We start from the raw sequence: 57,671 nt of genomic DNA on the forward strand, positions 1-57,671 counted from the left end.
AACGAGGACAGCCAGGACATCGAGCTGACCGCCTACAACCTGTTCCGCCCCAACCGCTTTCCCGGCGTCGACCGGCTCGATTCGGGCACCCGGGTCACCTACGGCGCCAAGACGGGTTTCTACGGTTTCGGCGGCGGCTTCTCGGAATTTTTCCTGGGGCAGAGCTACCAGATCTCCCGGAACGACGAGGCCCTGGAGGCATCGGGCCTGGGCGAGGATTATTCCGACATCGTCGGCAGCGTCCGCGTCCAGCCCGGCCCCTACCTGGACCTACAATACAATTTCCAGCTCTCGGAGGAGGACCTGGAGGCCCAGGTCCAGCAGTTCCGCGTCAGCGCCGGCGTTCCCCTGCTGCGCGCCGGCGTCAACTACTACTACCGCGACCGGCCGACCAGCGGCGATACCGCGCCCCGCCGCGAGTTCCTGTCCGCGTCCCTCAGTTCTTCCTTCTCGCAGTACTGGTCCGCGGCCGTGGCGCAGAGCTACGACCTCCAGGCGACCGACGAGAAGCTGCGCAGCACCAGCGCCTCGCTGACCTACAGCGACGAGTGCTTCACCTTCCAGGTCATCGGATCGCGCGACAATACCGTCCGCTCCGGCGAGGAGGGCGGCGACACGATCTATTTCCGCTTGGTGTTCCGCAACCTGGGCGAGGTCGAAGCCCCGCTCATCAGTTCCTCCTCCCAGGCGGCGTCCCAGTAGGCCCGCCGCGAGTCGCCGCCGGCAGCGGCGCTTTTCCTTGCGGAGGGTCGGCGTCCCGCCGACCGAGGTGCGCGGGACGCGCGCCCTCCCCGGGAGTCCCCCGGTTCATGCTTTGCGATGCGTTGGGCCGCGGCCCAACGCTTGAAACCAGATGTCTCGGTCGGAACACTCGTGGCTCGGCACAGTGTTTTTGAGCGATTTGTCGTAGGTCGGCTTCGGCCGAAGGCCGACGCCGACAGCGCGGCCGGAGCATCGACGCAGGGCGTCGGCGTTCGCCCTGGCGGGCGAAGGCCGACCTACCGCACTCCGGGTCCGCCGAACGTCATCAAAGACACTGTACGGGACCGCTAGGACGCCGACGCCGTCACCGGCTCGCGGTTGAAGAACAGCGACAGCCGGCGGGTGATGTCTTCGCTCAGCTGCGCCACGCTGCGGTCATAGGCGTCCTGCTCCCCGATCAGGGTCGCGTACTGGCTGCGCAGGATGTTGAAGTTGCTGACGGAGCTGGTGGTGCCGGACAGCACCGCGGCGCCCTGCGCGTTCCGGAGCGTATAGGTCGCCAGCACGTTCAGTTCGGCGCGGGTGGCGCTGTCGTCCACCGCGATGCCGAGCTTGATCACCGAGGGGTTCAAGGCGATGTCGAGGGTGTATTCCGGCGATACCGGCCGGCCGTCGATATAGAACCGGTCGATCAGGCTGTTCCGGAGCTGCTGCCCCAGGCGGTTCGGGATATTGTTGACCTGGACGAGCGACAGCTGCTGCGCGGCCGGCGTGTTGGCGCCGTGGAGCGGCTGGTATCCGCAGGCGGGCAGCAGCATCAGACAGAGCAAAGCGCCCCACCTTGAAAGCGGGTTTGTCTTGTTCGACAGCATCAGCCACCTGGTGAATTCACGGGACCTCGGGGAACTGATGCGGCCGGCGCGATCAGCCCCGTCGAAGCTATCCAACTCGATGCTGGCGCGCAAGCACGTGGATCGCCAGCATCGACAGGAACAGCGCGCCCAGCCACCAGACCTGCCAGATTCCGTAGGCGACCGAGATCATGGCGAGCATGCCGGCGAAGGCGGCGAGCGCTACCGGCTGGCTGTCGCGCGGCAGGGTGCCGATATCGCGGAGGATCGTCAGCCCGGCGGCGATGCCGAAGCAGACGCCGACGAAGCCCAGCTCCAGCCAGACCTGGAGGATGGCATTGTGCGGGTGGAGCGGCAGCACCGGGAAACTGTAGCCGCCGCGGTCGACGAACACGTTCTCCGCCAGGGAGCGGGACGAATCCAGGCCCCACCCGACCAGCGGGCGCTCGAACACGAGGTTGGACGCGTAGTGCCAGATCTCGATCCGGTGGAGGAACGAGAAGGGCAGGTCGCCGCGATCGATCAGGTCGAGGCTGTAAAGATATTCCATGGCCGGAATGGTCGCGAAGAAGGTCACGACGACTCCGACGCCCAGCAGATGCCGGACGATAGCCGGCGCCGCCATCGCGGCCGCCAGGGTCACCAGCCCGATCAGCAGCCCGACCATCGCCGACTCGCTCTCCCCCCCGGTCACCAGGACGATCATGCCGACCGGCAGCAGGGCGGTGGCGGCCCACTGGCGGCGAAGCCAGAACACCTGGCAGACCGGCCAGCACAGCGCCGCCATGGCGACCATGTTCCGGTTGATCAACGATCCGTACAGCTCCAGATCGGGCGGCACGCCGCCGCGCATCAGCCGGTAGACCGGCAGGCCGTGCAGCAGGTCCAGCATCAGCAGGATCACCGCCGCGGCGTAGGCCGTCACGAGCAGGCCGGCTCGGCGCCCGTCCAGCAGCGGCGTACGGACCGCGCCGCTCGCCAGCAGCATGGCGGGCAGCAGCGCGTAGCCCAGTTCCCACGCCTGATGGAGGCTCCGCCCCGGCCGGATGCTCCAGAGCGCGGTCAGGGCGCCGTAGGCCAGGAAGCCGCCCAGGATCACCAGCCACCGCACCGGCGGGACGGGCCAGCGGCCGGTGTCCAGGCGGTGGAGCAGCACGCCGATGACCGAGCCGGCGATCATCAGCGGGGCCAGTCCGCGCGGCACGGTGACCGCGACAAGGGGAGCGAGCAGGAGGGTGATCAGGCAGGCGGTCGCGAAGCGCGCCGGCGTGGCCGGCCCGCTCATGTCGGCTGGCTCATTCTGGGCCGTTCATCCTTGCTGGTTCATGTCAGTCGGAGCCCAGCTCCTGGCGCGGGGCCTCCGTCGCGGCATCCTCGGCCCGGTAATCCGGGACGAGGGTGCGCAGGGTGGCCAGGGTCCTGGACCGGTCGGTCGCCCGGGCGGCGTGCTCCAGCTCGTTCAGCAGCCGGTTGATCACCGCGTGGTCGATCACGCGGGGCGACGCCTGGAACACTCCGTCGGCGCTGGTGCGGGTCGGCGCCTCGCCCTCGGACAGCAGTTCCTCGAACAGCTTCTCGCCCGGCCGCAACCCGGTGAACTCGATCATGATGTCCCTGTCCGGGCGGAGCCCGACCAGCCGGATCATGTTGCGCGCCAGATCGACGATCTTCACCGGCTCGCCCATGTCGAGCACGAAGATCCGGCCGCGGCCCTGCGGATGGGCCGAGCCGTAGGCGGAGGCCTGGAGCACCAGCTCGACCGCCTCGCGCACGGTCATGAAGTAGCGCCGCATCTCCGGATGGGTGACGGTCAGCGGGCCGCCCGCCGCGAGCTGGCGCTGGAACAGCGGGACCACCGAGCCGCTGGAACCCAGCACGTTGCCGAACCGGACCGTCATGAACCGGGTGCTGGCCCCGTCCGACGCCGGCAGCAGGTCCAGCGACTGGCAATAGGATTCGGCGGCGCGCTTGGTGGCGCCCATCACGCTGCTCGGGTTGATCGCCTTGTCGGTGGAGATCAGGACCATGGCCCGGGTGCCGACGGTCCGCGCCGCGTCGGCCACGTTGCGCGTGCCGATGGCGTTGGTCAGCACGCCCTCCTCGGGATTGGCCTCGACCAGCGGCACGTGCTTCAGGGCGGCGGCGTGGAACACCAGGTCGGGCCGCGCGTCCTGGAACAGCCGCAGCACGCGGGCGCGTTCGCGCACGTCGGCGATCACGCTGTGGCAGGCCAGGCCCGGGTACCGGCCCCGGATCTCGCCGTCGATCGTGTACAGGTTGAATTCGCCCGCATCGACCATGGTCAGCTCGGCCGGGCCCAGGGCCGCGATCTGGCGGGTCAGCTCGCTGCCGATCGTGCCGCCGGCGCCCGTGACCAGCACCCGGCGCCCGGCGATCAGGCCCTGGATGGCGCTGCGGTCCAGCACCGTCTGGGGCCGCCCCAGCAGGTCCTCCACCGCGATCGGCCGCAGCTCGATCTTGCCCTCGCCCAGGGCGTCCTTGAACTCGGTCAGGCTGGGCAGGCGGCTGAGCGACAGCCCCAGCGGCTCGGTCAGGTCGAGCAGCCGGCGGATCAGGTCGCCGTCATGGTCCGCCTCCGGCTTGGTCACGATCAGCCTCTGCGGCTTGACGCCGCGCCGGTGCAGGGTCTCGACCACGGCCGGCAGGTCGTCCACGCCGCCCAGGACCGGCACGCCGCGGATCTCGCGGCCGATCCGCCCGCCCTTGTCGTCGACCACCCCGACCACGCGGTACGCCGCCTGGGGCGTATGGGAAAGCGCGCGGATCAGCTGGTCGGAACCGTCCTCGGCACCGACCAGAAGCACCGGCACCCGGTGCTCCCCGCCGGAGAAGTCGGCCAGGGCCAGCCGCCGGTCCTTGAACAGGCGATAGCCGAAACGCGGCCCGCCCAGCAGGAACAGGAGCACGAACCACTGGATCACCGGGATCGACCGCGGGATGGTGTCCAGCCGGGTCAGCAGGAACAGCAGCAGCACGGACACGACCGAAACGACCGTGGCGGCCTTGGTCACCAGGATCAGGTCCGGGGCCGACGCGTAGCGCCAGATCCCCCGGTACAGCCCCAGGAGGCGGTAGGTGATGGCCGCGGTCAGAAGCACCACCACGAGGCCTTCCAGCAGGCCTTCGAAATGGAATCCGAACAGGTCGTCCCCAACGCGCAGGTAGAATGCCGCGACGAAGGCGAGACCCGTCATCAGGAGGTCGTGCAGGTAGGCGAGGCCGGCTCGATCGAATTTCATCAGCTCAACGGGCGCTGCTCTATGGACCGGCCGCAGCATTGAACCATTCCGCGGTGACGCGCAAGGCGTCTTCCTGCGACCAAAGCGGTTCCCAGCCCAGGGTTTTTCGAATGGCCCGGTCATCCAGCTCCAGGGACGCCGCCAGCCGGTCGAAGGCGTCGCCGCGTCCGATCAGGTGGAAAGCCGCTCCCAGCAGAGGCGGCGGGACGCCGAACAGGCGAGCCGGCCGGCCCAGGGCGCGGGCGATCGCGCGGATCAGGTCCGGCGTCGACAGCACCGGGCCGTCATGGACCAGGAACCGGCGGCCCGGGGCGTCGCGGTGTTCGACGCAGGCCATGATGGCGCCGGCCAGGTTTCCGACATAGACCAGGCTGCGCCGGTTGCGGATCGCGCCGAACGGCAGCGGCGGGGCTCGGCGGCACAACTCCATCAGCTGCCGGAAATTGGCGCCGACGCCCGGGCCGTAGACCAGCGGGGGCCTGACCACGACCTGCTCCAGCCCGGTCCGCGCGGCGACGGCCTCCAGCGCCTGCTCGGCCTCCAGCTTGGAGATGCCGTAGGGGGAACTCGGCCGGGGCGGGGTCTCGTCGGTCACCGCATCCTCGGCGCCGTTCTCGGTCACCGCCTTGATGGTGCTGACCAGCACCATGCGGCGCACCCCGGCGGCGGCCGCCGCTTCGGCCAGCCGCCGGGTGCCCTCCCGGTTGACCCGGCGGTGCAGGTCGAGCGCCGCGGCGGACCCGCCCGGCTCCTCCGCCTGGTGGACCCGGGCGGCGAGATGGACGACCGCGTCGACCCCGTCGAGGGCGCGGCTCCAGTCGGTTTCCGGGCCGATGTCGCCGACCGTCGCCGTGTCGGGGACGGGGAGGGCGCCGGGACGGCGGACCGCGGCGCGGACATGGTGGCCCCGGCATGCGAGCATCGGAATCAGGGCGGAGGCGACGAAACCGGTCGCTCCGGTCACCAGGACGCGCATCATGCCCTCCCGGCCGGACGGGGCAGGAAGGCCAGCAGGGCGAGCACGACCAGCGCGCCCGGCACCAGCGCCATCCAGCCGACCGTCACCGACGCGGCGGCCAGGGCCACCAGGCAGGCATTGCCGGCCAGGACCCACAGCACGACCCCGGAGTGGCTGCGGCCGGCCTGGACCGCGCGCTGGTATATATGCTCGCGGTGGGGCTGCCAGATCCGCTTGCCCGCCGCCAGCCGGCGCAGCAGCGTGAAGGTCGCGTCCGCCAGGAAATAGAGCGGAACCAGGAGTGCGGCGGCCCAAGCGCCCGACCCGGCGGCGCCGAGCAGGAGCCAGCCCAGCAGGTAGCCCAGCGGGACGCTGCCCACGTCGCCCATGAAGACCCGGGCCGGATGCCAGTTCCAGCCGAGGAATCCCAGCGCCGCTCCGACCGTCGCCAGCGCCAGCCAGAGCGGCACGAGTCCCAGCCCCGCCATCACCGAGACCAGGGCGAGCCCGGCGCCGATCGAGGCGGCCTCGCTGCCTGCCAGCCCGTCGATCCCGTCCATGAAGTTGAACAGGTTGACGAACCAGAGCCAGCAGAAGCCCGCCGCCAGCCGGTCCGCCCACAGCGGCAGCCAGCCCTGGAAGACCAGGTCGGGACCGGGCAGCGCCGTCAGCCCCAGGGCCACCGCCGCGATCTGCGCCGCCAGCCGGAACAGGGCCGGGCGGCTGCGCCGGTCGTCCATCCAGGAGACGGCGACCAGCCCGGCGGCGCCCGCCAGCACCGGCCCGATCCGGTCGAACGAGCCGATGATCCAGCCGATCAGCGCGAAGGCGGGCAGCAGGGTCGCCATGATGCCCCAGCCGCCGCCGCGCGGCGTCGGCACCGTGTGGCTGCTGCGCTCGTTGGGGAGGTCGAGGATGGCGTTCCGGCGCAGATAGTGGAGCACCATGCCGGTCGCCATGTAGGACAGGGCGGCGGTGCCGGCGAGCAGGGCGGTTTCGAACAGGCCAATGGCATCGGTCATCGGGATATCCGGGCGGAACGCCCCAGCGTGGTCCGGCCGGAACGTCCCGGCTTGGGTAAGGCGATCATGCGATGCCGTGATAGTCCTTGTACCACGCGACGAACCGGGGAATACCCACTTCTATCGGGATCGCGGGCTCGAAGCCCAGATCGCGGCGGGTCGCGTCGATGTCGGCATAGGTCGCGGGCACGTCGCCGGCCTGCATCGGCTCCAGGTTCTTCAGGGCGGTGCGGCCCAGCGCCTGCTCGATCACCTCGATGAAGCGGACCAGGCTCTCCGACCTGTGATTGCCCAGGTTGTAGAGCATGGAGCGTACGCCCCGAGCGTCGGGCGCGGGCGGGCGCCCCAGCGCCGCGACGACCCCGGCCACGATGTCGTCGATATAGGTGAAGTCGCGCTCCATGCGGCCCTGGTTGAACACCCGGATCGGCCGGCCGGCCATGATCGCGTCGCAGAACAGGTAGGCCGCCATGTCCGGCCGGCCCCAGGGGCCGTAGACCGTGAAGAAGCGGAGCCCCGTCGCCGGCAGCTTGTGGATGTGGCTGAAGCTGTAGGCGATCAGCTCGCCCGCGCGCTTGGTCGCGGCGTACAGCGAGACCGGATGGTCCACCGGGTCGTCGATCGAGAAGGGCAGCTTGGTGTTGGCGCCATAGACGGAGGAGGAGCTGGCATAGACGAAGTGCTCCAGGGAATCCAGGCTCCGGGCGGCTTCCAGCATGACCACCTGGCCGACCACGTTGGCGTCCGCGTAGGCGTACGGGTTCTCCAGCGAGTAGCGTACACCCGCCTGCGCGGCGAGATGGACGATGCCGGTGACCGGTCCGGACGATCCCGCCCGCTTCAGCGCCGCGCCGACCGCGTCGCGGTCGGCCACGTCGGCCTGGATGAAGGTGAAGCCGGTGCGGCCCGCCAGCCGCCCGAGCCGCGCGCGCTTGAGGTCCACGCTGTAATAATCGTTCATGTTGTCGATGCCGACCACCTGATCGCCGCGGGCCAGCAGCGCCTCGGCGACATGGGAGCCGATGAAGCCGGCGACACCGGTGAGAAAGATCGTCATCCAGGACCTCGGTCGAGTTCAGTACGGCCGCTTTATGGCCCAGCCCACCCGGCAGTGCCAGCGCAACTCGGTCATAGCCCTTCCGATTCGGGGCCGTGCGGGTCGAGCTTCCCCGAATCGGTTCAGCCGCCGGTTTCCGCGTCACGCGGCCCGCCGTCGCGCGGCGCCAGGGCGGCCAGCAGGCGGCGCGGCAGCAGGGGCGGCGGGATGCCGACCCGCTGCCAGGCCATGGCCGCCATGGCGATCTGGCTGCCCAGCAGCGACAGGGTGGTCATGGCGGCGGCGCCCTCGATCCCGAAGGCCGGGATCATGACCAGGTTCAGGGCGACGTTGGCCGCCGCGGCGCAGCCCAGCGCCCGCATCGCCTGCTGCTCGTGCCCCGTCATGGTCAGCATCAGGTGGCTCGGGCCGATCACCGTGCGCAGGCAGATGCCGACCATCAGGATACGGGCGGCTCCGGCACCGTCGACGAATTCGGACCCGAACAGCCCGAGGATCCAGGGGGCGAGGACGATCAGCGGGATGCCGATGACCAGCGACCCGGCGAGCGTCATCAGGGTCGTCGTCCGCATGAAGGCGGCCAGTTCTGTCCGCTCTCCCCGGGCATAGTGGGCGGCGAACGAGGGGGCGACGATCGCGCCGACCGCCAGGTACGGGAACAGCACCAGTTCGGCGACGTTGCAGGCGACCACGTAGACGCCGGCGTCGGCGGCCGTCATCAGCCAGCCGATCATCAGCACGTCGCTGCGCTGGAGCAGGAGCTGGCTGCCGCCGGTAAGTCCCAGGACGAAGGCCGAGGCGATCCAGTCGCGCCGCCGGAAGACCGCGCGCGGCGCGGGGGCGGGCAGCACCGCGAGGCGCCGGCGGAGATACAGGATCAGGGTCAGCGCGCTCGCCCCGCCCAGCGCCACGAATCCCATGACGGCCGGCGGCGTCAGCGTCAGCGACAGGCCGGTCGCGGCTCCGACCAGGAGCAGCACGACGGCGTCGCGTCCGAGTCGTTCCGGCGCGGTGCCCAGCACCACCTGGCCCTGCCCGTACAGCACGGCGGCATTGAGCCTCAGCATGGCGAGCAGGGGCAGCACCACGAAGCCGGCCAGGAAGGTGGCGCCGAGCTCCGCCGGGATTCCCGGCTGCCGGGATATCAGGAACGCGCCGAGCGCCGAGATCCCGATGCTGAGGGCGCCGACCAGGACGGCGGCATGGCGGAGCACGCCGGCGAGCAGGGCCCATTCCTGCCGGGCCTGGTGCGCCGCGACGTTGCGCATCATCAGCATGTCGTGGCCCATGACGGCCACGTAGACCAGGATGTTGATCCAGGCCATGACGTAGGCGAAATGCCCGTAGCCTTCGTGGCCCAGCAGGCGGGCGAGTACGATCTGGAGTAGCAGCGCCTGGGCCATGCCCGCGACGTTCAGCGCCATGACGCTGCCGCCGCCCCGGGCCAGCCGCATGAACGCCGGGTTCCGCGTGATCAGGAGAGGAAGTCTAAATGCCACCGCGATAACCGAAACCTGCGAAAACCGGGACGCGCGCCGCTGCCGGAAGCTTGACCGGCGGAGAATGCTGTCGCGCGGAGGGGGAAGTCAATGCGGCTGGGCACCTTTTCGATCGTCACCCATAAGGTGGCCCCGCTTACCGATGATTGCGCTTGCCCGGAGCGGGCGCGGGCTTCTATTCGAGAACTTATGGTTCTCCTTGAACCATCGTCGTCACGGACAGTCAGGCGGGGAGATCGGTTCCGGTGTGTGGCATCTGCGGTTTCGTCGAACCTTCCGGCCGCCGGGCGCCGGCATCCCTGGTGCGCGCGATGGCGGATGCCCTGGCCCACCGCGGCCCGGACGGCGACGGCGTCTGGACCGACGAGGAGGCGGGCGTCGCGTTCGGCCATCGGCGGCTCGCGATCGTCGACCTGTCGCCCCTGGGGCGCCAGCCCATGGAATCGGCCGACGGCCGGCTGGTGCTGACCTTCAACGGGGAGATCTACAACTACCGGGACCTGCGTGCCGAACTGGAAGCCGGCGGGATCCGCCTGCGCGGCCAGTCCGACACCGAGGTGCTGGTCGAGGCCTGCGCCGCCTGGGGCGTCGGCCCGACGGTGCGGCGGCTGATCGGCATCTTCGCCTTCGCCCTGTGGGACAAGGCCGCCCGGCGCCTGACGCTGGTCCGCGACCAACTCGGCGTCAAGCCGCTCTACTGGGGCCGGACCGGGAGCGGGGCCGGGGCCGGGGAAGGCGTGATGTTCGCGTCCGAACTGAAGGCGCTGCGGGTGCATCCGGGCTGGTCGCCCGAACTGGACCGCGGCGCGCTGGCCTCCTACCTGCGCTTCAGCTACGTTCCCGCGCCGCACACGATCTACCGCGGCGTGGCCAAGCTTCCCGCCGGCTCGATGCTGACCTGGGAACCGGGGACCGAGCCCCGCACCGAACGCTACTGGGACATGCGGGCGATAGCGCGGGTTCCGCCGCGCGAACGCGATCCGGCGTCGGCGATCGACGCGCTGGAGGCGCTGCTGGGCGACGCCGTCGGCCGGCAGATGGTCGCCGACGTGCCGCTCGGCGCCTTCCTCTCCGGCGGGATCGACAGCTCGACCGTGGCGGCGCTGATGCAGGCCCGGAGCGGCCGGCCGGTGCGGACCTTCTCGATAGGGTTCGACGCGGCGGGCTATGACGAGGCGGTCCACGCGAAGGCGGTCGCCGGACACCTGGGCACCGACCACGCCGAGCTCTATGTCGGCCGCGACCACGCCCGCGACGTGATCCCCCGGCTGCCCGACCTGTTCGACGAGCCTTTCGCCGACAGCTCCCAGATCCCCACATACCTGGTCTCGGAAATGACCCGCCGCCACGTCACCGTGGCGCTGTCGGGCGACGGCGGCGACGAGCTGTTCGCGGGCTACCACCGCTATTTATGGGCGGACGCGGCGCGCCGGCGGCTGGACCGCCTTCCCCGGAGCCTGCGCGGGGTCGCGGCGGCGGCGCTCTCGGGACCGTCGGAAAGTGCCTGGGACCGCGGGTTCGGCCTGCTTCCGCGCGCGTTCCGGCCGGACCGCGCGGGCGATCGCCTGCACAAGCTGGCGGCGCTGCTCGCGGCGTCGGGACCGGACGAGGTCTATCGTGGCCTGCTGTCCCACTGGGACCCGGCGGAGATCGTCAGGGGGGCGGACGAGCCGCGCGGCATCCTGTGGGACGGCTCGGTCGCCGGCGAGATCCCTGACTTTCTCCGGCGCATGCAGTTCCTCGACACGGTGACCTATCTTCCGGACGACATCCTGGCGAAGGTGGACCGGGCCAGCATGGCGGTCGGGCTGGAGGCGCGGGTGCCGCTGCTCGACCATCGCGTGGTCGAGTTCGCCGCCGGCCTGCCGGCCTCGCTCAAGGTGCGCGACGGACAGGGCAAGTGGCTGCTCCGCCAGGTGCTCTACCGCCACGTCCCCCGGGAGCTGGTGGAGCGGCCGAAGATGGGCTTCAGCGTGCCGCTCGGCGACTGGCTGCGCGGCCCCCTGCGCGACTGGGCCGAGGATCTGCTGGACGGGCGGCGGCTGGACGAGGACGTCGTGCTCGATCCGGGGCCGGTCCGCCGCCGCTGGGCGGAGCACCTGTCGGGCACGCACGACCACGGCGACAGGCTGTGGGGCGTGCTCATGTTCCAGGCATGGCGGCGGCGCTGGCTCGGCCCTGGCTCCGACCGGGCCGGGGAGGCCGATCCGGCGCCCCGGCCGCATCGGGCGGCAGTCGGGTGATCCGGCATCGGGGTGACGGGACAAAGAAAAGGAAATATTCAACCGTCAATCGTTAGCCCAAAAGGACTGCTGCCCATGATGTTCCGGGCTATCCGAAAAGGCATATTGCGTTTGTTTTTGCCATCATTGCCGCTCAGGGCACTTAGATTAAGCCCCTTTGATAATTGACGGGGTTGGGTACGCTCGTTAGCTATGGCAGTGATGCCAACCGCTCGGATGTTTCGTTCAATAGGCAGGACTGCCCCGGAGTGGCAGGCATCCAGCAGGTCTGACGTGCGTGGCCAGCCCGTAAGCGACGAGAAGAGGGCCTGATTGAGTGGTCGGCACTGACAAGCGACACATGTCCGACGGCCGGAAGCGGAATCTTCTGCTTTGGTATTGGGGCAGGCGAGGCGGTGGAGCCCATTATTGCTTGGAAGTTGCCCGTGAACTGTCTCGGCGGGACGAGTTCAACCTGCACCTGTCGGTTTCCCGCAATTGCGATCTCTACCGCGAGATCAAGGCGTTGGGGCTCCCGGGGTTCGACGTGGACACCTATTGCGATGTCGGATCGGCGGTCATGGCGCTGTCGCGCCTTCCGCAGGTCAGGCGGCAGTTCAGGGAATACTTGGAAAAACACGAGATCGACGTCGTCCTGTGCACCATGCAGCACCTGTGGAACCCCTTCATGCTGCCGGCGATCCGCCGGGCCGGCGCGCGCTACGTCGTGACGATCCACGACGCGGCACTCCATCCGGGCGAGCGGTTCCTGCCGTACCAGTGGTGGCTGGACTGGGAGATCCGCCAGGCCGACGGGTACGTGGTGCTGAGCGACCATGTCGGCAGCGTCCTGCGCACTCGCCACCGCACCGCGGCCGACCGGATCGCCGTGGCCCCCTGCGGCCCGTTCAACCAGTTCATCGACGCCGGGCGGGCCTGCCGGCCGGCGGGCGAGATCCGGGCGCCCCGGCGGCTGCTCTTCTTCGGCCGGATCATCGCCTACAAGGGCCTCGACCTTCTGCTCGACGCCTACGGCCGGCTCAAGGCCGACCATCCCGACCTCAGCCTGGCCATCTACGGCGACGGCGACATCTCGCCGTACCGGGCCGCCCTGGAAAGGCTGGCGGACGTGACCGTGGAGAACCGTTACATCGGGGAGGAGGAGTTGCATGGCATCCTGGAGGAGGCCGACCTCGTCGTCCTGCCCTACCGGGAGGCCAGCCAGTCCGGAGTCCTGGTCCTGGCCGAGGCGGCCGGCCTGCCGGTGGTCGGGACGCCGGCCGGCGCGCTGGTCGAGCAGATCGTCCCCGGCGTCAACGGCCTGATCGCGGCCGGCATCAGCGGAGAGGAGCTGGCGGCGTCGATCGGTCGTCTGCTGGACGATCCCGCCCTCTATCACCGCTGCGTCCAGGGCATCGCCCGGAACGCCGAGGACCGATGGTCGGAAGCCGGCGACCGCATCTCCCGCTTCCTGCTGGGGGCGGGCGCGTCGGCCTCTCCGGCACCCCGTTACAACGCCGTTCCGGCCCCCGGGACGGAAAGCCGCCTGCCGCTCCGCCGGCAGGCGCGCTGACCGCCGGGGAGGCCCGCCGTGATGACGGTATCCCCCCGGAAGACCGTGCGCTCGCTGTGGCGGAGCATGCCGCCGGGCCTGCGCCGGTCGCTGCTGTTCGGCACCACCCGGCTGGCCGCTCCCATCGCACGGCTGCCCGGCCCGCCGCCGGCCGAACCGGTCGTCGTCGTGGGGCCGATCTCCAGCGCCACCGGCCTCGGGGAAGGGGCGCGGCTCTGCATGCGTGCGCTCCGCGCCCAGGGGCTGGACGTACGCGGCTTCGACGTCAGCCAGGTCATGCTCGGCGGCGATCCCGCGGAGCCCATCGACCCCGGCGCCGCGGTCGCACCGGGGCCGGGCACCGTGATCCTGCACGTCAACGCGCCGCTGGCGCCGCTGGCCCTGCTGATGCTGGGACGGGCGGCGATCAAGGCCAAGCGGATCATCGGCTATTTCGCCTGGGAGCTGCCCGACCTGCCGGCCGACTGGATCGCCGCCCTGGCGCATGTCCACGAGATCTGGGTTCCCAGCCGGTTCACCGCCGACGCGTTCCGGCGGCACACCGACCGTCCGGTGCGGATCGTGGCCCATCCGGTCGCGGCGCCGGGCCGCCTCCGGCCGGCTGGCGATCGGGCCGGCGCGCCCTTCACGGTGCTCACCCCGTTCAACATGGCGTCCGGCTTCACCCGGAAGAACCCGGTGGCGGCGGTCCAGGCGTTCAAGCTGGCCTTCGGGCCGGCCGACGAGGCGCGGTTGATCCTGAAGACGCACCATGTCCCGGCCTATCCGGCCGGCCGCGACCAGCTGGCCGAGGCGATCGACGGCGATCCTCGCATCAGCGTCCTGGATGGCACGCTGGACCGGACTGAGCTGGACGCGCTGATCGCCGGCAGCGACGCCGTGATGCTGCTCCACCGGTCCGAGGGATTCGGCCTGCCGCTCGCGGAGGCGATGGGACACGGCGTGCCGGTCGTCGCCACGAACTGGTCGGGCAACACGGACTTCATGGATTTCGACAATTCCTGCCCGGTTTCCTACTGGCTGGTGCCGGCTGTCGACCCTCAGGGAAGCTACCACTACGCCGACCAGGTCTGGGCCGAACCCTCGGTGGAGTACGCCGCCCGGCAGTTGCGCCTTCTGGCGGAAAGCCCGGACGCCCGCGTCCGGCTGGGCGTTGCCGCCACCGCGACGATCCGCCGGCGCTGCTCGTCCGAGACCTATGCCGAGACCCTGGGCTCCCTCCTGCTGACCGGCGCAGAGGTCTAGGTACCTCCCCCCGATGGTGCAGTGCGCTTGACAACAGGAAACCGTTCCGCTCCTATTCGCGGCGTGGAATACAGTAAATATTAGTTGATATGTTGTTAAACATGCTTGAGTGGAAACCTAGAGAGAGATTTCGAGTTCCAGGCGTGTTGCCGGAAAGTGTGAGGCTGGATTCATGATGGATCTGCCATTTGGCGGAAGCGGGCTGACTACAATGCGGATTCTCTCATGAATGCTGTGATCACGAAAATTCCCTTTGCGGAACCGCTGTGGCGCTATCGGGCCTTCATCTGGAGCGCAGCCACGCGCGAGATGCGCCTGCAGTCGATGAACTCGGTCCTCGGCTGGCTGTGGCCGGTGCTGAACGCGGCGGCCCTCATCCTGCTGTACATGACGCTGTTCGTCGAGGTGCTGAAAAGCAGGCTGCCGGGTTCCGACGACAGCATGTCCTATGCGATCTACCTGTGCGTCGGCATCATCACCTGGACCTACTTCTCCAACACCATCCTGCGCTCGCTGAACATCTTCGGCGAGAACGCCATGCTGCTGAAGAAGGCGGGATTCCCGAAGATCACGCTGCCGATCATCGTGATCGTGTCCCAGGGCGTCCAGTTCGCGATCATGCTGGGGGTCTTCGCCGTCCTGCTGATCGTGACCGGCCGGATCCCGGGATGGGCCCTGCTGGGCATGATCCCGCTGCTGGTCCTGCAGCAGGCCATCGCGATCTCGCTCGGCATGCTGCTCGGCACGCTCAACGTCTTCTTCAGGGACGTCGGGCAGGCGATCGGCATCGTGCTGACCTTCTGGTTCTGGCTGACCCCCATCGTCTATCCGCTGTCGATCCTGCCCCCGGCGGTCGCCTCGTTCGTCACGAACTGGAACCCGATGACCCGGATCATCACCGGATACCACGACATCGCGCTCAACAACGCCCTGCCGGACCCGGCCGCCTATATCGGCCACGTGGTGCTGGCGGCGGCGCTGTTCGCGCTGGCCTATTTCTGCTTCAAGCGTCTGTACAGCGCGGTCCAGGACTATCTTTGATGCCCCTGATCAGCATCCGGAACATCACCAAGAAGTACCATACCTTCGCCAGCGACTGGGACCGCTTCGTCGAGGCGATCACCAACGGCAGGATCCGGCGGCGCCACGAGCACTGGATCCTGAAGGGGGTCTCGCTGGAGGCGGAGCCCGGGGAGTCGATCGGCATCATCGGCTACAACGGCGCCGGCAAGAGCACCCTGCTCAAGATCGTCCTGGGAGTCTCGACGCCCGACAGCGGCACCGTCGCGATCAACGGCCGGGTCGCCGGGCTGCTGGAATTGGGCGTCGGCTTCCATCCCGAATTCACAGGCCGGGAGAACGCGACGATCAGCTGCCAGCTCCTCGGCCTCGACCCGGCGGAGATCCCGCCGCTGGTCGAGGAGATCAAGCGCTTCTCGGAGCTGGAGGACTATTTCGACGAGCCGATGCGGACATATTCCACCGGCATGCAGATGCGCCTCGCCTTCAGCGCGTCGACCGCGGTCCGCCCGGAGATCCTGGTGGTCGACGAGGCCCTGGCGGTCGGCGACGCCTATTTCCAGCACAAGTCGATGGCGCGGATCCGGCGCTTCCGCGAGGCGGGGACGACCCTCTTCCTCGTCTCCCACGATCCGACCGCGATCAAGAACCTGTGCGACCGGGCCCTGATCCTCGAGGAGGGGGTGGTGATCCGCGACGGCCGGCCGGACGAGGTCCTGGACTACTACCAGGCCATGGTCAACCGGCGGAAGAAGGACGAGGAGATCCGCCAGTTCAGCAACGACGGCGTCGTCGTCACCCGCAGCGGCGACGCCCGGATGGAAATCTCCGCCATCCAGATCCTGGACATGGACGGAAGGCCCGGCCGGGTCTTCAAGACGGGGGAGACCGCCCGCATCCGGCAGACCATCACCTGCAACGATCCCGACGTCCGGCCCAATGTCGGCATCATGATCCGCGACCGGCTGGGCAACCATATCTACGGCACCAATACCCATCTGAAGAAGGTCACGATCGACGACCGCTTCGAGGTCGGAACGCGGTTCCACGTGGATTTCGACGTCGAGCTCCGGCTGGGCGCCGGGTCGTACAACGTCTCCGTAGCCGTGGTCGACGACGCCCTGCACAGCAGCCATCTCGACTGGATCGACCAGGCGGTCGTCTTCCAGGTCATGCCCGACGGCGTGCCCGACTACGCGGGCCTGACGCCGCTGCCGGCCCGCCTCTCCTATGGCCGTGGCTCCGGGATCGAATCGGGAGCCGGGGGCGAGCAGCTCGGTGCCGACCGGGTGGAGGCGGGAGACTGAACGCCTCGGCGCTCCGGCCCCGGGAGCCCCGGCCCCGGGAGCCCCGGCGGCGGCGAAGCGCCCCGATCCCGGCCCTCCGTGACCAATCCGATATCGAGACCCCGAGCCGATGACCTTTATCTCCTACGCCCAGAACTACGAAGACATCATGCTGTTCCGCGCCCTGCGCGGCGTGGAGCAGGGCTTCTATGTCGATGTCGGCGCCAACAGCCCGGACGAGCATTCCGTGACCCGCGCCTTCTACGAGCGCGGGTGGCGGGGCATCAATATCGAGCCGGTCCTGGAATTCCACCGGCAGTTGCTGGAGGCGCGTCCGCGCGACGTCAACCTGCCGATCGCCATCGCGGACCGGACCGGGTTCATCGAGTTCCACGACGTGGCCGGCACCGGCCTCTCCACGATAAACCCGAAGATCGCCGAAAATCATCGTGCCGCGGGTTATCAGGTCACCAGGCGCAGCGTCGTGGTCGAGACGCTCGACGAGGTGTTCCGGAAGTATGTCAGCGGCGAGGTCCATTTCCTCAAGATCGACGTCGAGGGACTTGAGGGGTCGGTCCTGCGGGGGCTTTCCCTCGAGGAGATCCGGCCCTGGATCATCGTGGTCGAGGCGACGGAAGTCCTGAGCCAGGTGCAGAGCCATGCATCCTGGGAGCCCCGTCTGAAGGAGCGGGGCTACTCCTTCGTCTATTTCGACGGCCTCAACCGCTTCTACGTGGCGGACGAGCATGCCGATCTGGCCGGTTCCTTCGAGAGCCCGCCCAACGTCTTCGACGACTGGATGCGGATCACCGACCGCCAGGCGCACGACCGGGCCAACGTGCTCTCCGCCAAGCTGGAAGAGGAGCGGGAGTCATACAGGAGCGAACTGGAGATCCTGAAGGCCCAGGTCGAGGAATGGAAGACCCGGGCCGAGGCCGCCCAGGCCGCCGAAGCCGCCAGGCGCGCGGAGGAAGCGGCTCGCAGGGCCGAGGACGAGTCGCGGCGGCTGGAGCTGGAGGCGCGCCTGGGCGAGCTGATGCGTGCTCTCGATGAGGCTGCCGCGGCCGGGGCCCGGGCGTCCGAGCGGGAGGCGAGGCTGCTCGACCAGATGGCGGACCTGTCCGTCCAGGCCGCCGGATTGAGGACCGGCATCGTGGCCCTGCGGGAAGGAATGGAGAATTCGGTGCAGGCCGAGACGGCCGCGCTGAGGCACCGGCTGGCCGAGCTGGAGCACGCCTCTTTCCTGGCCAAGCTGGAACTGGACTCGGTCCTGGCCAGCTCCTCCTGGCGCATCACGGCGCCGATGCGGGGGGTCAAGATGGCCGCCGCGGCCCTCGCCAGGTCCATGGGGGACGCCGGGGGCTCCCGGCCGGGTCCCTCCCTGGTCAGCCGCGCGGCCCATTGGTCGGCGCGCCAACCCGTGCTCAAGCGCGCCGCGGTGGCCGTCCTGGCGAGGAGTCCCGCGCTGGAGCGCAAGGTCCGTTCCCTCGTGGCGCCGCCGCCGGGGGTGCCGGCGACCGCCGTGGCCGACATTCCGCCGCCGCGCCGGCCGGACCGCTCCGGCCCCGCCATCGTCTCCCGAAGCCCGTCCCCGGCTGAAGCCATCGTCGAAACCGCTTTCCGACGCGCGCTCGCGCGCGCGCGCTGACCGGAAGAAGCCACCATGCGTATCGTCCTGGACCTGCAGTCCCGCCAATCGCCGAGCCGCGTCCGCGGCATCGGGCGCTACTCCCTGGCCCTGGCGCGCCACCTGGCGACGCTGGCGACCGGCCACGAGGTCATCGTCGCGCTGAACGGGGCGCTGCCCGACATGGTCGACGCGGTTCGCGCCGACCTGGACGGATTCGTCCCCGCTGAGCGGATCGTCACCTGGTCCCAGCCCGGCGGCGTCGGATCCGTGACCGGGGACAGCCGCTGGCGCGCCCGCGCCGCGGAGCGGCTGCGCGAGCGGTTCCTGGAGTCGCTGCGACCGGATGTCCTGCACGTGTCCAGCCTCTTCGAGGGGCTGGGCGACGATGTCACCACCTCCATCGGGGAGGTCGCCGCCGACCTGCCGACCGCGGTCACCTTGTACGACCTGATCCCGCTGGTCCGGCGCGACGTCTACCTGGCCAACCCCGCGGTCGCCGACTGGTACGAGCGCAAGCTGGCGTCGCTGCGGCGGGCCGACCTGTGGCTCGCGATCTCCGACCATACGCGGCGGGAGGGGATCGAGCTGCTTGGCCTGCCGGAGGACCGGGTGCGGTCGATCTCGTCCGCGGTCGACCCGATGTTTCGCCCGGTCGAGCCGGCGGACGAGGCGGCCCTGCGGCGGCGCTACGGCCTGGAGAAGCCGTTCGTCCTGTACACGGCGACCATCGAGCCGCACAAGAACGTGGAAGGGCTGTTCACGGCCTACGGGAAACTGTCGCCGCAGGTGCGCCGATCCCACCGGCTGGCCATCGTCTGCCGGATCGACGACCATAACCTGGCGCGGCTGAACGCCGCCGCCCGCCGGGCCGGCCTGCGCGACGACGACTACGTCATCACCGGCTACGTTCCGGACGAGGATCTGCTGGCGCTCTATACCATCTGCCGGCTCTACGTCTTTCCGTCGCTCCACGAGGGCTTCGGCCTGCCGGCCCTGGAGGCGATGGCCTGCGGCGCCCCGGTGATCGCGTCGGACTCGACGAGCCTGCCCGAGGTGGTCGGCCGCCCGGATGCCCTGTTCGACGCCGCATCGCCCGAGGCCATCGCGGGCGCCATGGAGCGGGCCTTGGGCGACGAAGGCTTCCTCGCGGACCTGCGCCGGCACGGCCTCGCCCGCGCGCGCCTGTTCAGCTGGGAGAGCACGGCGCGCAAGGCGCTCGACGCCTTCGAGGAACTGCATGACCGGCGCCGCGAAAGCTCCCGCGTCGCGGTGCGTGCGCCGCTGCCTCGGCGGCCCCGGCTGGCCTTCGTCTGTCCGCTGAAGCCGGAAGTGAACCGGTTTTCCCGCCATGCCGGCGCGATCCTGCCGGAACTGGCCCGCTACTACGACATCGAGTGCGTCGTTCGCCAGGACCTGGTCGAGGACGGATTCGCCCGGTCCAACCTGCCGATCCGGTCCGCCTCGTGGTTCGCCGGGAACGGGGCGCGGTTCGACCGCGTGCTCTACCACCTGGGGAACGATGCCGACCTTCATCCCTGGGTCTCGGACCTGCTCCGACAGTGGCCCGGCACCGTCGCGCTTCATGACGACCGCCTGGGCGACGCGCTGTCGCTCCTGCCGCCCGCGGAAGGGCGGCCCGACCCCTGGACGGCCGAGCTTTACCGCTCCCACGGCTGGACGGCGGTGATCGAGCGCCTGCGGGCGGAAGATCCCGAAGCCGTCGTGGTGAAATACCCGTGCCTGGGATCGGTCCTGGAGAGCGCGGCCGGAATCGTCCGGCCCGATCCGGACCGCAGCCCGGCCCGCATGGCCGAGCTGTATCGCGATGCGCTGGAGGAGCATGCCGGGGACTCCCGCATGGCGCGCCTGGACCGGCTGGCCGACGACGTCATGGCGATCTCCGCTCCCGATGCTCCCGGTCCCGAAGATTGGGAAAAGGTGCTGGTCTGCGCCGCCGAGAACCTGCCTCCGGCGGTACCGGTCCGCCAGTTCCTGATCGACGTGTCGGAACTCGTGCAGCGCGACGCCGGCACCGGCATCCAGCGGGTCACGAAGAACATCACCCTGAAGCTCCTGGAGAACCCGCCGGCCGGTTTCCGGGTCGAGCCGGTCTTCGACGACGGCACCGGGGTGTTCCGCTACGCCCGCGCGCTGACGGCGAAGCTGATCGGCATGCCCGGCCAGGGCCTTGGCGACGATCTGATCGACACCCGGCCGGGCGACGTGCTGCTCGGCCTGGACCTCGTGGCGCACCAGATCGCCGGCCGGCAGGAGCTGAACCGCCGCCTGCGGCACCGGGGCGTTCGCGTCTTCTACGTCGTGTACGACCTGCTTCCCGTCCTGCGGCCGCAATGGTTCCCTCCGTTCCCGCTGTTCCGCACCTGGCTCCAGACGATCTCCCGCGAGGCGGACGGCTTGGTCTGCATCTCGCGATCGGTGGCGCAGCAACTGCTGGACCACCTGCCGGAACTGGACGTCGAGCGGCTGACGCCGCTGAGGATCGGCCATTTCCATCTCGGCGCGGATATCGACACCAAGGCGGGTAGGGTATCCGACGGGGTGGCGTCCCTGCTGGAACGGCCGACCCTGAAGTTCCTGGTGGTCGGCACGGTCGAACCCAGGAAGGGGCATGCCCAGTGCCTCGCCGCCTTCGAGGAACTGTGGGCCGCCGGAGCCGACATCGACCTCGTCCTGGTCGGCAAGCAGGGTTGGATGGTCGAGGAACTGGCCGCCAGGATGCGGGGCCACGTCGAGGCCGGCAGGCGGCTCCACTGGCTCGACAAGGCCTCGGACGCCGATCTGAACGCGCTCTACGCACAATGCACCGCATTGCTCGGCATGTCGCAGGACGAGGGCTTCGGCCTTCCGCTGATCGAGGCCGCCAAGCACGGCCAGCCGATCATCGCGCGGGACATCCCGGTTTTCCGGGAGATCGCCGGCGATCATGCGACGTATTTCTCCGGGACGGAGGGGCGTGATTTCGCGGAGGCTTTGTCCGCCTGGATCGAGCGCCATCGTCGTGGCGACGTGCCGAATACCGGGAACATGCCCTGGCTGACCTGGGCGCGTGCGGCGGAGCAACTCGTCGATGCCGTCCTGCACGACCGGTGGGACGCCATTTGGCAACCGGGTCCGACCGATCCGCAACGGCGGGCGGGTGGCCGGGAACATGAACGGTCCTGCGCCGATACCGCCGGCGGAACGGCCATGGCGGACGGCGACGAGCCGGAGCCGTCCCGCTTGGCACGGCGCGCCTGATGGCCGCCGTACGCCGCGGCGCCGCGCCGGTACCGTCGGCGATTCGGTGCGACGGCCGTTGCGCCTCTTGTTGCGCGCCTGTCGGATTGACTATGGTGGGGAGATCGAATGTCAGTGGGCGTCGACGCTTCCCCGATGCGATGCCGCCGTTGCGGTGGCCGGATGCGGGTACCCACGGTCGGCTTGTCGCGTCGGATCCATCCGGTGGAAGCATGACGTTCCGGGTACCTTGATATCGTGCCCATGGTATGACATTGACCGATTTGGAAGATATCCAGCTTGGCGCGGGAAGATGATCTTGCTGATTTCGGCGATGTGGATTGTTTAAACGCCTCCTGTGGACGATGCCTTTTGTGATCAAGGGGAAAAGTAATGAAGCGCGCGTTGATTACTGGTGTTACTGGACAGGACGGGGCCTATCTGTCTGAACTTCTGCTCGGCAAAGGGTATGAAGTGTACGGCATGCTGCGTCGGAGCAGCTCGGCGGATGTGGTCGATGCGCGCCTGCGGTGGCTCGGGATCGAAAAGCACATCAGGTTCGTCGACGGCAACCTCACCGACCTTTCCGGGCTGATGCGGACCTTCAAGGAGGTCAAGCCCGACGAGGTCTACAATCTCGCCGCCCAGTCCTTCGTCAAGTCGTCCTGGCAGCAGCCCCTCCTGACCGGCACCGTCACCGGCCTGGGCACGGCCAACGTGCTGGAGGCCGTTCGCCTGGAGTGCCCGACGGCCCGCTTCTACCAGGCCTCGTCATCCGAGATGTACGGGCTCATCCAGGAACCCGTCCAGACGGAGACGACCCCGTTCTACCCGCGCTCGCCCTATGCGGCCGCCAAGCTCTACGCCCACTGGATGACGGTCAATTACCGCGAGAGCTTCAACCTGCATGCCAGCAGCGGTATCCTGTTCAACCACGAGTCGCCGCTGCGCGGGATCGAGTTCGTGACCCGCAAGGTCACCGACGGCGTCGCCCGGATCAAGCTCGGGCTGGAGAAGGAGCTGCGCCTCGGCAACATCGACGCGAAGCGCGACTGGGGCCATTCCAAGGACTATGTCCGGGCCATGTGGATGATGCTCCAGCAGGACGAGCCCGACGATTACGTCATCGCCACCGGCCGTACGACGACGGTCCGCGACATGTGCAGGATCGCCTTCGACCATGTCGGCCTGAAGGCTGAGGATCACATCGTGATCTGCCCCGATCTTTTCCGGCCGGCCGAAGTCGACGTCCTCCTGGGCGACTCGAAGAAGGCGCGGGAAAAATTCGGCTGGGTCCCGGAAATCGGTTTGGAGGAAATGATCCGCGAAATGGTGGATGTCGATCTTCAGCGTGTCCGCCGGAACATGAAGTAGGACGGGCCGTGTCTTCGGAAGAAACGCCGCTCAAGGTGCTGGTGACGGGGGGAACCGGCTTCGTGGGCCGTCACCTCATCGCCGCGCTGGACAGGACGCTGGCGGACGGGAGCGAGATCGTCGCCGGCACTTCCCGGCCGGGCGCCGATCCGGCGGGCGCGGGGATTCCGTCCGGCCGCATTCCGGTCCGCCTGACAGGGATGGACGTCACCGACGCGGCGCAGGTAAGCTCCGTCGTCCGTGCCGAACAGCCGACCCATATGGTGCATCTCGCGGCGATCGCGGCCGTGACGGCGGCCACCCGGGACCCCCGCTTCGCGTGGGGCGTCAATCTCGGCGGCACGTTGAACGTCGCGCTGGCGGTCGCCGACGAATGCCCGTCGTGCCGCATCCTGTTCAGCAGCAGCTCGGAGATCTACGGCGCCAGCTTCAAGGCCGGCGTGCCCCTGGACGAGGGGGCGCTGCTTCAGCCGGCCAACCCCTATGCCGCCAGCAAGGCGGCGGCCGACCTGATGCTCGGGCAGATGGCGCTCCAGGGAGTCGCCGTCACCCGGGTCCGGCCGTTCAACCATACCGGCCCCGGCCAGGGCGAGCAGTTCGCCATCCCATCGTTCGCCGCCCAGATCGCGCGGATCGAGCTTGGACAGCAGGAGCCCGTCATCCGCGTCGGTTGGCTGGATGCCGTCCGGGACTTCCTCGATGTCGGCGACGTGGTCGACGGCTATGTCCGGATCATCCGGTCGGCCGATCGGCTGCCGCCCGGATGCATCATCAACCTCGCCTCGGGAACCGGCAGGCGGATCGGCGATCTGCTGGACAGGCTCGTGTCCATGTCGACGGTGCCGATCGAACTGGTACAGGATCCCGCCCGGTTCCGCGCCAGCGATACGCCCTCGGTCGTCGGCGACAGCAGCCGGGCCCGGGAGCTGCTGGGCTGGAAACCGGAGCGCGACATGGACGATACCCTGCGTTCGGTTCTGGACTACTGGCGGACGCGCCTGGGCCCGAGGGGCTGACCGGCTTGGCCCTTGCCGGACCCTCGATCGGGGCCTTGCAGGCCCCGGGTCCTGCAAGGGCCAAGCCGTCAGCGGGCCGCGGTGGCGACTTGGCGGATCACGGACGCCAGCTGGTCGCGAGCCTTCTCCGCCATGGCCTTCCCGGCCGTGTCGCTCTCATGGATGAAGGTCGTGAAGATCCGTGCCCTGTTCATGTAATAGACATGGCGGAATTCCGTCGTCCGCTCCGGCAGGACGCAGGCGGCCTCTCCAACCCGCAGGGTGATCTCGCGCAGCTGCTCGACCGGTCCCAGCGACGACCTGAATTCTCCTGAACAGCTGTTCTTCAGCACTTCGACATAGGACTCGGTCAATTCCGCAAGGCTGCGGTTGTCGATGATGCTGACCTCGCGGATGCCGCCGAACACTTGGCCGTACTTCCAGGCGAATGTCGCCGGCCTCTGGTCGGGCGCGACCCGGTCCAGCGAAACCGGGACGATCCCGGCCATGCCGGCGGCGGAAAGCAGGTTGACCAGCGCGTCGGGCAGAGTGGGTCCCAGGATCGGCGGAGCGGCGGTTGGCGCCGGGACGGGGTCCGGAGCGGTCCCCGCGGGCGGAGCCGGCATCGGCGGCACCGAGGCGAGGTTCGCCGCGGGGGGCTCGCCGGCGGGGGGCGGAACCGGCTGAGGCACCGCTTCCGCACTCCTGCCATCCCCCGGTGCCGGCCCGGGTGCCGGCGGCGTGGCCGTCGCGGCGGCCGGGGTCCCGGGCGGCTCCGCGGGCGGATCCGCCTGGACCGCGGCCGGCGGGGGCTCGGGTACCGGGATCGCCGCTTCCGCCGGGGCGGGAGCCTCCGGCGCGTCGGCGGCCGGGCCGGGAAGCGGGGCCGGCGGGGCTTCGGCGATCGTCAGGGGTTTCGCCGCCGTCCTGCCGTTGGACTGGACGCAAGTGTTCAGGTTGGCGAGCGCGGCGCCGCTACCGCGCAGGCTGAGCGACAGCTTCACGTCCGGATTGTCGATGGCCAGCGTGTTGCCCCGGCGGATCGCCTCGAAGAAGGAGGCGTCCTTCCCGAGTGAAACCGCCAGGGCGGATGGCCTCGTGACCAGGCCCGATCCCTGCCGCGTTCCGCGCTGGTCGATCGTCAGTGTCGTCGGCAGCAGGGATTTCGGGTTCAGCCGGGATTCGGGCAGGCCGACGATCACGACGACCTCGTCGGCCTTGTTCTTCGCGATCAGCAGGGCATGCCCGTTGTCGTACCGGGTGCCCGCGGCGCAGTAGTCGAACTCGCCGCTTTCCCGGGACACGGCCGTGACCGCCCAGTCCTCGATCGGGGACGAGACCGCGGTCCTTTTGGCGGCGGGTTTCTCGGCCGCCTTCTCGACGGCCCAAGCGGAACCCGGCGGCAGGGCTGGGCCGAGCGCCAGTCCAAGGCCGACGGTCCACAGCATCCAGTGGTTCATGAAGGTTTTCCCAGATGTCATCGCTGTTCACAAGTCATCGAGTCGGAGCCGGCCGGGGCGGCACGGCCGTGCAGTCCGGAACCTCCCGGAGGACCGCCGGCCATTCCTCCAGCCAACCCTTGTCATGGCTGGCGCCGGCGACCTGCAGGATTCGCAGGCAGGCATCTGGCGCCGCGCGCCGGGCGTAGCTGTCGGCGACCAGCCGGGGCACGACGCCGTCCCGCGCGCCGACCAGGTGCAGTTGCGGCAAGGCACCCAGGCGGCGCGCCGAGTCGGACGGGTCGAGCGAGCCGGACAGGGGCGAGATCCGGTGGTGGGAAGTCCACGCCGCCGTGGCGAGGTTTCCCGCGACGCTGACCACGGCGGCCACGTCGGACCGCCGGGCCGCCAGCAGGACGACGGCGCCGCCGCCACCCGAATACCCGATCAGCACGAGCCGATGGGGCGGAGTGGGGAGCGCCCGGTCGATCGCGCCGTCCAGCGCCGCTATCACCGGTTCGGCGAGGCGCCGCGAGGTCCAGAACGTCGACTCGCACGAGTCGCGGGAGCCCGCCGGCCGGAATTGGCATGGCCGCCCCAGGTACAGGACGTTGGGTCCGCCATCCAGCGCGGCGAGCCGCAGCGCCATCGGGTTGAGCGGCGTCGGGTCGGATGACGGGTCGGTAGGCGACGACCAGGCATAGCCGTCGCCCTCGACATACACATGAACGGGGGCGCCCGGCTGGTCGAAGCGCGACCAGACGGCGATGTCGAACCCGCCGGAGCGCAGGGTGGACCTGGTTAATCCGCCCCCTGCGGCGATTTCGGCGGCCGCGGACCCGCGTTCGGCCGGGCTGGCCGTGCATCCGGCCGCGAGAAGGGACGCCAGGAGGAGCGCCAGCCCGCGGCGCCCCCGCGGCATTCGCGGTGGCGGCCGGCCGGGCGCGGCGGCGCTGCGATCAGTCGCGGCGCAGTTCATGGAGCTTGTTCCGGATCTCGGGTGTCAGGGGTATGACTCGCTCTACGCCCGCTTCCACGGCGCGCAGCAACCGGGCCTGTCCCAGGTTGCCCCACTCGGCGGTCGGTGCCATGGCGATGCCGGTGAACCACAGGGCGACCGGATCGTCGGGGTTGCGCAGCAGCAGTTCGTTGCCGACGCGGATCGCGACCGGGGCGTTGTTCGACGTCACCAGCAGGTCGAGGAAGGGGACGGACAGATCGACCCGGCCGGGCAGCTGGTCGAGCAGGGCGAACAGCTTCTGGCTCCAGGCGGGAACTTCCCACTCGCGCAGGCGGTCGAGCCGGGGATCGCCCATCTTGGTCGCCAGCTCGTCGCGCATGATCAGCGTCAGCGACTTCAGCCGGGTGCTCGACGGCAGGTCCGCGGCGTGGCGGTCCACCGCCCGGAGCAGGGTCTCGAACCAGAAGACCTCGCTTTCCGTCAGCGGCTGCCCGTTCTGCCCCTTGGCGGCCAGTTCGTGCGTCAGGTCCAGCGCGATCCACCACAGGTGCGAGCCGCCCTGCCCGTGGTCCCACAGCAGGAAGGGCGGGGCGTCGGACGCCGGCGGCCGGCCGGACCTGATCACGGCGAGCAGCCGGTCCGACTCGGCGGCAACCCGGATCGCGAGAGCCGATCCGGCGGTGAGGGTCACGGCGACGATCAGCGCGATGCCGACGGCCAAGCGGCGCGTCATCGCGGTGCCGGACGGGCTCCGCCGCCTCACGCCGCCGGCGGTCGCGGCGAAGGCGACCGCCTGGAACGGAACCGCGACCGGCAGGGTGAACCAGGCCGCCAGGAGCCCGGCGATCGCCACCCAGACGGCGCACAGCAGCGCGCGGGACCGGCGGCGGGCGCATAGGATCGCCGTGACCGGCAGGGCCGCCATCAGGACGCCGCCGGGAAGTCCCGCCGACAGGGTCGCCTCCAGGTAGGTGTTGTGGGTGTGGAAGGCGCCGCCGCCGGTATTTCCGAGGGACTGCTGCCAGGTCTCGGTGACCGCGCGGACGTCGCGCACCCGGTTCAGGAAGCTGTAGAGGACGTCGTTGAACGAGCCCCAGCCGGCGCCGTGCACCAGCAGCATCGGGTCGGACCGGAGCGCCTCGAGCGCCACCAGGATCATCTCGGTGCGCGACAGCGGCGACTCGAGCCCCTTGGCGGTGCCGAGCCAGTACATTCCCGCCGGGACCGCCACGGTCAGGGCGAGCGCCGCCACGGCGGCGAGGACGCGCCAGGAACGCCCGGTCCCGATCGCCCGGGCCAGGATCAGCATGGCGGGGATCGCCGCCGCGGCGATGCCGATCGCGGTCTTGTTCTGCGACGTCGCGACGATCGCGCCGCCAAGCGCCAGGGCGGCGGCCATCCGCAGGGGGCCGGGGCCGGACAGTGCGGGGCCGGCGACCCGCCCGAGTCGGCGGGCCAGCGGCGCCGGCCACCGGAGGCTCTTGTCGCTCGCCACGATGGCTATCACGGACAGCCCCAGCAGCGCCGCGAACTCCGGCCAGACCACCGGGCGCCAGGGCGAGCCGATCGGCTCGCTGACATTGAGGGCCAGCAGGATCACGCCGGAGACCGCCGCCGAGCCGACGATGGCCTGACGGACCCGCCGGCGCTGCCACACCGCCAGGGTCAACGCCGTCAGGGCGGCGAGGGACGCGTACCACAGGACCCCTTCGCCGGTCTGTGGCGGTCCCATCGCCGACCGCACCGGGAGCGGCGCCGCCAGCGACGCCGCGGCCGACCAGAGTGCCAGGGCTGAGGTCGCCAGGGTCAGGGGATGGGTGAGGGCGGCCGTCACCGGGTACCGCAGGGCGGCCATCAGCGCGAGGCACAGTGTCGCGGCGGCCGCGCAGGCGAACAGCGCCGCGATCACCGGCTCCGACTGGTACCACACGCCCAGCGCGAATGGCTTCAGCGCGGGCACGAAGATGAAGAACGACGCCGACACGATCGCTCCGCCCGTGGCCGTCAGCCAGGACGGCGCCGCGCCGGCGGATCGTTCCGCCGGTACCGCGGCGGGGCTCACGGTCGAAGACCCGTCCGACACGGGGGAGTTGGCTGGCACCCGGATTTATCCTCTCAGCGACCCCTGAAGGGCCGGTCATGACGCGGTCCACGCCGCCGACGCGGGGCGGTCCCCGGACCGTGCCCGGCCGCCGTCACGGACGGGGCGCGACCGGGTCCGGCGGGATTCCGCGGGGGCTGCTTGGCCGAGCGCCACTATCACCGCGAGTATTTAATGTTGCCTTAACGCTGATGCGGTCGAATTGGGGAAGGAATGACAGCGCTGGTGCGGTGTCCGGGATGGCGCATATCCTGATAATCAGCTGTCTGGTGTGTCTTTGGTGCCATAAACCTGAACAGGTGCATTACGACGCACGTGATACGATTATCGGTACTTGATCCTTCTCCCCAGATTGTTTACTCATGACGGTACGCAGTTCGAAATTTGCAGAACTTTGCCGCATTCGCCGCAGGGGGCACATTTATGTTGATCAATAGACGTCATAGGCAGCAGGCGGTACTGCTTGCAACCACATCGGTGTTCGCGTTCAGCGCAGTATTCTCGGGCGTCGGCAGCGCCTATGCTCAGGTCCGGTCGGTCACGCCGGTCGCGACGGTCCGGACGGCCACCAACGTCGCCGCCAACCAGACGATCGTCGGCACTGCGGACAAGCCCGTGGCGATCGAACTGATCGGCGGCGGCTCGGTCGAGAACAGGGGCACCATCCGCGGCTTCGCGAACAGTTCCGCCGTCGTCGTCACCGGCGTCGCCTCCGCCGCGACCAAGATCGACAACTACGGCACGATCGAGGCGAGCAAGGCCCCCGGCAACACGGCGCGCGACGTCGCCGCGATCTATCTCGCCAGCCGGGCCGACATCATCAACCGCCCGACGGGCGTGATCCGGGGCACCGGTGGCGCCGACGGCATCATCGTCGCGAACGACGTCGCCAATGGGGACGTGGGCGGGTCGACGATCACCAACGAAGGGCTGATCTCCAGCGACAGCGGCAACGCGATCTCCGTCTACGGGGCGATGCGCAGCATCACCAACAGCGGCACGATCATCTCCCAGACCGGCACCGCCATTTATCTCGGCGCGAACGGCTCGATCTCCGACGGGATCACCAACAGCGGCACGATCCAGGGCGGCCCGAACGACGGTTCCGGCATGGCGATCGACGCCTCGCTCAGCTCGGCCCGCCTGGTCGTCACCAACTCCGGCACGATCGTCGGCAAGGTCATGTTCGGGTCGGGCAACGACGAGCTGCGCCTGCTCGGCGGCAGCATCACCGGCAACGTCAGCGGCGGCGCCGGCACCAACACCGTGAACGCGCTGAGCGGGACCTCCACGCTCAACGGCAGCATCACGGGCTTCAGCGCCTTCACCATCGCCTCGGGCGCCAAGGTCAACCAGAACGGCTCCATCGCCGCGACCACGGTGACCAACTCCGGCACCCTGGACGTCGGCAGCGCCACCCGCACGATCACCGGCAACTACGTCCAGACCTCGACCGGCACCCTGGCCGTCACGATCACCGACGCCGCCCAGGGCAAGCTCTCGGTCAGCGGAACGGCCAGCGTGGATGGCAAGGTCGCGCCGAACACCGGGTCGCGGACCGCCACGGTCGCTCCCGGCACGTCCCTGACGGTCCTCGAATCGACCGGCACGCTGACCCTCGCGTCGACCGCCGGCGTCGACAACACCAACGCGATCGAAAAGTTCGTACTGTCCCAGTCGGGCAACCAGCTCCGGATCACCCGCGAGGCCGGCATCTCTCCCGACGCGCCGGTCCAGAAGGCGATCGACGCGATCAAGTCCGGCACGGTCTCGACCGGCGGCAACGCCTCGGTCGCTTCGACCACAGTCGCTCTCGAAAGGGCGCTCACCACGATCGTGGACCTGCCCGGCGGCTTGTCGCAGCGGATCACCACCGTCGGATCGACGACGTCGCTCGGCAACATCCTGTCGATCTTCCAGAGCTCGACGGTCACGATCAACGGCACCCCGGTCCAGCTGTCCCAGACCCAGGTCAACGACATCGTCTCCCAGTTCGTCAGGGAGCTGACGCCTGATTTCAGCATCTCCGCGACGGGCTCCACCGTCACCAACGCGATCGGGGCGGCGTCCACGACGACGGTCAGCACCCGTCTCGCGTCCATGCGCGGAGCGGACAGCCAGACCGGCATGGCCGCCGGCGACATGGTCGGCCGCGGCATCGAGATGTGGGCCCAGCCTTACCTGTCCACCTTCACGCAGGATCTGAAGGACGGCGTTTCCGGCTTCCAGGCCGACAGCCGCGGCCTGACGATCGGTGCGGATACCGTGGTCGCCGACAACCTGCGCATCGGCCTGGCGGTCGGCTATGCGAACACCGACATCGACGGCAAGGACGCTTCCGCCGGCGATAGTTCGGATATCGACAGCTACCAGGCGACGCTGTACGCCAGCTACAACCCGGCTCCGTGGTATGTGGACTTCCAGTTGGGTTATGGCTTCAACAAGAACGACCAGACCCGCAAGTTCGCCGTCACCCAGGCCTCCAGCGGCTTCTCGACGATCGAAAACCTGACGGCGGACTTCGACTCCTCCGCCTACCGGGCCCGTATCGGCGGCGGTTTGACGAAGAGCCTCAACGGCTTCGAACTGACGCCCAACCTGTTCCTCCAGTACACCTACTCCGACACCGACTCCTACAAGGAGACGGGTTCGAACGGCGTGTCGATGGCTTCCTCGGACAACACGTCGTTCCAGGCCGGCATCGGCTTGCGGATCGCCTATCCCGTGGCGATCGAAGGCGGGCGCCTGATCCCCGAACTGCGCATCGGCTACACGCGTGAGTTCAACGACGACGCTCCGTCCAACAACTTCACCATGGTCAACCTTCCCGAACTCGCCTCGACGATCAAGGGGGCCAAGCCGAGCCAGGACATCTACAATGTCGGCGTCGGCCTGACCTTCCTGTCGAACGACAAGCTGACCATCTCCGGCAACTACGACTACCAGGGCACCGACTCGAGCGACGGCCACGTCGGCTACCTGCGCCTCCGCTACAAGTTCTGATGCGGACGCTTATCTGAGCAGCGGCAGGGGCTCCATCCTCCGGGATGGGGCCCCTGTTGTTTTTGCGCCCAGCATCGAGGTGATGTGCCCATGACCGGCATCAGGTCCGACGGGACCGGAGCGCTCGTCCTGCTCTCCGGCGCGATGCGGCTCGGAGCGCTGGCCGCCGCTGTCCTGCTGTCCCTCCCGGCCCTCGCGCAACCCCGGGACGAGACTGCCTCGCGGGAGCGCCTGGAACGGGCCGTGCTCGCGAAAGCCGCAGGCATCGACGCGCTCCTTGTCCCGGCCAACCTTCTTGAAACCGAAGCGTTCGACGTTCCGGACAGTGTCCAGCCCCTGCTGGCGGACCTGCTTCGAAGGCCGATCGAGACCGCGACCGGCGGCGCAGATCTCGCCGACCGGGTCATCCGGCGGCTGGGCCTGGAGAACGCGGCGGACCTGCTGGGGTCTTGGGGCCGTCGCGACGCCGCCGAACCCGGGCGATCCGGACTCCGGGAGCGACTCGCGGACTATGGGCGGACCGTGGCGGACCTGCTGGCGGAGCTTCCCGAAGCGCCGGCCTGCTGCGACGTCCCTGCCATCCTCGCCGATCTCCACGCCGGCGGACCGGGGGCCGCCGCCCTGGCGGCCGTGGGAGGCCCCGCGACCGGCGAGGCCGCCCGGCGACTGGCCCCGCGACTCGCCGCCGCCCTGGCGACGCTGGTCGGCGACGTGGCCGGGCTGCCAGCCGAAGCGGCCGGCGGCGGCTTCGTCCTGGACGGCGCCGAAGGGCGCATTCTGGTCGGCCGAACCGGCGACGACCGCCACCGGATCGAGCCCGGCACGATCCTGGTCGTCGATCCCGGCGGCAACGACAGCTACGAATTCGCCGGCCCGGTGACGGGTGATCGGTTCACGGGCGGCCAGTTGACGGTCGTCGACCTCAAGGGCGACGACCGCTATGTCGGCGATCCCCTGGCGATCCGGTCGTTCGTCGCCCTCGCGGACCTCGACGGCGACGACATCCACGAGGGCGGCATCGGGACCCAGGCCGCCGCCCTCGGGGGTGTCGCCCTCCTGATCGACCGCGCCGGAAACGACCGCTACGAAGCGGAAAGCTTCGGGCAGGCCGCCGCGGCCTTGGGAGCAGCCGTGCTGATCGACGGGGCGGGGGACGACTCGCGCGGGATCGGCGACCGCGGGCAGGGATTCGGGCAGGTCGGGGGAACGGCGCTCCTGTGGGATCTCGGCGGCAATGATCTCAACCGCGCGGCCGGGCCGAACGATACCGTCGGCCGCGACGCGCGGCTCAGCCAGGCCCAGGGCATGGGGACCGGGATCAGGGCCAGCCACGGGGGCGGCATCGGCGTCCTGCGGGACGACTCGGGGGACGACGCCTACGTGCTGGAGATGTTCGGGCAGGGCGCCGGCTACTTCACCGGCATCGGCGTGCTGGCGGACGGGGCGGGGAACGACCGCTACGAAGGGGTCCGCTACGTCCAGGGTGCCGGGGTCCATGGCGGGATCGGACTGCTGGCGGAGCGGAGCGGAAACGACGCCTATGCCGCCCGCCACGGCGTCGGGCAGGGCATGGGCCTGGACATGGCGCTGGGCGCCCTCCAGGACGATGGCGGCGACGACGCCTACGAGGCCGGCAGCCTGGCCCAGGGGGCTGGAACGGCGAACGGCACCGGGGTCCTGCTGGACGGCGGGGGCGACGACCGCTTCTCCCTCGCCGCCGAAGGCTGGGGGCGCGACCATGCCGCACGCGGTCTTCCGGGGCTCTCTTTCCTGGTCGGTGCCGGCCCGGAGGACCGCTTCCTGCGGAACGGCGAGGCCGTGGCGGCCGACCTCGGCCGTGCCGACGGACCGGCCGGCGGTCCGCCCTACCGGTTCGACCCTCCCGGCGACTATGCGTGTCCCGCGACCGCGCCGCCCGCCCCGGCCCCCGGCGAGGGGGAGGACCTGACGGCGCTGATCCGGCGCAGCGCCCCGATGCAGGGCGACGGGGATGAGGCGCTGGCGGCGTGGGCCGCCCTGGGCGGACTGCTTCCCGGCGGAATGCCGGCCCTGCTCCGGGCTGCGCCCGACCGCGACTTCGCGACCGGCTTCGCCCTGCTGCAGGCGGTCCGCTGCCACCTGCTGGCCGCCGGCCCGGAGTACCGGGCGGCGGCATGGTTCGGGGTGCTGGAGGATCTGGATGCCCGCCGCCCCGTCAGCCAGCCCTGGCTTCACGCCCGTCTCGCCGGTCTTGCGAGACCGATGGACGGCGAGTCGGTCCGGGCCGGCGCCGAACGGCTGGCGGCGCATCCCGCCTGCTCGGCTCGGGTCGGCGCCGTGGAGCTGGCAGGCGGCGCCGTCGCGGCGGAGGCGCCGCCGCCGGCGTGGCTGGCGGACCTGCTTTCCGCCATGCTCCGCGACCTTCGGGAGCGTCCCGCCGCAGCCCGTTGCCTGCGCCTCGCCGCCGCGATCCTGCGCCTCGCCGACCGGGTCGGCGATCCCGCCATCAAGGAACGGGCCGCGGATCTGGCCGCGGTCCTGCCGCCCTTCCTGGCCGACCCCGCGATCCGCGCCTTCCTCCGGCCGCCGCCCTGAGGGGGGCGCCTATGGAACGGGGGTCATGACCAGCCAGTCGCTCCACCGGTCGCCGCGGCCCGCCAGGCCGACGCGCATCCGGACCTTGCCATAGGGCAGGATGAAGGTCTTCCAGTAGGCGGCGTCGACCGGCCCGAACTCCCGCAGGACACCCTTGACCTCCAGTTCCCCCTTCAGGCTGAGCAGGCCCTCGCCGGCCTCGTACTGGATGACATAGTCGGACGCCGGCTCGCCGGTCCATTCCATGCGGAAGCCCCCGGACACCTGCTGGTGGGCCACGGTCCCGCTGGCTGCCGGCACCCGCCAGACCGGCGCCGCGCCGTCGCCGGCGGGGCTGGCCGCCGACGGCCTGACGATCCGGCGCGCCGCGAAGGCCGATTCGAGCGGCGCCGACAGCCGCTCCACGGTATCGGGGTGAAGGGCGGCCAAGTCGTCCAGTTCTCCGGGGTCCGAGCGGAGATCGTAGAGCCGGCGGGAAACCACCGCGCCGTCCCGATGGTCCAGGTGCAGCTTCCATCCGCCCTCGGCGATGGCGGTGCGATAGTCGCGGACCGTGTCCGGGTCGGGCTCCTGGAAGCCGGCCCTGCTGGTCAGCGCCATCCAGGGCCGGTCGGGGGCGATCGGGCCGGCCAGGAGGTCGCGCCCCGCCAGCGGCAGTTCCGCCGCGACTCCCAGCCGCCGCATCACCGTCGGCATGATGTCGAGATGGTCGGTCGCCGCCTCGACGACGCGCCCGCCACCCCCGGGCACCCAGAGGAACAGGGGGATCCGGGTCACCTCCTCATGGAGGTGGCCGTCATGGGTGGTCGAGGCATGGCCGACATGGCCGCGCTCCAGGTGTTCGTCGCCATGGTCGGCGGTCACCACCAGGATGGTGTCGCGGTCGAGGCCGCTTGCCTTGAAAAAGCTCCAGAACCGGCCGAACCAGGCGTCGAACTCCCGGTAGGTCCCCGCATGCAGGGCGGCGATCGCGGGGCGGTCGGCCGGCTCGAAGGCGACCGTGCCGGTCCGGATGGTCGGCCGCGTCATCACGGCCTCCATGCGTTCCCGGGCGGTCTGGTCGCCGGCGGGCAGCAGAGCCCCCAGGTCCGGCATGAAGGCGGCGGACGGTCGGTACGGCAGGTGGGTCGGCAGGTAGTGGTGCCACAGGACGAACGGCGTCGCGGCGCCGGCCTGGCGTTCCAGCCAGGGCACCGGTTCCTCGCCCGGCTCGATCGCCAGCCCCAGGCCGCGGAAGGTGTCGATCTGCATGAAGCTCTGCAGCCCGGTCACCCGCCATCCCAAGTCCGACAGCGTCTCCAGCGGCACTTTCCACTCCGGCGGCACGGCTTGGCGCTGAGCGTGCACTCCCTGCGCGAACGGGTCGGTCCCGGTCAGCACCGAGATCACGTTGGGTGCCGTCCAGGCCGAGATGGTCCGGTGGCCGGTGAAACGGATGCCCGACTCGGCGGCGGCGAGCAGGTTCGGCGTGACGTCCGGCCGGACGAAGTCGGCGCGGAAGCTCTCCACGGTCAGGATCACGACGTTCAGCCGCTTCGGCTGTCCGGTGCGAAGCCACGCGGCATAGCCGGCCGCTCCCAGCGCCAGGGCGAGGACGGCGACGGCGAGGCTAGTTGAAAACGAGCGGCGCGACATGGGGCATCACCGGGTAAAGGGCCAGGGGAAGGGTGATCCAGGCGAGCGCCGTGGCGGCGTGCCGGACCGCCGGGCCGGCCGCCGTCGCGCGGCCCGCCGCCAGCAGGGCCAGGCCGGTTGCCACGACGGGCAGCCCGAGCCAGACCGGCGGCGGAGTCCCGCGATGATCGACCAGTTGCAGCACCAGGAACAGGACGGCGCCGGCCAGCGCCGCGGCCGCCGCCGCGGTCCGGCGGTCCGGGCGGAACGGCACCGCCGGCCCCGTCCACAGCCCGATGCCGGCGGCCAGCAGGGCTCCGGCCGCTCCCGACACGCCGTTCACCGCCATGTCGCGCAGCCCATAGGTCCGGTTCGGGTGGAGACCCTGGAGCATCTCGTCATGGATGCCGAAAAGCAGGGTGAACAGCACGGCGGTGCCGGTCAGGGCGGCGCCGCCGATTGGGTCGGACAGCGCCCTGCGCAGGACCAGCGCCAGCAGCAGATATTGCGGCACATGGATGCGCTTGGCCGGAAAGGCGGGGTCGGTGATCAGCAGCCCGAGGGCGATCAGGGCTGCGGCGGCCATGACGGCGCCGGGCCGCAGCCCGATCCGGCCGCGCCCGCGGACCAGCCACGGGATGCAGCCCAGGGCGCCCAGAAGTGCCGCGAAGGGAACCAGGCCGGCACGCTCGCCGCCGAGGGAACCGACCAGCATCCCCCAGATTTCGAAGGTATTGACATAGAGGACGACGAGCAGCGCGGCGGCGGGATAAAGGTACCGCCCGGCCGGGAGTCTCCGGGGAGATTCAGTTGACATATCCGAGTATTCGGCGGGCCGGAAATGAATTAACCCCTCGTTCATGAAAACAGGGGTAACTGCGCAAAGCAATGCCGGATGGTTTAAAGTCCGATCGCCCGGTACTCAACAGGATCTTTGTGACGATTTCCGGGCGGCCGTCCATGACAGTATACTGAACTCCATGTCCTATGCCGATCTGACCTATCGTTCGCACAACCCGCTGAAGCGCCTCGTCCAGGGCCATCGCTACCATGCGATGCTCGGGCAGGTAGCGCCGGGGGCCGATGTCCGCGTGCTGGATTACGGCTGCGGCGACGGCTTCTTCCTCAGCCTGCTCCAGGAGCGGGGGGTGGGGCCGGACCGGCTGACCGGTTACGAACCCTTCGCGTCCATGGCGGCCCAATTCGGGGCGGCCCAGTTCGGGGCGGCCCGGTTCGGAGTGGGAGGGCGTCCCCGGCTGGTCGAACACCCGTCCGGACTCGGCGGCCTGGCGGGGGAGCGGTTTTCCCACATCTTCTGCATGGAGGTGCTGGAGCATCTGGACGACCCGGAACTGGCGGAGGCGCTCGACCGGATCGCTGCGCTCGCCAGCCCCGCGACCCGGATCATCGTGACCGTCCCGTCGGAACTGGGGCCGGCGGGCGCGGTCAAATGCGTCTTCCGGGCCATGGCGGGAACGGAACGGGTCGATCCCGGGACCGTTCGGTCCGTGCTGGCAGGGCGGCCGCCGTCCCGCCTGGTCAGCGATACCCCCGAGGGACGCTATATCTATTCCCATATCGGCTTCGACCATCGGCGGGTGGAGGCGGAGCTGGCTCGGCGGTTCCGGGTCGAGCGGCGCTTCGGCATACCGTTCCGGCTCCTGCCCCTGTCGGTCAACAACGAGGTCGCCTTCATCTGCCGCCCGTGCTGAGGAGACGCCGCCATGGATGATCCGGAGCTTTCCCCCGCCGCCCCGCCGGCGCCGCCGGTGCTGGTGCTCGGCGCGAGCAGCCTCGTCGGGCCGTACCTGCTCGACCGGCTGGCCGCCCGCGGGCGCACCGGCACATGCGCCGGGAGACGTCCTCCGCCGGGCGGAACCATGGCGGCCCCGGGCTTTCCCTGGCTCCGGCTGGACGTGGCCGATCCCTCCGGCTGGGCGGTGGAGCCGGGCGCCGCCGTGCTGTCGCTGATGCCGTTGTGGCTCCTGCCGCCGCTTCTGCCCCGCCTCGCCGCAGCGGCGCAGATCGTGGCGCTCGGCTCGACCAGCGTGCTGGCCAAGTCCGGCAGCGCCGACCCGGAGGAGCGCGCGGTGGCGCAGCGCCTCGCGGAGGCCGAGAGCGGGATCGCGGCGTTCTGCGCCCAGGCCGGCATTCCCTGGACCATCCTGCGCCCGACGCTGATCCATGACGGGCTCCGCGACGCCAACGTGACCGCCATCGCGCGATTCGTCCTGCGGTTCGGCTTCTTTCCCGTCGGCATGCCGGCCCGCGGCCTGCGCCAGCCGATCCATGCCGACGATGTCGCCGGCGCCCTCGTGGCGGCGCTCGGCAACGGGCTCGTGGCGGGACGGTCGATCGACCTGCCGGGCGGCGAGACCCTGACCTATCGCGAGATGGTCCGGCGCATCTTCGTGGCGCTCGACCGGCCGGTCCGCATCGTGCCGCTGCCCGCCGGCCTGCTCGCCCGGGGCATCTCCGCCGCCCGCCGGGTGACCGGCGTAGCCTACAGCCCGGCGCTGTTCGCGCGGATGAACCAGGACCTGGCGTTCGACGGCGCCGACGCGGCGCGGCTGCTGGGCTATGCCGCCCAGCCTTTCCGCCCCCGCTTCTCGGCCTCGCCGCCGGACTCGGCCGCCCGCTGAGCCGCCCGCCCGAACCGGAGCAGCCCGGCGATCCCGCGGACGACGCCTCTCCGGGCCAGGCTGGACAGGCGCAGCAGGAAATATCCCCAGACCAGGAGGTTGACGAACCCCAGGAAGAAGCCGGGATACAGCCCGGTGAAGTTCTTGCGGAAATACTGGGTGAAGCCGCGCGCCTTGCACCACTCGATCCGGACGACCGATGCGTCGCTCGTGCTCCTGTAATGGATCAGGCTGACCTGCGGGACGAACAGGACCGTGCCTCCCCTGCGGGACATCGCGAAGCACAGGTCCAGGTCCTCCACGTGGAGGAAGTAGCGCTCGTCCATGCCGCCCAGCGTCAGGTAGTCCTCCAGGGGCATCAGCATGCAGGCGCCACTGACCGCGGGAACCGCGGTGACCGTCTCCGGCAGCGGTTGGTCGTGCTGGTTCAGCCGCCGGAAATACGGATGGTTGGGAGCCATCCGGTCCAGCCGCAAGGCTTCCACCAGGGTCAGCCAGGGCGTCGGCAGCTCGCGCCGGGAGCCGCGCTGGTCGGTTCCGTCGGGATTGACGATCCGGCATCCCGCGACCCAGGGCCGGGGCGCCGGCCTGGTCAGCCGGATCATCTCGGCGAGCGCCCCGGGCTGGAGCACGCAGTCGGGGTTCAGCAGCAGCAGGTACTCGCCGCGGGCCCCGCGGGCTCCCAGGTTGCAGGCGGCGGCATAGCCGATGTTGCCGTGGCCGGTGACCACCCGGAACCGCAGGTCCTGGGCGGCGCGGGCCACCAGCGCGGCGGTCACGGCGGCGGGATTGCCGTTATCCACCAGGAGCAGCTCGATCCCGACGTCCTGCGACAGGACGGCCGCGATCGCCTCGTCCAGGACCGGGCCGGTGTGATAGCTGACCATGACGATCGTGACGTTCGGCTGTCCCTGCCGCGCCGGGCGCGGAGCGTCCTTTTCCGGCCCTGCCGCGTCGAAATTGTCGTCAGGCCCCGCCGGCCGCCGCCGCTTCGAATCGAGATAAACGATCTTGTTCATTCAAATGGACCTTCATGTATCAATAGCGTGCTTGGATCCGGGCAATTCCGGTGGAAATCACTTCATCGGGGCAGCGGGCCGGCGGCCCGGCGGTGCGGGCTGTCCAGGAGGCGGGCGCGCCGGGCCAGGAGCCCCGCGACGGACCAGTCGACCGCGCGTGCCACGCCGGCGGCGGACAGCCGGCGCCGGGCCTGGATCGCGCGCCGCTCGGCCAGCACCGGTCCGATATGGCGGACCGCGTCGCGCAGGCCGCGCAGCATCGGCCCGGCTTGGCCCTGGACCGCGCCCCTGGCCAGCAGCAGGCCGTTCACGGCGAGATGGACGGGAAGCAGCCCGATCAGCAGCGGGGCCGGCATGTTCTTGACGAACATCCAGACCCGGTTGCGGGTGCTGTGATACGTGGCGAAGCCGCTGCGCTGGCCGGTGATCGCCGAGCCGACATGGAGGACCCGGGCGGAGGTGACCTGGACGCAGCGCTCACCCGCCAGCCGAAGCCGGAATCCCAGGTCCACGTCCTCGCAATAGCAGAAGAAACCCTCGTCGAACCCTCCCGCCGCCAGGAAGGCGTCGCGGCGGTACAGGGCCGCCGCGGCGCACGGCGCGAAGACTTCGCCTTCCGGGGGCAGTTCCGATACCGGCGCGCCGTGGTGCCCGCGCCAGACCAGGCCGCTGGCATGATAGACATCGCCGGCGCCGTCGAGCCGGCCGGGGGACTCGGCGTCGATCTGCGTCGACCCGAACATCGCGATGTCGGGATGGCGGACGGTCGCGTCCGCCAGGGCCTCCAGCCACCCCGGTTCGGGGAAGGCGTCGGGGTTGAGCAGCGCGATCCAGGGCTCCCGCGTCAGGCCGGCCGCCAGGTTGTTGGCCGCCGCGAAGCCGAGATTGGCTCCCGGCGCGATCAGCCGGACCCGCCCCGCGAGCGGGCCGGACAGGGTCTCCAGGAAGGCGGCGGAGCCGTCGGTCGAGAGGTTGTCCACGACGACCACGTCGCGCGGCAGCACCGTCTGGGCCGCGAGGCTGTCGATGCAGCGGCTCAGCAGGGCCCCGCCGTTGTGGTTGACGACGATTACGCAGACGGGAGCTTCGGTCGTCACGGTGAAGGGGCCTCGCTTCCGCCGTTTTGCTGGTCGCGGGAAGAGCTACCACGAAAGGTTTATTCTAAAAGGGTAATCGGCACCACAACAACACCAAAATCCGCATATTGCTGGGACATCTTCCAGCCTTCAGGGACAGGGCGCCGGCCAGCATCCCGCAGGGGTGGCGAAATTACCCCGTTATGAGGAGACGTTCCCGCGCTGGATGTGCCTGCTCCCGTGAGGGTGGCAAATCGTAGTTAACGAACGGTTCACACTTTGGTGGTAGTCAATCTATGCCTTCCGGCGGAGCGTCCTCCGCCGAACGTTGGGGACAGGGCGATGCCAGCGACGATCCCGGTATTTTTGCCGCACCGCGTGACCGGTTCTTAATCCCGTCATGACAATCATGGGGAAGCTTCACCAACCAGGATCCGGAACAGAGCCATGAAGATCATCATCACCGGTGCCGCAGGCTTCATCGGTTCGGCCGTCGCGCGGCATCTTCTGCGGGACACGAACGCGTCGATCGTGTGCCTGGACAAGATGACCTACGCGGCCCATCCCGATACCCTGGCGCCGATCATCGACGGCGTGCGCGCGGTGTTCGAGCCGGTGGACATCTGCGACCGGGCCGAGGTCGAGCGCGTCTTCCGGGAACACCGGCCCGACGCGGTCATGCACCTGGCCGCCGAAAGCCACGTCGACCGGTCGATCGAGATCCCCGGCGTCTTCATCGAGACCAACGTGGTCGGCACCTATGTGCTGCTCGAGGCGGCGCGCCGCCACTGGTCGGACCTGACCGGGGAGCGGCGCGAGAGCTTCCGGTTCCACCATGTCTCCACCGACGAGGTCTACGGCTCGCTGGGGCCGACCGGCAAGTTCACCGAGGAGACGCCCTACGCGCCCAGCTCGCCCTATTCGGCGAGCAAGGCCTCGGCCGACCATATCGTCCAGGCCTGGCACCATACCCACGGCCTTCCGGTCGTCATGAGCAACTGCTCGAACAACTACGGCCCCTACCAGTTTCCCGAGAAGCTGATCCCGCTGATGATCCTCAACGCGCTGGAGGGCAAGCCGCTGCCGGTCTACGGCGCCGGGGCCAATGTCCGCGATTGGCTGTACGTCGAGGACCACGCGGCGGCGCTGGTGCGGATCCTCACCGCGGGACGGGTGGGGCAGAAATACAATGTCGGCGGCGATGCCGAGCGCAGCAACCTTGAGGTCGTGCACGCCATCTGCGACACGCTCGACGCGATGCTGCCGCGCGAGCGGCCCCGCCGCGACCTGATCACCCATGTGGCCGACCGGCCGGGCCATGATCTCCGCTACGCGATCGACGCGACGAAGATCCGCCGCGAACTGGGATGGGAACCGTCGGTGACCTTCGAGGCCGGCCTGCGCCGGACCATCGAATGGTACCTGGACAACCAGTCCTGGTGGCAGCCGCTCCGCTCCGCCGTCTATGGCGGGCAGCGCCTCGGTCTCGGCGCCCTCGAAACCACCCGCACGCTGGAGGTTGTCGCCTCGTGACGAAGACCATCGAAAATTCCGCATCCCCCAGGACGCTGCTGGTGTTCGGCCACCACGGGCAGGTCGCGACGGCGCTTCGCGAAGCGGTTCCGCCCGCCGGCTGGAGCATCCGGACGATCGGCCGCGACGGCGTCGACATCGTCGACCGCGCGGGCGTCGAGCGGGCCGTCCGGGAGAGCGGCGCCGCGCTGGTGATCAATGCCGCCGCCTATACCGCCGTCGACCGCGCCGAGAGCGAGCCCGACCAGGCCTTCGCCGTCAACCGCGACGGCGCCGCCCATGTCGCGCTGGCCTGCGCCCGGGCCGGCCTGCCGCTGATCCACCTCTCGACCGATTATGTCTTCGACGGCAAGGCGGCAGGCCACGCCTACCGCGAGACCGACCCGATCAACCCGCTCAGCGCCTACGGCGTCAGCAAGGCCGCCGGGGAGCAGGCGGTGCGGGCCGTCGGCGCCCGCCATGCGATCGTCCGGACGTCCTGGGTCTACGGCCCGCACGGCCACAACTTCGTCCGGACCATGCTGCGTATGGGCGACGAGCGGCCGGAGTTGGGCATCGTGGATGACCAGGTCGGCTGCCCGACCGCGGCCGCCGACATCGCCGCCGCCCTGATCGCGATGGCGGCCCGCATCCTCTCCGAGCCGGCCCCCGCGGAGGCGGGGCTGTTCGGCACCTTCCACTTTGCCGGGGCGGCCCGCATGAGCTGGTACCGCTTCGCCCGCGAGGTCTTCTCGCTGGCCGCCCGCCACGGGCGCGGCACCCCGGGGCTGCGGCCGATCGCGTCGCAGGACTATCCCACCCCGGCGGTGCGCCCGGTCAACTCGGTGCTTGACTGCTCCCGCCTGTCGGCGGTCTACGGCATATCCAGCCCGCCGCTCCGCTCCAGCCTGGAAACCTGCGTCGCCCGCCTGTGCGAAGCCCGGATGGAAGTGGCGGCCTGACCGGGTCCGGAGGGCGCGCGTCTCGCGCGTCCTGGGCGGCGAAACACCGCCCCTCCGGGAGAACCCTCCTTCAGTCGCCCGCTTCGGCCTCGGCGACCTGAGGCGGGGCGTTGCGGCGGCGGCGCAGGCGCAGTGCCGGCAGGACGTTGATCATCGACGTCGCCAGGGCCGCCAGGTAGGGCAGCGACTGCACGGCCAGCAGGCCGGCCCACAGGAAGGCGTCCCGGTTCTCGTGACCGAACGCCGCCACGATCGCCGCCGCGGCCAGCCACAGGCCCAGCATCAGCCCGATCTCCTCCCGCGCGTGCAACAGCCCCTGCACGATCGCCGGCTGGTTCTCGCATTTGGGCGTCCGGACGAAAGGCCGGCCGGAGGTGAACATCCCTTGCCAGATCGCCCGCCCGACCGTGTGGGTCAGCGCCATGCCCGCCACCGCGGCGCCGATCTTCTGCGGCCAGGTGCAGCGGACCCGGGCCTCGTAGAGCCACAGGCTGCACACGATCTTGAAGCCGAACACCGACAGGGTCGGCACCATGAAGACGGTCGGCGGGAACTCGAAATATTTCGGGAAGGCCAGCAGCCCCAGCGACCAGAACACCGCCGCCGCCGCGAACATCATGTGCGCCGCGTCGGCGAACCAGGGCAGCCAGCCGGTCAGGAAATGGTAGCGCTGGGCCGTCGTCAGCGTGCGGCTGCCCGGCATCATCTCCCGCCAGTGCCGCTTCAGGATCTGCACCGCGCCGTAGGCCCACCGGAAGCGCTGGGTCTTGTAGGCGGCGAAGCTGTCCGGCACGAGCCCCCGGCCGAAGCTGTCCGGCATGTAGACCGCCTCGTACCCGGCCTCGAACAGGCGCAGCCCCAGCTCCGCGTCCTCGGTGATGCACCACTCGCCCCAGCGGCCGACCTCGACCAGGGCCGACTTGCGGATCAGCGTCATGGTGCCGTGCTGGATGATGGCGTTGCGCTCGTTGCGCTGGATCATGCCGATCTTGAAGAAGCCCTGGTACTCCCAGTTGCACATGGCCTGGAAGGTGTCGTGGCCCCAGTCGCGATAGTCCTGCGGCGACTGGACGAACCCGACCTCGGCCCGCTGGAAATAGGGCACGGTCGCCGACAGCCAGTCCGGGGCCACCTGGTAGTCGCTGTCGATCACCGCGACGATCTCGGCGTCGGGCGCCGTGTGGTCCAGCCCGAAATTCAGGGCGCCCGCCTTGTAGCCCGGCCATTTCGGCAGGTGGAAGAAGCGGAAGCGGTCGCCCAGCTGGTGGCAGAAGGCCTCGACCGGCCGCCACACGGCCTCGTCACGGGTATTGTTGTCGATGATCAGCACTTCGAAATTCGGGTAGTCCAGCTTCGCCAGCGCGTTCAGCGTCTGCATCACCATGTGCGGCGGCTCGTTGTAGCACGGCACGTGGATCGACACCTTGGGCGCGTCGGGACCGGGCGTCCCCCGGGCCGGCTCGAACCGGCGGCGCCAGCGCTCGGTCCAGACCACTTCGGTCAGCTCCAGCCCGTCGAACAGCATCACCGCCAGCAGCACGACCTGGCAGGCAAGCAGCACCGCCCAGGCGATCTCGGTGGTCACCGCCATGCCGAACGACATCGCCGAGGCGCCGGTCCAGACCAGGATCGAGGCGCTGGCCTGGATCAATGCCGCGTAGAAGAACTGGCCGCTCGGCTTCAGGTCGGACCGGCGGAACACGAACCACAGGGTCGGCAGGAATGCCATGGCGATCGCGGCGGCGCACAGCACCGGCCAGTCCGGCACCTCCAGGATCCCGCCCGACAGCGGGAACTTGGGCTGCCGCATCGCGTCCCACATGCCCCAGTTGGCGCCCGCCGTGCCCTCCAGCGTCCGCTTCCACGGCTGGTCGAACGCCTCCATCACGTAATAGTCCAGCCGCTCGCGCGCGGCGACATTGAAGAAGGTGCGCAGGAACTTGGCTTGGTTGACCAGCGAGGCCTCGGCGCCGCGCCGCCACGGGCCGTCGCTGGGCCAGCCGATCTCGCCGATCAGGATGTGCTTGCCGGGGTATTTCCGCTTCAGCTCGTCGTAGCGGAACAGGGCGTACTCGACGGCGCCCTCGGCCGGCACGCCTTCCCAGTAGGGCAGGATATGGACGGTGATGTAGTCCACCGCGGCGACCAGTTCCGGATGGTCCAGCCAGACGTGCCACGGCTCGGCGGTCGAGACCGGCACGTCCACCTGCCGCTTGACCCGCTCGATGTTGGCGATCTGCTGGGGCACCGTCACGTCGGTGCGCAGGATCGCCTCGTTGCCGACCAGCACGCGGCGGACATTGTCATGGTGCCGGGTCACGCGCACGAGGCTGGCGATCTCCGCCTCGTCCACTTCCGGTATGCCCTGGATCCAGGCGCCCTGAGTGACGGTCAGGCCATGGCGGCGGGCCGCCTGGGGGATCAGGTCGGCGCCGTTCAGCGAGCTGTAGCTACGCACGCTCTTGACGTGGCCCGACAGCGCCGAGATATCGCGCTCGATGTCGCCGGGGCCGGGATGGCGGCCCTCGATCGGGTTCTGGTCTACCTGATAGGGGCTGAGCGCCACGCCGTTGATCAGGCCGGCCCAGGGCCGCTCGTCCTCGGGCCGGTTCGCCAGCGCCCAGGCGCCGAGATTGCCCAGCATGACGAGCATGAGTACGAGAATCGCTGATGTGCGCATGTATCGTCGGCTTTCCGTTATTCTTCTTGCTCGCCGACACGTGGCGCGGCGCCGCCATAGGACAGGATCTTTGACCTATTGCACCAGAACGCACGAAGCCCATGGCGCCGGAGCCGGGTCGGGACCCCGATGCCATCTGCCGGCGGGGACTCTCCCTGCGGGAGTCGTCCCCGGCATTCCTCAACCATCGCGAAATGATAGATTCCACAACCCGTCTCGCGGGTGCGATGCGGCATTTTATCTGCTTAATGTTTAACTTAGGCTACAATGCTCCCCATAAGCCCGTAAACGTGCCCCGTCGCCGAAGCCATGGGACAAACATGGGCCGGCGCCCGTTATTCCGTTCGACGACGAGGGGGAAGGAAGAATCCGATCATGTTCAAGCTCCACGACAGGCTGGCCGCCGACACCGTGCTGGTGCATCCGCTGACCCTGTGCCAGCTGCTCTGCATGAACAACCGGGTCTGGCCCTGGCTGATCCTGGTGCCGGCGCGACCCGACGTGACGGAGCTGCACCACCTGCCGGCCGGCGACCGCGCCGTCCTGATGGAGGAGATCGCCCAGGCGTCGGCGCTGCTCGACGGGATGTTCCGGCCGGACAAGCTGAACGTCGCCGCGATCGGCAACGTCGTGCCGCAGCTCCATGTCCATGTGGTGGCGCGGCGCCGCGACGACCCGGCTTGGCCGAACCCGGTCTGGGGCAGCGGCATCGCCGAACCCTACGCGCCGGCCGACCTGGACGCGCTGGTGCTGCGCCTGCGCGACTCGCTGAGGACCTGACCGGCGGAAACGGCCGGGGGCGTCACTCCGCCGCGCTCGTCTGCCGGCGGTTTTCCCGTACCCGGGCCTTGCGTTCCCCGGTGATCAGCCGGGCGCCCCGCTGATAAGTGACGTAGGCGACCAGCCACTGCATCGTGACGAGCAGCCGGTTGCGGAAGCCGATCAGCAGATAGACGTGGACGACCCCCCACAGCAGCCAGGCGACGAAGCCCTTCAGCTTCGTCTTGCCGAAGTCGGCGACCGCCGAATTGCGGCCGATGGTCGCCAGGTTGCCCCGGTTCTTGAACCGGAAGGGCGGCATCGGCGCGCCCCGGGTCAGATGGGCGTACAGGTGCCCGCCGACATGCTCGCCCTGCTGCTTGGCGACCTGCGCCAATCCCGGCAGCGGCTGGCCGTCGTCGTGCATCGCCAGGGCGGTGTCGCCCAGCACGAAGATGTCGGCATGCCCGGGAACGGCGAGGTCGTCCCCCACCTTGACCCGGCCGGCCTTGTCGGTCTCGACCCCCAGCCACGTCCCGGCGGGCGATGCCCTGACGCCGGCGCCCCAGACGATGGTCCCGGCCGGCACGACCCTTCCCCCGACGGTGACTCCCTCCGCGGTCACGTCCTCGACCGGCGTATCCACCATCACGGTGACGCCCAGTTCCGTCAGCGCCCGGTGGGCGTATTCGGACAGCTCGGGCGGGAACGCCGGCAGCACGCGGGGACCGGCCTCGACCAGGATCACGCGCGCCGTCTCGGGGTTGATGTTGCGGAAGTCGCGGGCCAGCGTGTGGCGCGACAGCTCGGCGATCGCGCCGGCCATCTCGACCCCGGTCGGGCCGGCGCCGACGATCACGGTGGTCATCAGGCTCTGCTGCCTGGCCGGATCGGGGCAGATCTCCGCCTGCTCGAACGACATCAGCACCCGGCCGCGGATCTGCCGGGCGTCCTCGATCGTCTTGAGGCCGGTGGCGTGCTTTTCCCACTCGTCATGGCCGAAGTAGCTGTGGGTCGATCCGGTCGCCACGATCAGCCGGTCGTAGGGAACGGCGGAGCCGTCGGCCAGGGCCACCGTCTTCGACTCCTTGTCGATCCCGACGACCTCGCCCAGCATCACCTCGATATTGGCATGGTGGCTGACGATCCGGCGGATCGGCTCGGCGATGTCCGCCGGGGACAGGGCGGCGCTGGCGACCTGGTAGAGCAGCGGAACGAACAGGTGGTAATTGCGCCGGTCGATCAGGGTGACGTCGACCTCCTTCCCGCCCAGCTCGTTGGCGGCGGCCAGTCCTGCGAAGCCCGCGCCGATGATGACCACGTGCGGGCGTCCCGCCCGATGGTCCTCATGCCGGCCGGAGCGGGCGGCGGTCGGCAGGTCTGCGGCTTCCTTGGCGGCAGTCATCGCTTCGTCCTCGCGGCGTTCGGGAACCATGCCGTTTCAAATGGCCCCGGTGCGAAAGGGTTCCCTGTCCGCCGCGCGTTCCGCCCTCCGGTCAGCACTCCAATGGACACCTTGGCATCGGACTCCATCGGGCCACCTTGTGAAGACAGGAACACGAGGAGGACGGGATGAAGAGATCGCGAAGAATAAAGCTTACGATGCTCGGCGCCTCGGCCATCGTGCTGACCGCCTGCGAAGAACGCATCGAAACGCAGGTATACGAGACGGTCGAGCAATGTCTGGCGAACGTCGAGGAACATCCGGACGACTGTCGCCGCGACTTCGAAAGCGCAAGGGCGCTCCACGCCGAAACTGCGCCGCGCTACACGTCGCGGGCCGACTGCGAGGCCGAGTTCGGCGACGGCCGGTGCGAGGCGGGTCCCGCCGGCCAGCAGGCCGAGGCCGGCCAGGGCGGATCCTTCTTCATGCCGGTCATGATGGGCTACATGCTGGGCAACGCCCTGGGCCGGACCGGCGTGGCGGCCCAGCCCCTCTACCGCCCGCTGGTCAACGGGACGCCGGGATCGTTCCGGACGCCGGGCAACGTCGATGTCGGGTCCTCCGTGGGGCGGACCAGCGTCCGGCCGTCGGCGGTCAATGCTCCCGTCGCGAACGCCGGGCAGGCGATCAGCCGCGGCGGCTTCGGCGCGCGGGGTGCCGCCACGGGTACGGGCGGCTGATCCCGTGGACCGGATCGGCCTCGCGCCCCGGCCCGACTGGCGGGACACGGCCGCCGAGGCGGGCTTCACCTTCCACTCCGAGAACGGTCCCTACTGGGACGAGACCGCGGCCTACCGCTTCACCCTGGCCCAGGTCGAGGAAATCGAGGAAGCCACCGAAGCGCTGGAGGCCCTGTGCTACCAGGTGGTCGACCGCGCCGTCGGTGACCCCGCCGTCCTGGACCGCCTTGCCATACCGCGCGGGTTCCACGACCTGGTCCGGCGGAGCTGGACCGACCGGGAGCGCAACCTCTACGGCCGGTTCGACTTCAGCTACGACGGCGGGAGCCCGCCGAAGCTGCTCGAATACAATGCCGACACGCCGACCTCGCTCTACGAGGCCGCCGTCTTCCAGTGGGTGTGGCTGGAGCAGATGATCGGCCGCGGCGCCCTGCCCAGGGGCTCGGACCAGTTCAACTCCCTCCACGAGCGGCTCGTGGAAGCCTGGCGGGGCGTGGGCGTGGCCGGCAGCCGCCTGCACCTCGCCGGCGTGATGGACGCCGAGGAGGACCGGGTCACCGTGGCTTACCTCGCCGACTGCGCGCAGCAGGCCGGCTTCGCCACGGAGATGATGGACGTCGCGGAGATCGGGGTGACCGCCACGGGGGATTTCGTCGACCTGCGGGACCGTCCGATCACGACGCTGTTCAAGCTCTATCCCTGGGAGTTCATGGTCCGGGAACAGTACGGCACCAGCCTGCTCCGGAGGACCACCCGGATCATCGAGCCGGCCTGGAAGATGATCCTCTCCAACAAGGGCCTGCTGGCGCTGCTGTGGGAGATGTTCCCCGGCCATCCCAACCTGCTTCCCTCCTTCTTCGACGGGAGCGGACACGGCCTGACGCAGCCATACGTCCGCAAGCCGCTGCTGTCCCGCGAGGGCGCCAACGTGGAGATCGTCGGCCTGCTCGGCGCCGAGGGCGGACCCTACGGCGCCGAGGGTTACGTGGTCCAGCAATACGCCCCGCTGCCCCGCTTCGACGGGAACTATCCCGTGGTCGGATCCTGGGTGGTCGCCGGCCAGCCCGCCGGCATGGGCATCCGGGAGGACACCTCCCCGGTGACCCGCAACACCAGCCGCTTCGTCCCGCACTTCATCCAGGGTTAGCGCCGAGCCACGGGAGGGTGCGCGTGCCGCGCACCTTGGGCGGCGGGACGCGCACCCTCCGCAAAGGCCGGCCGTTCCCTTACGCCTTGTAGTCCTCCGTCGTGATGGTCGGCGGACGCTCCGGGCCCGCATAGGGGTCTAGCGCCGTTTCCGTCTGGGCGATCACCCGGCAGTCGCCGCACATGTAGATGCGGTCGATCAGCGCCTTGTTGCCGAACATCCAATGCTTGCCGGCCAGCTTCTCGGCGATCCGGTCGATCGACGCCTTGGTGCCGAACGCGGTGCCGCAGCGGATGCAGTGGCAGGGTTCCTCCTGCTTCACCATCACGGGGGACCGCGCCGCGTCGGTGAAGTCGAGCCGCGGTTTCAGCCGGATCACCTTCTCGGGGCAGGTGTTCTGGCACAGCCCGCACTGGACGCAGGCATCCTCGGTGAAGCTCAGCATCGGCCGGTCCGCGTTGTCCGACAGGGCGCCGGTCGGGCAGGCGGAGACGCAGGCGAGGCAGAGCGTGCAGCCCTCCACGTCGATGTCGAGGGTGCCGAACGGCGCCCCCGCCGCCAGCGGCAGGACCGGCACCGGTTCCGGGGCGACGCCGTGGAGCTTTCGCAGCACCAGCCGCGACAGGCCCTTCTTGTCGCCCAGCGCCAGGAAGTTCTCCGGCTCGGCCCCCGGGCGCCGCGGCATGCCGTACAGCTCGGTGGTGAGCAGGTCGGGGTCGTCGGCCTCGATCAGCCCGACCCGGCCGGAGCCGAAGCCCAGGCCGGACAGCACCGTCTCCGCCAAGCCCATGTTGCGGGCGAGCGGCAGCAGGTCCTCGCGCGGGCGGGCGGGGACCAGCACCCGCAGCTCGGCGGCACCGTAGGCGAAGCTTGCCGCCAGCGCCTCGATGCCGAGCTGGGTGACCGAATTGACCGCGAAGGGGATAACCCGCGCCGGCAGGCCGGCGCCGAAGCGGGCCGCCAGGTCGATCAGGGGGTCGCCGTGGTCGCCGTCATGGACCAGCACGACCGCGTCGCGCCCGCCCGCGCGATGGTATGTCATCAGCAGGGTGCGCAGCCGCTCCAGCAGCGGCTCCGGCGCGGGCAGGGCATATGTGGCGGCCCCGGTCGGGCAGACCGCCGCGCAGGAGCCGCAGCCGGCGCAGACATAGGGGTCGATCGCCACGTGCTCGCCGGCCGGCGCGATGGCCCCGGTCGGGCAGACCTCCAGGCAGCGGGTGCAGCCGGTCTTGCGCGAGCGGGAATGGGCGCACAGCTCCGCCCGGTAATCCACGTAGCGCGGCTTGTCGAACTCGCCCACCAGGTCGGCGGCCTTGAACACCGCCTTCTGGACCTCCGCCGGGCTGCCGGGGTCGGGCCGCAGGTAGCCGTCGCGCTTGCCGTGGGCCGGGAAAAGCGGCGTGCCGCCGGTCAGGTCGATGATGATGTCGCAGGTGGACTTGGCGCCCCGCCGCGCCGGGCCGAACGCCAACGCCTGGCGCGACGAGGGCAGCGGGACCGCGTAGTCGTCCACCTCGATCTCGAACGCGCCGAGATGCCCCGTCGCCCGCGTGATGGTGCCCTTCAGGATCGGGAACTCCGCGGTGCGCGGCGGGATGACGCCGCCCGGCCGGGTCAGCATCACCGTGATGTCCAGCCGGTCCGACAGCTGCCGGGCGACCTCGATCGCCTGCTCGTCGCGGCCATAGATCAGGGCGACGCCTTCCGACTTCAGCTCGACCGATCCGGCGGGCGGCAGGTCGAGCGCCGCCTCGGCGATCAGCGCCGCGATCTTCGGGTGGGCGTCGGCCGCCTCGTCCGACCAGCCGGCGCGCTCGCGGATATTGAAGAACCCGACCCGCGCGTCGGGCCGGGCGTCCTCGCGCTGCTCGTCGAACAGCGGCGCCTCCTGGGTGCAGGCGACCAGCACGGGACCGGACGCCTCGCCCAGCGCCGTGGTGAAGCGGTCCAGCTCGGCGCGGCACAGCTGGGTCGCGACGGGGGGCGCCGCGCCGGGGGACGCGCCGCACGCTCTGGCCAGTTTCTCGCCGTCCAGGGGCATCGTGCCCTCGCAATTGCATACGAGGACGGTGCGGCCGTTTACATCCATCGGGCCGGTCACGCGATCAAAGGAGAGAGGTTTCATTGCGATCCTAGGGGAATGCCCCGATATTTGCGATAGCTTGCCATCTTCATGAGAGTGCCGCCTTGGCGTCCGATATTATCTCAAACTCCGCGCCGGATCCCGAGCTTCCTCCGATTTATCATTCGGTAACCATACAACGGGGCAGTGCCTTCGCCCGCGCCCTGGCGGACGCCGCGGCGGGGGCGGAGGCCGGCACGCTGGTCTGGACCCGGCGGGAGGACCGGCTGGACGCCGCCGTCGTGCTCGAACCGAACGAGCCGCTGGCGCGCTCCCTGCCGGTCTCCTACGTGGCGCTGCTCGGCCTGGGCGACGCGCTGGGCGCCCTGGGGCCGCCCAACATCCCGGTCACCTTCGGCTGGCCCGACCGGATCGAGGTGAACGGCGCCACGGTCGGCGGCGTCCGCCTGGCCGCGGCGGAGACCCGGAGCGCGGAAGCCATTCCCGATTGGCTGGTACTGGGTATCTCGATCCAGGTCCATGGTTTTCCCGACGACGACAGCCCCGGCCTGCACCCGGACCGCACCGCCCTCCACGAGGAGGGATTCGGCGAGGTCGAGGCGCTACCGTTGCTGGAGAGCTTCAGCAGGCACTTCCTTGCCTGGATGAACAGTTGGCAGGAGGATGGGTTCGATCAAGTGCGGCATGCCTGGTTGAGCCGCGCCACCGGCTTCGACGACGTGATTTCGCTGGAGGTGGACGGCGTCCGCCTGTCCGGCGGCTTCAGCGGCCTCGACGAGTCCGGCGGGCTGCTGCTGGGGCAGGAGGACGGCATCCGCCACGTGGCGCTGGACCGGGTCCTGCGGGAACCGACATGGTCATGACCCGGTTGCCGCGGACCATCCGGCTCGACGCCTCCGATGCGGCGATCTTCGAGCGCGCGGCCGAACCGGGCGAATGGGCGGTGCCCGGCGCCTTCATGTTCGTCCATGCCGATCCGGCCGTGCTGAAGGGCAAGGCCCGGCAGGCCTTCGCCAACGGCTTTCTGGGAACATCCAGCTTCGGCTGGTCCACCCTGGTGGCGGTCGGCGAGGCGGACGAGGCCGAGGCGGCGGCCGTGGTCGAGGCGCTGGCCGACCGCTTCGTCGCGGAGTTCGGCGCGCCAGACCGGGCTTCCGCCCTGGCCGCCGCGCGCGAGGAGGTGGAGTTCGCCGCCGGGCTGTGCGGGCATCCGGTCAACACGCTGCTGGCGGTCAGCCGGGAGTTCGGGCCCGACGGCGACATCCGCGAGAGCTTCCGGGTGATCGAGCCCAGGACGGAGAAACCCCATGCGCCGATCTGGACCATCGTTCCGGACGGCATACCGGATCAGGAAGAGGGAAACTGACTTGACCGCCGATTTCTGGCTGAGTTCCGGCCATCACCTGCTCGACCGCACGCCCGAGGGCCGGCTGGAGGTCACCGACGATTTCCTGCGCGCCTATCTCGCGCGGCCGGAGATCCGCCCGGTGGAGGAGTCCTGCGCTGCCGAGCTGGCGCTGCACCGGTCCCTGCTCGCCAACCCCCGGGCGGAAGTGCCGCCCGAGCGGCTGGCCTCGCTGGGCGATCCCGATGCGCGCGAGAACTACGCGGTCTGGCTGGGCTTCCGCGACACCCTCGCGGCCCATTCCACCCTGGAGGAGGGCTATCTGGCGCTGGTCCGCGGCGGCACCGGGCGGGTGCCCGCGCTGTTCATCGACCAGCTCGTCCACCTGATCCTGCGCACGATGCTGGACGGCTGCGGGGACCCGATGCGCGTGCGGGCGGCCGAGCTGCTGTTCCGGCCGCAGCGGGTCAACATCCAGGACGGCGCGGTCCTGGTGGCCGACGAGGAGACCGTGGACCAGCGCACCCGCGACGGCGGCTTCGGTTCGCTCGGCCGGCTGCTGTCGGAGAACGGCACCGCCGTGCGCGGAGTCGACCTCGACGTCATGACCGAGGCCAACGCCGGCCTCTACTGGGAGCGCAGCGACCGCTTCGACATGGTGCTTGAGGTAGGCTTCCCGAAGCCCGGCCTGGACGCGCTGTGCCGCGTGCTGGAGCAGTGGGTCCGCCACCTGCTGGGCGTCGGCGTCCGCATCCACCCGGTCCAGCAGATCCGGGACGAGCGCTGGGTCTGGCATGTCGGCCTGGACGGCGAGGCGACCGCGATCATGAACGCGCTCTACAACGGGGAGGAGGTGGACGATGCGACCATGGCCCGCGTGCTGGCCCTGTTCCGGCTGGAGTTCGAGGACCCCGCCGCCATGCTCCCCCGCGTCGCCGGCCGGCCGGTCTACATGGCGATGGCGATGACCGGAGACCGCAAGCTCCGCTTGAAACCGCAGAACCTGCTGGTCAATCTCCCCTTGGCGGAAGGAGGGCGGGGAGCATGAACACCGAAACGAAGTCCGGAACCCCCCTGCCGAGCGACCGGATGACGGTCGGCGTGGTCGTGGATCATCGCCGGATCGACCATCCCTGGCAATCCCACCGCTGGCAGCCGGTCGCCGTGCTGCCCGGCGCGCCGGCGGCGCCCGCCTGGACCGTCCTCGGCCAGGGGGAGGGCTGGGTCCGCTACCTGGCCGGCACGGCCGAGCTCGCCCTTTATCCCGGCGAGACCGAAACCTACGTCTACAACCTGGAAAGCCCCGAACCCGCGATCTACGTCGTTCTGCGCAAGAGCGACGACGAGCGCGGCGTCCGGCTGCTCGGCGCCACCGTCGACCCCGGCGAGGCCCATGCCCACGCCGACACCGGCGACGATCTGGTCGAGGCCCTGCCGCTGCCCGGCATCGTCCGCGACTGGATGGCGGCTTTCGTCGCGGTCCACCATGTCCCCCGCACGAAATGGAAGCGCAAGCGCGATCGCGTCGATCCCGAGGCCATGGCGATCCGGGTGCCGGGGCAGGGGCGGTTCGAAAGCTCGGAAGAGGACGACGATGACGAGTGATCGCGAGGAAGGCTTTCTCGGCCGCTGGGCGCGGCTGAAGAAGCGGTCGGCGGTGCCGGAGGCCGAGCCGGCCCCCGATCCCGTGCCGGCGGAGAACGCCGCCCAATCTACCGCCCAGGACACCGGGCCGGCCGCGCCGGAGGAGCCGTTCGATCCGGCGTCGCTGCCCGCCCTCGACACCCTGGACTCGGCCAGCGACTACACCGCCTTCCTGAAGCCCGGCGTCCCGCGCGAGCTGCGGACCCTGGCGCTCCGGCGCGCCTGGGTGACCGATCCGGCGATCACCGGCTACAAGACGCTGGCCGACTACGACTGGGACTTCAACGCGCCGGGCTACGGCGCGCTGAGGGTGACCGACGATGTCGCCGACTTGGCGCGGCGGGCGTTCGGACTGCTCGACCCGGAGAAGAAGCCCGCTCCCGGACCGCAGCCCGAGCCGGAGCCTGAACCGGAATCCGAAGCCGCCCCCGTCCTGACCGCCGGGACCGCGCCCGAGCCGCTGCCCGTGCTGGAGCCCGAGCCGCCGCCCATGCCCGAGCCCGGGCCGCCGCCCATGCCCGAGCCCGGGCCGCCGCCCATGCCTGAACCTGAGCCTGAACCGTCACCGGCCCGCCGACGCCGCCATGGCGGCGCCGTGCCGTCGTAGGCCGGCCTTCCCTTCGCTATTGCCGAACCTTTACAATTTTTATACATTTAGCGCAGTCTCGAAAGGATGAGTCGGCGTAGCTTTGTTGCGCCGCGGTATATTCATTCGGGAAGCGGGCGGAAAGATTTTTTAATCTTTTCTCCTTAATATGATTGGTAACTGACTCCGGTGATGACTTGAGCGCTGACATCGACGAAGGTGACCTGTTGCGGGCGCAGTGCTACGGCCTGCTCGCCCAACTTCTGGTCGGGCCTCCGGCGCAGGACCTCCTGACGCGCGTGGCGGCGCTTCGGGGGGACGACACGGCTTTCGGCAAGGCCCTGTCCCGGCTGGCCTCGGCCGCCGCCGAAAGCGATGCGGCCATTGCCGAGCGGGAGTATTTCGCGCTCTTCATCGGCGTCGCGCGGGGTGAGCTGGTGCCTTACGCCTCCTACTACCTGACGGGTTTCCTCAACGAGAAGCCGCTGGCCCGCCTGCGCGCCGACATGCAGGGCTTCGGCATCGCCCGCCGGGCCGACGTGTCGGAGCCGGAGGACCATATCGCCTCCGTCTGCGAGATGATGGCCGGCCTGATCCTGGGCAGCTTCGGCGCGCCGGCCGATCTGGCCACCCAGCGCCGCTTCTACGACCGGCATCTCGCCCCGTGGGCCGCGCGCTTCTTCGGGGACGTGGAAAACGCGCAGTCGGCGGTGCTGTACCGCCCCGTGGGAGAGATCGGCCGGCTCTTCATCGCGATCGAGACCGAAGCCTTCACCATGTCCACCTGATTTTTTGAAGTCCAGGCCGATCAAGTCAGAGTACCGGCCAGATATAGCCAGTTAGTCCCAAATAAAAAGAAAATGGCAGGCAGTTGGAGCATGACGCTGAACATTCGACACGAAGGAGCATGGGGATGAGCGCCAAGGGCAAGGCGGATGGACTGGAACGCCGCGAGTTCCTGCGGGTGATGGGGGTGGGCGCCGCCGGTGCCGCCGCCGCTCCGCTCCTCGCCGCCGGGACGGCCGAAGCCGCGGAAACGCCGGAGCAGCGCGTCAAGCAGCGCTACCGCGAGACCGACCACGTCAAGAAATATTACGAAACCAATCGGTTCTGACGGGAGCCACGCCATGTTGGTCAAGAGAGGTTCAGCAAAGGCGTCGGGTCCGCAGTCGGCCGGAACGCGCCGGTCCGGCATGCTGTCGGCAGCGGCGGGCGCGTTGGCGCAGGCGCCGGTCGACCGCCGCACCTTCCTCAAGCGCTCCGGCCTGGCGGCCGGCGGGCTCGCCGCGGCCGGCACGCTGTCGTTCGGCACGGTCCGCAGAGCCGAGGCAGGCCCGACCACGCCGGGCGTCGAGATCGTCCGCAAGAAGAGCATCTGCACCCATTGCTCGGTCGGCTGCACCGTCACCGCCGAGGTGCAGAACGGCGTCTGGGTCGGCCAGGAGCCGTCCTGGGACAGCCCGATCAATCTCGGCACCCACTGCGCCAAGGGCGCCTCGGTGCGCGAGCTGGTCCATGGCGACCGCCGCCTGAAATACCCGATGAAGCTGGAGAACGGAGAGTGGAAGCGCCTCTCCTGGACCCAGGCGATCGACGAGATCGGGGCCAAGCTGCTGGAGATCCGCGAGAAGGCCGGACCTGAATCGGTGTTCTGGCTGGGCTCGGCCAAGTTCTCCAACGAGGGCGCCTACCTGTTCCGCAAGATGGCGGCGTTCTGGGGCACCAACACGGTCGACCACCAGGCGCGCATCTGCCACAGCACCACGGTCGCGGGCGTCGCGAACACGTGGGGCTACGGCGCCATGACCAACAGCTACAACGACATCCACAACGCCAAGGCGATCCTGATCATCGGCGGCAACCCGGCCGAGGCCCATCCCGTGTCGCTGCAGCACGTGCTGCGCGGGAAGGAGATCAACCGGGCCCACATGATCGTGGTCGATCCGCGCTTCACCCGCACGGCGGCGCACGCGACGGAATATGTGCGGCTGCGCCCCGGCACGGACATCCCGCTGGTCTGGGGCATGCTCTGGCACATCTTCGAGAACGGCTGGGAAGACAAGGACTACATCGCCAAGCGCGTGTTCGGCATGGACAAGATCCGCGCCGAAGTGAAGAAGTGGGACCCGGCGGAGGTCGAGCGGGTCACCGGCGTGCCCGGCGCGCAGGTCCGCAAGGTCGCCGAGATCATGGCGAAGAACCGGCCGTCCACGCTGATCTGGTGCATGGGCGTCACCCAGCACACCGTCGGCACCGCCAACGTCCGGGCGCTCAGCATCCTCCAGCTGGCGCTGGGCAACATCGGCGTCGAGGGGGGCGGGGCCAACATCTTCCGCGGCCACTGCAACGTGCAGGGCGCCACCGACTTCGGCCTCGACGTCACCTCCCTGCCGGCCTACTACGGCCTGACCGAAGGCGCCTGGAAGCACTGGAGCCGGGTCTGGGGCGTCGACTACGAGTGGATGAAGG

44 protein-coding genes (2 of these 44 running past the window's edge) are annotated in these 57,671 nt (G+C 69.8%); 27 read left to right on the forward strand and 17 right to left on the reverse strand.

The features are described from left to right. Positions 1 to 702 carry the end of an LPS-assembly protein LptD gene (locus JL101_RS02875; protein ID WP_203100286.1) on the forward strand. It extends 1,521 nt beyond the left edge of the window, so the window shows 702 of its 2,223 coding nt (coding positions 1,522-2,223); its start codon lies off the left edge, out of view; the stop codon is at positions 700 to 702. A gap of 347 nt (positions 703 to 1,049) precedes the next feature. Here JL101_RS02875 and lptE read toward each other — a convergent pair whose 3' ends face one another. From lptE to JL101_RS02910, 7 genes are all read right to left on the reverse strand, one after another. Further along, a complete protein-coding gene (gene lptE, locus JL101_RS02880) occupies positions 1,050 to 1,532 on the reverse strand; it encodes an LPS assembly lipoprotein LptE (protein ID WP_203100285.1) in 483 nt (160 codons plus the stop codon). Between the two features lie 109 nt (positions 1,533 to 1,641). After that, positions 1,642 to 2,838 carry an O-antigen ligase family protein gene (locus JL101_RS02885; RefSeq protein ID WP_203100284.1) on the reverse strand — a complete coding sequence of 399 codons (1,197 nt, stop codon included), beginning with the start codon at positions 2,836 to 2,838 and terminating at the stop codon, positions 1,642 to 1,644. A gap of 43 nt (positions 2,839 to 2,881) precedes the next feature. Next, positions 2,882 to 4,813, reverse strand: coding sequence for a polysaccharide biosynthesis protein (locus JL101_RS02890; protein ID WP_203100282.1), 1,932 nt, complete (start codon positions 4,811 to 4,813; stop codon positions 2,882 to 2,884). A 19-nt stretch (positions 4,814 to 4,832) separates the two neighbouring features. Continuing rightward, positions 4,833 to 5,792, reverse strand: coding sequence for an NAD-dependent epimerase/dehydratase family protein (locus JL101_RS02895; protein ID WP_228435260.1), 960 nt, complete (start codon positions 5,790 to 5,792; stop codon positions 4,833 to 4,835). Beyond that, positions 5,789 to 6,793: an MraY family glycosyltransferase gene (locus JL101_RS02900; protein WP_203100280.1), complete on the reverse strand. Its 1,005-nt coding sequence runs from the start codon at positions 6,791 to 6,793 to the stop codon at positions 5,789 to 5,791. The genes JL101_RS02895 and JL101_RS02900 overlap by 4 nt, the downstream gene beginning before the upstream one ends. A gap of 64 nt (positions 6,794 to 6,857) precedes the next feature. Then, positions 6,858 to 7,850 (reverse strand): NAD-dependent epimerase/dehydratase family protein, encoded by a 993-nt coding sequence (locus JL101_RS02905; RefSeq protein ID WP_203100278.1) that lies wholly within the window; start codon positions 7,848 to 7,850, stop codon positions 6,858 to 6,860. A 122-nt stretch (positions 7,851 to 7,972) separates the two neighbouring features. Beyond that, positions 7,973 to 9,304: an oligosaccharide flippase family protein gene (locus JL101_RS02910; protein ID WP_203100276.1), complete on the reverse strand. Its 1,332-nt coding sequence runs from the start codon at positions 9,302 to 9,304 to the stop codon at positions 7,973 to 7,975. 290 nt (positions 9,305 to 9,594) lie between these two features. Between JL101_RS02910 and asnB the strand changes: the two genes are divergently transcribed. From asnB to JL101_RS02955, 9 genes are all read left to right on the forward strand, one after another. Continuing rightward, complete coding sequence (gene asnB / locus JL101_RS02915) at positions 9,595 to 11,592, forward strand: asparagine synthase (glutamine-hydrolyzing) (protein ID WP_203100273.1); 1,998 nt, start codon at positions 9,595 to 9,597, stop codon at positions 11,590 to 11,592. Positions 11,593 to 12,004: 412 nt separating this feature from the next. Then, positions 12,005 to 13,144, forward strand: coding sequence for a glycosyltransferase family 4 protein (locus tag JL101_RS02920; protein ID WP_407697384.1), 1,140 nt, complete (start codon positions 12,005 to 12,007; stop codon positions 13,142 to 13,144). A 21-nt stretch (positions 13,145 to 13,165) separates the two neighbouring features. Further along, positions 13,166 to 14,389 carry a glycosyltransferase family 4 protein gene (locus JL101_RS02925; protein WP_203100269.1) on the forward strand — a complete coding sequence of 408 codons (1,224 nt, stop codon included), beginning with the start codon at positions 13,166 to 13,168 and terminating at the stop codon, positions 14,387 to 14,389. Between the two features lie 225 nt (positions 14,390 to 14,614). Further along, the gene (locus tag JL101_RS02930; protein ID WP_203100267.1) at positions 14,615 to 15,430 is read left to right on the forward strand and encodes an ABC transporter permease; all 816 of its coding nucleotides are present in this window, start codon (positions 14,615 to 14,617) and stop codon (positions 15,428 to 15,430) included. Beyond that, on the forward strand, positions 15,430 to 16,716 hold the full coding sequence (locus tag JL101_RS02935; protein ID WP_203100265.1) for an ABC transporter ATP-binding protein: 1,287 nt from the start codon (positions 15,430 to 15,432) through the stop codon (positions 16,714 to 16,716). The genes JL101_RS02930 and JL101_RS02935 overlap by 1 nt, the downstream gene beginning before the upstream one ends. A gap of 109 nt (positions 16,717 to 16,825) precedes the next feature. Beyond that, positions 16,826 to 18,343 carry an FkbM family methyltransferase gene (locus JL101_RS02940; protein ID WP_203100264.1) on the forward strand — a complete coding sequence of 506 codons (1,518 nt, stop codon included), beginning with the start codon at positions 16,826 to 16,828 and terminating at the stop codon, positions 18,341 to 18,343. Between the two features lie 15 nt (positions 18,344 to 18,358). Then, entirely contained in the window at positions 18,359 to 21,583 is a 3,225-nt protein-coding gene (locus JL101_RS02945; RefSeq protein ID WP_203100263.1) for a glycosyltransferase family 4 protein, read from the forward strand. A 372-nt stretch (positions 21,584 to 21,955) separates the two neighbouring features. Beyond that, positions 21,956 to 22,936 (forward strand): GDP-mannose 4,6-dehydratase, encoded by a 981-nt coding sequence (gene gmd, locus JL101_RS02950; RefSeq protein WP_203100262.1) that lies wholly within the window; start codon positions 21,956 to 21,958, stop codon positions 22,934 to 22,936. Between the two features lie 8 nt (positions 22,937 to 22,944). Beyond that, positions 22,945 to 23,952, forward strand: a complete 1,008-nt coding sequence (locus JL101_RS02955; RefSeq protein WP_203100261.1) for a GDP-mannose 4,6-dehydratase — start codon at positions 22,945 to 22,947, stop codon at positions 23,950 to 23,952. Positions 23,953 to 24,020: 68 nt separating this feature from the next. Here JL101_RS02955 and JL101_RS36470 read toward each other — a convergent pair whose 3' ends face one another. Genes JL101_RS36470 through JL101_RS02970 form a run of 3 tightly spaced genes read right to left on the reverse strand, consistent with a single transcriptional unit; the run spans position 24,021 to position 28,432 of the window. Next, complete coding sequence (locus tag JL101_RS36470) at positions 24,021 to 25,391, reverse strand: invasion associated locus B family protein (protein WP_203100260.1); 1,371 nt, start codon at positions 25,389 to 25,391, stop codon at positions 24,021 to 24,023. A 34-nt stretch (positions 25,392 to 25,425) separates the two neighbouring features. Next, on the reverse strand, positions 25,426 to 26,292 hold the full coding sequence (locus tag JL101_RS02965; RefSeq protein ID WP_203100259.1) for a dienelactone hydrolase family protein: 867 nt from the start codon (positions 26,290 to 26,292) through the stop codon (positions 25,426 to 25,428). Positions 26,293 to 26,329: 37 nt separating this feature from the next. Beyond that, on the reverse strand, positions 26,330 to 28,432 hold the full coding sequence (locus JL101_RS02970; RefSeq protein WP_203100257.1) for a hypothetical protein: 2,103 nt from the start codon (positions 28,430 to 28,432) through the stop codon (positions 26,330 to 26,332). 477 nt (positions 28,433 to 28,909) lie between these two features. Between JL101_RS02970 and JL101_RS02975 the strand changes: the two genes are divergently transcribed. Then, a complete protein-coding gene (locus JL101_RS02975; RefSeq protein ID WP_203100255.1) occupies positions 28,910 to 31,435 on the forward strand; it encodes an autotransporter family protein in 2,526 nt (841 codons plus the stop codon). A 90-nt stretch (positions 31,436 to 31,525) separates the two neighbouring features. Next, positions 31,526 to 34,009 (forward strand): hypothetical protein, encoded by a 2,484-nt coding sequence (locus tag JL101_RS02980; protein WP_203100247.1) that lies wholly within the window; start codon positions 31,526 to 31,528, stop codon positions 34,007 to 34,009. Between the two features lie 9 nt (positions 34,010 to 34,018). Here JL101_RS02980 and JL101_RS02985 read toward each other — a convergent pair whose 3' ends face one another. Both JL101_RS02985 and JL101_RS02990 read right to left on the reverse strand, forming a co-directional pair. Beyond that, complete coding sequence (locus tag JL101_RS02985) at positions 34,019 to 35,644, reverse strand: sulfatase-like hydrolase/transferase (RefSeq protein ID WP_203100246.1); 1,626 nt, start codon at positions 35,642 to 35,644, stop codon at positions 34,019 to 34,021. Continuing rightward, positions 35,619 to 36,440, reverse strand: coding sequence for a VanZ family protein (locus tag JL101_RS02990; protein ID WP_203100245.1), 822 nt, complete (start codon positions 36,438 to 36,440; stop codon positions 35,619 to 35,621). The genes JL101_RS02985 and JL101_RS02990 overlap by 26 nt, the downstream gene beginning before the upstream one ends. 163 nt (positions 36,441 to 36,603) lie before the next feature. Here JL101_RS02990 and JL101_RS02995 point away from each other — a divergent pair, with 163 nt between their 5' ends. Together JL101_RS02995 and JL101_RS03000 are read left to right on the forward strand one after the other, a co-directional pair. Beyond that, positions 36,604 to 37,335 carry a class I SAM-dependent methyltransferase gene (locus tag JL101_RS02995; RefSeq protein WP_203100244.1) on the forward strand — a complete coding sequence of 244 codons (732 nt, stop codon included), beginning with the start codon at positions 36,604 to 36,606 and terminating at the stop codon, positions 37,333 to 37,335. Between the two features lie 12 nt (positions 37,336 to 37,347). Then, positions 37,348 to 38,265: an NAD-dependent epimerase/dehydratase family protein gene (locus tag JL101_RS03000; protein WP_203100243.1), complete on the forward strand. Its 918-nt coding sequence runs from the start codon at positions 37,348 to 37,350 to the stop codon at positions 38,263 to 38,265. On the opposite strand, the gene JL101_RS03005 is transcribed toward JL101_RS03000, so the two are convergent. Together JL101_RS03005 and JL101_RS03010 are read right to left on the reverse strand one after the other, a co-directional pair. Further along, positions 38,202 to 39,284, reverse strand: coding sequence for a glycosyltransferase family 2 protein (locus tag JL101_RS03005; RefSeq protein WP_203100242.1), 1,083 nt, complete (start codon positions 39,282 to 39,284; stop codon positions 38,202 to 38,204). The two genes, JL101_RS03000 and JL101_RS03005, sit on opposite strands and share 64 nt — an antisense overlap. A 62-nt stretch (positions 39,285 to 39,346) precedes the next feature. Next, positions 39,347 to 40,381 carry a glycosyltransferase family 2 protein gene (locus JL101_RS03010; protein ID WP_203100241.1) on the reverse strand — a complete coding sequence of 345 codons (1,035 nt, stop codon included), beginning with the start codon at positions 40,379 to 40,381 and terminating at the stop codon, positions 39,347 to 39,349. Between the two features lie 426 nt (positions 40,382 to 40,807). On the opposite strand from JL101_RS03010, the gene rfbB reads away from it, so the two are divergent. Beyond that, positions 40,808 to 41,893 (forward strand): dTDP-glucose 4,6-dehydratase, encoded by a 1,086-nt coding sequence (gene rfbB, locus JL101_RS03015; protein ID WP_203100239.1) that lies wholly within the window; start codon positions 40,808 to 40,810, stop codon positions 41,891 to 41,893. Next, on the forward strand, positions 41,890 to 42,834 hold the full coding sequence (rfbD, locus tag JL101_RS03020; protein ID WP_267133547.1) for a dTDP-4-dehydrorhamnose reductase: 945 nt from the start codon (positions 41,890 to 41,892) through the stop codon (positions 42,832 to 42,834). The genes rfbB and rfbD overlap by 4 nt, the downstream gene beginning before the upstream one ends. 70 nt (positions 42,835 to 42,904) lie before the next feature. On the opposite strand, the gene JL101_RS03025 is transcribed toward rfbD, so the two are convergent. Then, positions 42,905 to 45,514, reverse strand: coding sequence for a glycosyltransferase (locus JL101_RS03025; RefSeq protein WP_203100234.1), 2,610 nt, complete (start codon positions 45,512 to 45,514; stop codon positions 42,905 to 42,907). A gap of 375 nt (positions 45,515 to 45,889) precedes the next feature. On the opposite strand from JL101_RS03025, the gene JL101_RS03030 reads away from it, so the two are divergent. Next, positions 45,890 to 46,294 carry an HIT domain-containing protein gene (locus tag JL101_RS03030; protein WP_203100233.1) on the forward strand — a complete coding sequence of 135 codons (405 nt, stop codon included), beginning with the start codon at positions 45,890 to 45,892 and terminating at the stop codon, positions 46,292 to 46,294. A 22-nt stretch (positions 46,295 to 46,316) separates the two neighbouring features. On the opposite strand, the gene JL101_RS03035 is transcribed toward JL101_RS03030, so the two are convergent. Beyond that, the gene (locus tag JL101_RS03035; RefSeq protein ID WP_203100231.1) at positions 46,317 to 47,678 is read right to left on the reverse strand and encodes an NAD(P)/FAD-dependent oxidoreductase; all 1,362 of its coding nucleotides are present in this window, start codon (positions 47,676 to 47,678) and stop codon (positions 46,317 to 46,319) included. A gap of 167 nt (positions 47,679 to 47,845) precedes the next feature. On the opposite strand from JL101_RS03035, the gene JL101_RS03040 reads away from it, so the two are divergent. Then, complete coding sequence (locus JL101_RS03040; protein WP_203100229.1) at positions 47,846 to 48,397, forward strand: DUF1190 domain-containing protein; 552 nt, start codon at positions 47,846 to 47,848, stop codon at positions 48,395 to 48,397. A 4-nt stretch (positions 48,398 to 48,401) separates the two neighbouring features. Then, on the forward strand, positions 48,402 to 49,544 hold the full coding sequence (locus tag JL101_RS03045) for a glutathionylspermidine synthase family protein (protein WP_203100227.1): 1,143 nt from the start codon (positions 48,402 to 48,404) through the stop codon (positions 49,542 to 49,544). A 79-nt stretch (positions 49,545 to 49,623) separates the two neighbouring features. Here the strand turns inward: JL101_RS03045 and JL101_RS03050 are convergent, their stop codons facing one another. Then, complete coding sequence (locus JL101_RS03050; RefSeq protein WP_228435261.1) at positions 49,624 to 51,585, reverse strand: 4Fe-4S binding protein; 1,962 nt, start codon at positions 51,583 to 51,585, stop codon at positions 49,624 to 49,626. 146 nt (positions 51,586 to 51,731) lie between these two features. Here JL101_RS03050 and JL101_RS03055 point away from each other — a divergent pair, with 146 nt between their 5' ends. The 8 genes from JL101_RS03055 to JL101_RS03090 form a co-directional block, all read left to right on the forward strand. After that, positions 51,732 to 52,490 carry a biotin/lipoate--protein ligase family protein gene (locus JL101_RS03055; protein WP_203100223.1) on the forward strand — a complete coding sequence of 253 codons (759 nt, stop codon included), beginning with the start codon at positions 51,732 to 51,734 and terminating at the stop codon, positions 52,488 to 52,490. Beyond that, entirely contained in the window at positions 52,487 to 52,993 is a 507-nt protein-coding gene (locus JL101_RS03060; protein WP_203100221.1) for a DUF6505 family protein, read from the forward strand. The genes JL101_RS03055 and JL101_RS03060 overlap by 4 nt, the downstream gene beginning before the upstream one ends. A gap of 1 nt (position 52,994) precedes the next feature. Further along, positions 52,995 to 54,020 carry a DUF6352 family protein gene (locus tag JL101_RS03065; protein WP_203100219.1) on the forward strand — a complete coding sequence of 342 codons (1,026 nt, stop codon included), beginning with the start codon at positions 52,995 to 52,997 and terminating at the stop codon, positions 54,018 to 54,020. Then, on the forward strand, positions 54,017 to 54,577 hold the full coding sequence (locus JL101_RS03070; protein ID WP_203100217.1) for a DUF3305 domain-containing protein: 561 nt from the start codon (positions 54,017 to 54,019) through the stop codon (positions 54,575 to 54,577). The genes JL101_RS03065 and JL101_RS03070 overlap by 4 nt, the downstream gene beginning before the upstream one ends. Next, positions 54,567 to 55,223 carry a DUF3306 domain-containing protein gene (locus JL101_RS03075; protein WP_203100215.1) on the forward strand — a complete coding sequence of 219 codons (657 nt, stop codon included), beginning with the start codon at positions 54,567 to 54,569 and terminating at the stop codon, positions 55,221 to 55,223. Before JL101_RS03070 ends, JL101_RS03075 begins: the two co-directional genes overlap by 11 nt. A gap of 176 nt (positions 55,224 to 55,399) precedes the next feature. After that, the gene (locus tag JL101_RS03080) at positions 55,400 to 55,990 is read left to right on the forward strand and encodes a TorD/DmsD family molecular chaperone (protein ID WP_228435262.1); all 591 of its coding nucleotides are present in this window, start codon (positions 55,400 to 55,402) and stop codon (positions 55,988 to 55,990) included. Positions 55,991 to 56,115: 125 nt separating this feature from the next. Continuing rightward, positions 56,116 to 56,316 (forward strand): hypothetical protein, encoded by a 201-nt coding sequence (locus JL101_RS03085; RefSeq protein WP_201077271.1) that lies wholly within the window; start codon positions 56,116 to 56,118, stop codon positions 56,314 to 56,316. Positions 56,317 to 56,329: 13 nt separating this feature from the next. Continuing rightward, positions 56,330 to 57,671, forward strand: partial view of a formate dehydrogenase subunit alpha gene (locus JL101_RS03090; RefSeq protein ID WP_203100213.1) — the start only. The gene runs 1,571 nt beyond the window's last position; 1,342 of the gene's 2,913 nt are visible here — the first part of the coding sequence; its start codon is at positions 56,330 to 56,332; the stop codon falls past the right edge of the window.

This window comes from Skermanella rosea, assembly GCF_016806835.2.
Classification (GTDB): domain Bacteria; phylum Pseudomonadota; class Alphaproteobacteria; order Azospirillales; family Azospirillaceae; genus Skermanella; species Skermanella rosea.

Excerpts from the sequence above, each read along its gene's own strand:
- JL101_RS02965 (WP_203100259.1), bottom strand. The coding sequence starts at position 26,292 with ATGCCGCGGGGGCGCCGCGGGCTGGCGCTCCTCCTGGCGTCCCTTCTC.
- JL101_RS03025 (WP_203100234.1), bottom strand. The coding sequence starts at position 45,514 with ATGCGCACATCAGCGATTCTCGTACTCATGCTCGTCATGCTGGGCAAT.
- rfbB (WP_203100239.1), top strand. The coding sequence starts at position 40,808 with ATGAAGATCATCATCACCGGTGCCGCAGGCTTCATCGGTTCGGCCGTC.
- gmd (WP_203100262.1), top strand. The coding sequence starts at position 21,956 with ATGAAGCGCGCGTTGATTACTGGTGTTACTGGACAGGACGGGGCCTAT.
- JL101_RS02900 (WP_203100280.1), bottom strand. The coding sequence starts at position 6,793 with ATGACCGATGCCATTGGCCTGTTCGAAACCGCCCTGCTCGCCGGCACC.
- JL101_RS02945 (WP_203100263.1), top strand. The coding sequence starts at position 18,359 with ATGCGTATCGTCCTGGACCTGCAGTCCCGCCAATCGCCGAGCCGCGTC.
- JL101_RS03005 (WP_203100242.1), bottom strand. The coding sequence starts at position 39,284 with ATGAACAAGATCGTTTATCTCGATTCGAAGCGGCGGCGGCCGGCGGGG.
- JL101_RS02995 (WP_203100244.1), top strand. The coding sequence starts at position 36,604 with ATGTCCTATGCCGATCTGACCTATCGTTCGCACAACCCGCTGAAGCGC.
- JL101_RS03075 (WP_203100215.1), top strand. The coding sequence starts at position 54,567 with ATGACGAGTGATCGCGAGGAAGGCTTTCTCGGCCGCTGGGCGCGGCTG.
- JL101_RS03070 (WP_203100217.1), top strand. The coding sequence starts at position 54,017 with ATGAACACCGAAACGAAGTCCGGAACCCCCCTGCCGAGCGACCGGATG.
- JL101_RS02990 (WP_203100245.1), bottom strand. The coding sequence starts at position 36,440 with ATGTCAACTGAATCTCCCCGGAGACTCCCGGCCGGGCGGTACCTTTAT.
- JL101_RS02890 (WP_203100282.1), bottom strand. The coding sequence starts at position 4,813 with ATGAAATTCGATCGAGCCGGCCTCGCCTACCTGCACGACCTCCTGATG.
- JL101_RS02935 (WP_203100265.1), top strand. The coding sequence starts at position 15,430 with ATGCCCCTGATCAGCATCCGGAACATCACCAAGAAGTACCATACCTTC.
- JL101_RS36470 (WP_203100260.1), bottom strand. The coding sequence starts at position 25,391 with ATGAACCACTGGATGCTGTGGACCGTCGGCCTTGGACTGGCGCTCGGC.
- JL101_RS02905 (WP_203100278.1), bottom strand. The coding sequence starts at position 7,850 with ATGACGATCTTTCTCACCGGTGTCGCCGGCTTCATCGGCTCCCATGTC.
- JL101_RS03085 (WP_201077271.1), top strand. The coding sequence starts at position 56,116 with ATGAGCGCCAAGGGCAAGGCGGATGGACTGGAACGCCGCGAGTTCCTG.
- JL101_RS03040 (WP_203100229.1), top strand. The coding sequence starts at position 47,846 with ATGAAGAGATCGCGAAGAATAAAGCTTACGATGCTCGGCGCCTCGGCC.
- JL101_RS03000 (WP_203100243.1), top strand. The coding sequence starts at position 37,348 with ATGGATGATCCGGAGCTTTCCCCCGCCGCCCCGCCGGCGCCGCCGGTG.
- JL101_RS03030 (WP_203100233.1), top strand. The coding sequence starts at position 45,890 with ATGTTCAAGCTCCACGACAGGCTGGCCGCCGACACCGTGCTGGTGCAT.
- JL101_RS03050 (WP_228435261.1), bottom strand. The coding sequence starts at position 51,585 with ATGCCCCTGGACGGCGAGAAACTGGCCAGAGCGTGCGGCGCGTCCCCC.
- JL101_RS02925 (WP_203100269.1), top strand. The coding sequence starts at position 13,166 with ATGACGGTATCCCCCCGGAAGACCGTGCGCTCGCTGTGGCGGAGCATG.
- JL101_RS02930 (WP_203100267.1), top strand. The coding sequence starts at position 14,615 with ATGAATGCTGTGATCACGAAAATTCCCTTTGCGGAACCGCTGTGGCGC.
- JL101_RS02940 (WP_203100264.1), top strand. The coding sequence starts at position 16,826 with ATGACCTTTATCTCCTACGCCCAGAACTACGAAGACATCATGCTGTTC.
- JL101_RS02885 (WP_203100284.1), bottom strand. The coding sequence starts at position 2,838 with ATGAGCGGGCCGGCCACGCCGGCGCGCTTCGCGACCGCCTGCCTGATC.
- JL101_RS02895 (WP_228435260.1), bottom strand. The coding sequence starts at position 5,792 with ATGATGCGCGTCCTGGTGACCGGAGCGACCGGTTTCGTCGCCTCCGCC.
- JL101_RS03060 (WP_203100221.1), top strand. The coding sequence starts at position 52,487 with ATGACCCGGTTGCCGCGGACCATCCGGCTCGACGCCTCCGATGCGGCG.
- JL101_RS02980 (WP_203100247.1), top strand. The coding sequence starts at position 31,526 with ATGACCGGCATCAGGTCCGACGGGACCGGAGCGCTCGTCCTGCTCTCC.
- JL101_RS03035 (WP_203100231.1), bottom strand. The coding sequence starts at position 47,678 with ATGACTGCCGCCAAGGAAGCCGCAGACCTGCCGACCGCCGCCCGCTCC.
- JL101_RS02985 (WP_203100246.1), bottom strand. The coding sequence starts at position 35,644 with ATGTCGCGCCGCTCGTTTTCAACTAGCCTCGCCGTCGCCGTCCTCGCC.
- JL101_RS02910 (WP_203100276.1), bottom strand. The coding sequence starts at position 9,304 with ATGCGGCTGGCCCGGGGCGGCGGCAGCGTCATGGCGCTGAACGTCGCG.